This is a genomic window from Marivivens marinus (genome assembly GCF_035969385.1).
Taxonomy (GTDB): Bacteria; Pseudomonadota; Alphaproteobacteria; order Rhodobacterales; family Rhodobacteraceae; genus SELP01.
The window spans coordinates 1-56,032 of record NZ_JAYKKJ010000008.1 but is presented as its reverse complement, the minus strand read 5'-3'; the positions used below and the strand labels follow the sequence as shown (position 1 = coordinate 56,032).

Sequence of the window (56,032 nt, the reverse complement as noted above, 5' to 3'; positions counted from 1 at the left end):
GTAGGGGTCGCCATTGCCGCCCGCTGCGAGTGCTTCGATCAGGAGAAGGCCGCTTTCCGGCACCTCGACGCTGAACCATGTGGCGGTGGTGGTGTTCTGCACGTCGATCCGGACCCGGCTGTCCACGGTCCCAAGATCGGTGATCGGGTGGCTGCCATCCATCGGCGGCGCGCTTTCGCCCCGGTCATACAGCGCGGCCAGCGCGGCGACCGGGTCATATTCCGTCACGGTGACAGTCACCGGCGCACCGGGATCGGACAGCGCTGTCATCGACACGCAATAGCGCCCGGGCGCCAATGGCGCGGACATGTCCAGCCGCGAATTCAGCCCGTCGAAATCGTCGTTTTCGCCCAGCCAGTTTCCGTCGCCGTCATAGAGGGTGACAATCGGGTCTGCGTCCGGGTTTTCTGCGGTGATGGTCACCGGCATCGGTTCGGTCAGGGTGAAGGCCCAATAAGGGGTATCCGCGACCGAGGCAGTCGACGACCCACCAAGCGGGATGTCCTGCGCCGGGGTATTGGCATCGCATTCGCCGCCGCCCGAGCCGTAGTCGGTCGAATCGAAGAACCCGTCGGTGTCGCCCATGCCTTCGGTCAGCGGCTCCATATCGGTGGTGCCGACCCGGACAAAGCTGGTCATTGGCGCGTTGTCGAAGGACCGCAGGGCAAGGCAATAGGTGCCCGGCCCCAGCGTCGTTTCGGCGCGCGATGCGCCGTTGCCGCCGGAATCGTCATCCGACACGACGATGTTTCCGAACCCGTCATAGAGGTCGATCACGGGGTCGCCCGCGCCACGGCCTGCGGCCTCGACCCGAACGTCGGCGGTGCCAGACAGGCTGAACAGCGCGACATACTGGTTGCCCCCCAGCACCAGCGCCATCTGTTCCATGTAGCCGCCCGCGATAGACAGGTCGGATGCGGATTCGGTCCCGCCAATCCACTGGCCATTTGCGCCAATGCCGCCGCACATGTCCTGCGCCGCGGCGGGCAGGGCGAATGCAAGTGTCGTGAACCCCGCTATCGCGGTGGTCCGTGCCAGATGTTTCATGGTGGGCTCCCTTCATCATACTTGTTACGCGTCAGCTTAGACCCGCCGTGTGGGGCCAAGCCACCCTTAATCACGGCAGGGTCAGGAAAACCCTGCCTTGGGCGGGTGTCCGCCACCCGAATGCAGGCCTGCGCCCTAAAGGGCAGCCTTCTGGCCCAGCGTCGCGTATTCCTGCAGGCACCCCGCATTGGCCAACGACGCCTGGTTTTTGACCTCGCCGCCGGTCGCCATCGCCTTGGCCGCGCCTTCGACGCGTTTGCCATTGATCGTGTAGGGCACGTCGGCAACCACGTAGATTGCCGCCGGAACATGCCGGGGCGAACAGGCGGTGCGCAGCGCGGTCCGTATGGATTTGGCCAGGTCCGCCGTCGCTGCCTGCCCCTCGGCCATCTTCAGGCAGAGCACGATTTCCTCATCCGTCGGATCATCGGCGAGGGGCCGGCCAAAGACCACGCAATCGTCCAGTTCGGCAAACCCGTCGCAGACGTTGTAGATGTCAGCTGTCCCAATCCGCACCCCGCCGGGGTTCAGCGTGAAATCCGACCGCCCGTGGATCACGGCGCTGCCGTCCGGGTTCAGGGTGGCGCGGTCGCCGTGGGTCCAGATCTCGGCCCGGTCGGCGAAATAGGCGTCGTGGTAGCGCTGGTCGCCGCCCTCGCCCCAGAATGTGCGGGGCATGGAGGGGAAGGGCTCGGTGCAGGTCAGTTCGCCATCGCGCCCGATCACGCCGACGCCCCTGTCGTCCAGAACCTGAACTGCCATGCCCAGCCCCTTGGCCGTCAGCGTGCCCTTGCGCAGCGGCAGGGCGGGGCAGCCGATCAGGAAACAGCCCAGAAGCTCCGTGCCGCCCGAGATCGAGGCGAACCCCATGTCGCCGCCCTTGGCCTGCACGTTGTCGTACATCCAGTCATATTGCCACGGGGCCATCGGGCTGCCCGCCGCCAGCATCCACCGCAGTGAGGATGTGTCGTAGTTAGCGTTCGGCACGAAGCCTGCGGAAGACAGGGTCGCGAGGTATTTGGGCGAGATGCCAAGGTGTGTCAGATTCTCCCGTTCGACCACTTTCCACAGGGGCGACCCGTCCAGCCCATCGCCCGCCTTCAGCACCGGGGCGCCGTCGTAAAGCACGATGGTCGTGCCGCAGGACATGGCCCCGACCAGCCAGTGATACATCATCCACGCGGTATTCGTGTACCACATGAACCGGTCGCCCTTGCGCATATCCGAATGCAGCAGGTGTTCCTTCATCAGGTTCAGGGTCGGGCCACCGGTGCGATGAACGATGGCCTTGGGCTTGCCCGTGGTGCCGGATGTGTAAAGGACGAATGCCGGGGCATCGAAGGGAACGCGGGTAAAGGTCAGGTCTGCCGCCGCGCCGAAATCACCATAGCCCACGACCGGCACATTGGCCGAGAGCGCCCCGTCCCCCACCTGCACCACAGTGGTCAGATGGGCCAGCTGCGTTGCGATCTCGGACATCCGCCCGGTCAGGTCGAGCGTCTTGCCCCCGTAGAGCACCTGCGTTCCCGCGAAGAAGACCTTTGGTTCCACCTGCCCGATCCGGTCAAGGATTGCCGCCGTGCCGAAGTCGGGCGAGCAGGAGGTCCAGACCGCGCCCACGGCAGAGGTGGCAAGCATGGTGACAAGGCTTTCCAGCCGGTTCGGTAGAACGGTTGCGACCCGGTCGCCTTCGGTCACGCCCGCATCCCGCAGGCCCTGAGCGACCCGGGCGACCTCGGCCCGAAGTGTCGCGGCTGTCACCTCGCGCCGGTGCCCGGCCTCGTCGGTTTCGATCACGGCGATGGCGTCGCCGTCCAGCCGCATCATGTTTTCGGCGAAATTGATCCGCGCCTCGGGAAAGAACCGCGCACCGGTCATCCAATGCGCCGAGTCGGGGGCAAAGGCCACATCGCCCTTGTCGCCGATCACCCCGGCCACGTCCCAAAGATGCGACCAGAACCGGCCCAGGTCCGCGACCGACCAGGCGTGAAGCCCGGCGTAGTCCGATGGATCAAACCCAAGGTCGCGGGCAAAACAGGCATAGGCGGTTTCGTCAATGCGGGCTTGGGACGGGGTCCAGACGATTTCGGACATCGGGCATCCTTTCGGGGGCGGAATTTCGCGCGTCACAGTAGGCCCGGTTCTGCCAGATGCAAGCCAGCATGGGCAGGGTGGGTTGAAACCCGCCTTTCGACGGCGGGGCGTAAGGTGGGTCTTGACCCACCATTCCGGTTCAGTTCGCCCAGTCGTGCCCCTGCATTTCCCGCAGGCGGCTGGCGGTCCGTTCAAATTCGAACGTGCCCTCGCCCTCGACATAAAGCATTTCCGGCTCTGCCGCCGCGGAACAGATCAGTCGCACCTTTGCTTCGTACAGCGCGTCGATCAGGGTGACGAAGCGGCGGGCCTCGTTAAAGTTCGACCGGCTGAGGCGCGGGATGTCCTCCAGCACCAGCACCCGGACAGCCTCAGCCAAGGCAAGGTAATCTGCCGGGCCAAGGGGCTTGGCGCAGAGGTCATAGAAAGTCGCGCGTCCGACCCCGTTGCGGAAGGCGGGGATTTCCAACTCGCGTGCTTTCACGGTCAGGATCAGCGGGTCGGTCGCCCCGCCGGTCATGTCCTCCCAGATCGAGGCGATCTCGGCCCGGGCTTCGGCGTTGATCGGGGTGAAGTAAACCTGTGCCCCGGCAAGCCGCCCCTGCCGGTGGTCATGCGGGCTTTGCAGGTGCCAGACATCCAGCTTTTCCTTGATCAGCGCGATGAAGGGCAGGAACAACTGTCGGTTCAGCCCGTTCTTGTATAGATCATCCGGCACCCGGTTCGACGTGGTGACCACCGTCACCCCGGCGTCGAACAGTTTTTCGAACAGCCGCCCGACGATCATCGCGTCGGTGATATCGGTGATCTGCATTTCATCGAAGGCCAGAAACCGGACATCCTTGGCCAGCGTCGCCGCGACGGGCGCGATGGCGTCGTCTACCCCCCGGGCCCGGGCGGCGTTCATCTCGGCGTGGACCCATTGCATGAAGGCATGGAAATGGGCACGCCGCTTGGGCACCTCGACCGCGTCGAACAGAAGGTCCATCAGCATGGACTTGCCGCGCCCGACACCGCCCCACAGATACAGCCCCTTCACAGGCGGCGGGGCCTTGGAAAACCACCCCTTTTTGACCGGCTGGGCCAGTTCAAGGCGAATCCGCTCCAGCTCTGGCAGGACGCCTTCCTGCGCCGGGTCCGGGCGCAGGCGCCCATCGGCGACGGCGGTGGCATATGTTTCCGGGATCGGGTTCATGTTCCCTGCAATAGCGCCCTAGCACGGCAGAGAAAAGCGCAGAGGACAGGGAGGGCACATCGGCATTTCCGTTTCGCTTTCCCGCCCGATATGTTCTAAGTCACTCAACCGGAACGGGGCCCCGATGGGGCGGGGACAGATGGCAGAACGCTTCGAAACTGAAAGCCGCAAGCTGCTCGGGCGGTTGCGCGACACGCTGGCCGAGGACAGCGCCGGGCAGGCGCGTCTTGACCGGATCGTGAAGCTGATCGCGGATTCCATGCGCACCGAGGTCTGTTCGATCTACCTGTTCCGCGATTCCGAAACCCTTGAGCTATGCGCGACCGAAGGGCTTCAGGCCGAGGCCGTGCACCAGACCCGGCTGCGGCTGGGCGAAGGGCTGGTTGGCCGGACGGCAAAATCCCGGTCGGTGGTGAACACCGCCAACGCCCCCGCCGAAAAGGGGTTCCGCTATATGCCGGAAACCGGGGAGGAGCGGTTTTCCAGTTTCTGCGGCATCCCGATTCAGCGACTTGGTGACGCCTTGGGCGTGCTGGTCGTCCAGTCACGGGCCGAACGGCAGTTTACCCCGGACGAGGTCTATGCGCTTGAGGTCGTGGCCATGGTCATCGCCGAGATGACCGAACTGGGCGCCTTCGTGGGCGAAGGCGCGGCCCTGTCGGCCCTGCACCAGCAGCCGGTCATGTTCCGGGGCACGATCGGGCAGGAAGGGGCGGTCGAGGGGCAGGTATTCCTGCATGAACCGCGTGTCGTGGTGACCAACCCGATTTCAGACGACCCCGAAACCGAGCTGAAACGCCTGCGTGACGCGGTCGAAACCTTGCGTGTTTCGGTCGATGACATGCTGACGCGGACAGCCACCGTCAGCGCCGAACAAAGGCAAGTGCTGGACGCCTATCGCATGTTCGCCAATTCCCGCAGCTGGATGCGCCGGATGGAGGCCGACGTGGAAAACGGCCTGTCGGCCGAGGCGGCGGTGGAAAAGGAACAATCGCTGGCCCGAACCCGGATGAACAGCGCGGCGGATGCCTATCTCCGCGACCGGCTGCACGATCTGGACGACCTGTCGAACCGCCTGCTGCGTATCCTAACGGGGCAGGGCCGCGACACCGGGGCCGAAATGCCGGACCGTCCTGTGCTGATTGCCCGCAACATCGGACCCGGCGAATTGCTGGAATACGGCAAGAAACTGCGCGGCATCGTGCTCGAGGAAGGGTCGGTCGGCAGCCATGCGGCCATCGTCGCCCGGGCTTGGGCGATTCCGCTGGTGATCCACGCGGGGGGCATCACCACCGAGGCGCTGAACGGCGACCCGATCCTTGTCGACGGCGATCAGGGGATCGTTCACCTGCGCCCCGACGACACCGTCACCACCGCCTTTCGCGACAAGATCGCGATGCAGGCCCGTGCGCAGGAACGTTATGCCTCGATCCGCGATCTTCCGGCCGAGGATAGGGCGGGCAATGTCGTGGCACTGCACATGAACGCGGGGCTGATGGCCGACCTTCCGTCGCTGCCGACCTCCGGGGCCGAAGGGGTCGGTCTGTTCCGCACGGAATTGCAGTTTCTGATCCGCAATCAGATGCCCAAGCGTGCCGAATTGTCGGCGCTGTATGCCCGCGTGATGGATGCCGCCGAGGGGCGGCGCGTGGCCTTCCGCACCCTAGATATCGGGTCGGACAAGGTGCTGCCCTACATGAAGCCCAATGACGAGCCGAACCCGGCGATGGGCTGGCGCGCGATCCGGGTGGGCCTCGACAAACCCGGCGTGCTGCGGATGCAGTTGCAGGCGCTTTTGCGGGCGGCCAACGGGCGGCCCCTGACCATCATGTTCCCCTTCATCGCCCAATACGACGAATTCCGCGCTGCCCGGGCCGAGTTTGACAAGGCCATCGCGCGGGAAAAGATCCTTGGCCACCCGCTGCCCGACAAGATCGAGGTCGGAGCGATGCTGGAAACCCCCAGCCTTGCCTTCGCCCCGAACGCGTTCTTCAAAGAGGTGGATTTCCTGTCCATCGGCGGCAATGACCTCAAGCAGTTCTTCTTTGCCGCCGACCGGGAGAACGAGCGGGTGCGCCGCCGCTATGACACGCTGAACGTCAGTTTCCTGAGCTTCCTTGAACAGATCGTTGAACGGTGCCGCGCGACCGGCACCCCGGTGTCCTTCTGCGGCGAAGACGCGGGCCGCCCGGTCGAGGCGCTGTGCCTCGCGGCGATCGGGCTGCGGATGCTGTCGATGCGCCCGGCCTCTGTCGGACCGGTCAAACACCTGATCCGCCGGGTGAACCTTGATGAAGCGCGCGAAGTGATCCACGCGGCCCGCGACGCAGGCGAACAATCGGTCCGGAAGGCGATCACCGAGTGGCTGGCGAAGCAGGGGTAGGGCTGCGGATTTGCCTATCAGGATGGGGGGTAATATGCGGGATAGGACTCTTTGAAGCTGAAAGCATGTGGCTTCGCGCTAGGTCTACTTGGTTCGCTCTTGGTGGTAGAGGTAGAGTGCTTCGATCAGGTTCACGATGGTCATCCAAGCAAAAAGACCGACGCCAATCACCACTGAGTTGACGAAAGGAGAAACGTAGCCTGCTTCTGCCAGCTGTTGTGTCGAGGGGATGACTTCTTTTGCCTGCAGCATAGCGAACACAGCAAGCATCCCGACAAAACTAAGGGCGCCGTAAAGTGCTGCGAAGCACGTTTTTCGAATGAAGCGTTTCGCAATCATGGGTGCAGCGGCCTTGTAATCATGATTAATCTCACGGGTATCTTCTAACGGTTAATAGAGTCGTTTCCTATCTGCGACCTTGTGGTTTTCAACACTCTCGAACCCGTCCGGTCCCCGGCAAAACGATATCCCATCCCGGCTGCTCGCCGCCAAATCGCTGACAGGCTTCGCGGATCACAAGTTCGGCGTCGGTAATTATCTCGGCTGTTGGCGCTGCAATAATAGATATCTCGCTATCATAGTAACCGTTTTCGTCAGGCTTCAGGCCGACAACGAAGCTGGCTTTGGCAGCATTCCCATCTCTTTCTTCGGTTATCGATTTGGAAAATTTTCGGGCTTCAAGGGCGGTTTCCTCGTCGGGAAACTTAGCACTGACAACGATTGCAACCGCTTTCTTGATTGGGATGTGGTTTGACAGTGCCTGAAGTGCTGTTCGGTTTTCGTTCAGCAGCGCTTCGTATTCGGTCATTTCTCTAACCACCTTGTTCACTGGTTTCGGGCTCCGACGCGCGGATTTGCCGGAAACACTATTCCTGCTGCGGTACAACGGCAATCCGCGCATTTGTCGTGAAAGTTCCAAGATGAGTTTCTAAGAAACCCAAAGATAGAAGACCCTACTTCCCCCGCAACACCGGCGCGGTCAGCCGCGCGAGTTCGCTGTGGAAGGCCTCGGTTACCTCTGCTTCGTTGTGCAGCCGTGCCAGCTGCCGCAGTCCGAAATGCACATGGGCGACCTCGGTGTAGTAGCGGATGAAGGCAAAGTTGGTTCCGGCCCCGGCGGCGGCCCCAAGGACCGGCACCGCCTGCGAGGCGAGTTTCTGCGACAGGACGGCGGCAAAGCGCGGCGCGACCTTGCCGATCAGGCCATGCACCGCCGCGCCGGTCAGGCTGATCCTTGCCCCAAGGAAAGAGGTATCGACCCCATCGTCCAGCCCGCCCGGGCCGCCTGCCCCGAACACCCGCAGGCATTCGATCCGGGTTTCCGTGCTGGTCGGGTCTTCGCCATGCGCCTCGGCCACTTCCTGCACCGCCCGAAAGATCAGCGTGGTTGCGACCGGCAGTTCCAACAGGGCCGTGGGCAGCCCGCCCAAGCCCCCGATTGCCCCCGAAAGCGTGGCCATCGCCCGGTGGGCGGCCCCGCCGGACAGGGATTGCCCCGCGCCGCTGCGGCTTTGGCTGGCGGCGTGATAGCTGCGCTCCAGCGCCACCTTCGCCGCGGCGTCCAGTTGCGCGCGGGTCGATTTGGGCAGCAGTTTCAACCCATCCTCGACCTGCCCGCCAACAAAGTTGATCGCCTGCATCAGCACCCCGCCTGCCTTGGACTGTCGCCGGGCAAGCGCGGTCACCTGCGCGCGGGCGGCGTCGGTCAGGGGCCGGTCGGGGTTGATCTCGCGCAGGGGCGGTTTGGGGTCGGTCATTCCCTAGAGATGGGGGGCAGGGGCCGAATTGCAATCCTCGGCCCGTTCCACCAGACCCGTCACGCCAACCCACGCGCCGGGCACCAGATCCTGCCCCAGCACCCGGTCAGGGTTGGTGGGCGGCGGCATTTCAACGCCCTCCAGCCGTTCGAACCCGAAGCGCGAATAATAGGGGTAGTCGCCTACCAGCATGATCCGTTCCCAGCCCAGGTCCCGCGCCTCTTCGATGACGCGGCGCATCAGGTAGGCGCCCAGCCCTTCGCCCTGCCGGGTGGGGTGCACGGCGACCGGGCCAAGCAGGATCGCCAGATGGCCGCCTACCCGGACCGGCCAGTTGCGGATTGCCCCGCCAAGGATGCCCGCCTCGTCCCGCGCGGTGAAGCACAGCGGCGCGATGGGCGCGACCCCCTCCCGCAGCCGGTAGGAGGACAGCGCGGTCCGCCCCGGCGCAAAGCACAGGTCATAGAGCGCCTCGACTTCCCACCAGTCCTCTGCCGTTTCCACCGCAAGCGTGATCATTGCCGCCTGTCTGTCCCTGTCTGCCCTTGCCGTCCCTGCCGGTGCGCCTAGCATGGGCGGAACGCAGAGGCAAAGGAAGGGCAAAGCGATGTTCTATCGACCGGAAGACGGGCACGGGCTGCCGCACAACCCCTTCGGCGCCGTCATCGCGCCCCGGCCGATCGGCTGGATTTCCACGCGCGGGGCGGATGGGGCGGACAACCTTGCCCCCTATTCGTTTTTCAATGCGGTCGCCTATGAGCCGCCACAGGTCATGTTCGCCTCGACCTCGGCCAAAGCGGACCGGGGCGACACCAAGGACACGGTCGCCAATATCCGCGACACGGGGGTGTTCTGCGTGAATATGGTCGGGGCGGAACAGCAGGACGTCATGAACCGCACCTCTGGCGCATGGCCGCGGGGGGTGGATGAATTTTCCGATGCGGGGATCGACCGGGCAGAGTGCGCGGTGATCCCCTGTGCCCGCGTTGCAGCCTCTCCGGCGGCGCTGGAATGCCGGATGACCCGGATCGTGCCGCTGGAGGGTGCGCATAACGTCGTCGTCTTCGGGCAGGTCGTGGGGGTGCACCTGCGCGACGACCTGATCCGGGAGGGGCGGTTCGACACCGTCGGCGCCAACCTCCTCGCGCGGCTGGGATACAAGGACTACACCGTGGTGCGCGAGGGGTTCGAACTGACCCGGCCCGGCGAAAGCTGATCTTGCCCCGCCCCGTCCCTTTGGCCAATGTGGCGCCGAAGCAGGGGGGACAGTGATGACAACCGACAACGACCGCGCCGCGCGCCTGATCCATCACCGCCGCGAGGGGCTGGCGAAGGGCGATCCCGTCGCGCTGCCGCTGTCCGTGTCGTCGATGTTTCATCTGCCCGGCGATCCGGCGGGGGTGCCGGGCTATGGCCGCTCCGCAAATCAGACGTGGGAGGCGACAGAGGCGGCGCTGGCCCTTCTGGAAGACGCGCCCTGTCTGTTGTTCCCGTCTGGCATGGCCGCGATTGCCGCGCCCTTCTTTGCCTTGCTGAAGTCGGGGGATCGTATCCTGCTGCCTTCCGACGGCTATTTCGCCAGCCGCGCGCTGGCCGATGGGTTCCTGTCGCGCATGGGGGTGACGATTGAAACCCGCCCGACGGCCCGGTTCGAAGAGGGGGGCTTTGCCGGCTATGCGATGGTCCTGATCGAAACCCCGTCTAATCCCTTTTTGGACCTCTGTGATCTGCGGGCGGTTTGCGCGGCGGTTCGTGCGGCGGGTGGGATCAGCGTGGTCGACAACACGACCAGCACCCCCTTTGGGCAGCGCCCGCTGGATCTGGGCGCGGACATGGTTGTGGCCTCGGACACCAAGGCGCCGGGCGGTCATTCGGACCTGTTGCTTGGCCATGTTGCGACCCGGGATGCAGATCTGATGGAGGCCGTCCGTGGTTGGCGGGGCCTGTCAGGCGCGATCCCCGGCGGGCTTGAGGCTTGGTTGCTGCACCGGAGCCTCGAGACGCTGGAAATGCGGTTTGACCGGATGTGCACCTCGGCCCAGATCATTGCAGAACGGTTGCGGGATCATCCCTTGGTGCGGGCGGTTCGCTATCCCGGTCTGCCCGGCGATCCCGGCCATGCGCTGGCCCGTGCTCAGATGGCGCGGTTCGGCTTTTTGATCAGCGTGACGCTGGCGGATGCCGACGCTGCGGAGGGGTTCATTGACGGCTGCGCCCTTTTGCAACCGGCGACGTCCTTTGGAGGGGTGCATAGTTCGGCCGAGCGCCGCATCCGCTGGGGGGATGCGGTGGACCCGGGCGCGGTGCGCCTGTCGGTCGGATGCGAACCGGTCGAGGAATTGTGGGCCGCGCTGGCGGCGGCGCTGGATTAGACCATACCTGCAATTGTGCGCTAAGCCGTCCGCGGGTGGCGCGAAACGCGCCGCCCATGGGGGCGGACGGCGCGTGGCCAACCTGCGGCTGGCCGGGGCCATGCCCGATCTGCGGCGGCGCTGGGCTAGAGGCCCAGCCCCGCGACCCGCCCTTCATAGATTGCCGCCGCGGCAAGCCGGGGCGCATTGGCGTCCCCGATGGCGGTAAAGCCAACACCCAGCGCCCGCAGCGTCGCGGGCAGGTCTGGATCGGCCCGGTTCCCAGTCGCCAGAACCAACGTATCGGCGGCAATGACCTGCTCCTCGCCTGTCAAAAGCGAGGCACAGCGCGCGCCTGTATCGCACCATTCCAGTATCGCGGTTTCAGGGATGAAGCGGACGCCCATCCTGGCCAGCGTCCGCCGCGCGGGGAAATCGGCGGCAGAGCGCACCAGTTCCTTGCCGATCATGGCGTCGGGGGTGACGATGGTCACCTGATGGCCCGCCTCGGCCAGATGCCACGCGGTGCCCATCCCCTTCCAATGCCCGCCTTCGTCAAGGATCAGGACATGCGGCCCAAGCCGCGCGGCGCGGCCCATCACATCCTCGGTTGACCAGACGTTGGGACGGTCCACGCCGGGAAGCGTTGGGATATGGGGAAGCGCCTTTTGAAATCCGGTGCCGGTGGGCTGCGACCCGGTCGCAAGGATGACATGGTCAGCGCCAAACGCGGCAATCTCGTCGGCGTCCAGATAGCTGTTGAACCGCATCGTGACCCCAAGCTGGCCCAGTTGCCGCCCATACCATGCGATCAGATCGGTGATCTGGGCGCGGCGGGGTTGCAACCCGGCCAGCCGGAACTGTCCGCCGATCTCGGGTCCGGCCTCGGCCAGTGTTACCCGGTGGCCGCGCTCTGCGGCGACCCGCGCGGCCTCCAGCCCGGCAGGTCCGCCACCAACCACCAAAACGGATTTCGGGGTATCCGTGGGGGTAAACCTGTCGCCGCCCCAGAGGTATTCATGTCCCGCAGAGGGGTTGATGAGGCAGGAGATGTAGTAATCCCGCCCGCGCCGTCCCCAGCATTGCTGATTGCAGCACAGGCACCCCCGGATGTCCCCGGCCCGGTCCGCTGTGGCCTTGGACACAAGGTGCGGGTCGGCGATCTGCCCGCGCACGATCGACACAAGATCGGCCCGACCCGCACCGATGACCGCATTGGCGTTGTCGGGGGTGCGGATGTTCGCCTCTGCCGTGACCCGCGCGGTCAGGCCCGCCTGTTTCAACCGCTCGGCCAGATCGGCGCCAAGGTTTTCAGGATATTGGAACGTTGGCAGCAGTTTGTAGAAGTCGAAGTAACTGCCCGCGCCAACGGTGACGTAATCCATCAGCCCTTCGGCATCGTGCATGGCGACGATCTCGACCATCTCGTCCCGGCTCAGGCAGACCTCGACCTCGGCGTCGTCGTTGATCGACAGGCCGATGATGAAGTCCTCGCCGCAGGCGGCGCGGATGCGGCGCATGATCTCGCGCGAGAGGCGGGTGCGGTTTTCAAGACTGCCGCCCCAGTCGTCGGTGCGCTGGTTGGAAAACGGGGTCCAGAACTGATCCAGAAGACAGTGGTAGGCAGCCCAGACCTCGACCCCGTCGAACCCCGCCTTCTGGCACCGGACGGCGGCGTCGACGAAGGATTGGATCGTCTCGTCGATCTCGGCCACGGTCATTTCGTGGCTGCCATCGTTGTCGTGATAGCTGGGCCTGCCGGATGGGGACCAGTTGGCGTGCCAGCTGTTGTCCCAGTCGCCATGGGCGCCGACGTGGTACAGCTGTTGAATCATCACCGTTCCATGGGCCTTGCAAGCCTTGGTGATGCGGGCGAAATGCGGAATCACCTCGTCCGAGGAATGCCGGAAATTGCCGCGGGTCAGAACGGCGGCGGCGTGGACCGGCACCGGTTCCACCACGATCATCGCGGCCCCCCCAATGGCCCGTTCAAGGTAATACCCAAGATGCTGATCGCCGGGCAAACCATCCCGCGCCATGTTCGTCGTATGCGCCCCGAAGACGATGCGGTTCTTCAAGGTCTTGTGCCGCAGGGTCAGCGGTTGGAAGACATGCTTGAACGTCATCTTGCGCCCCAAGTGTCAGACAAGCGGTAACCATTGGGCCAGGGGTCGTCCGGGTCCAGCATGTGCTGGTGCACCCCGGTAATCCATCCCCGGCCCGATATTTCCGGAATGATCGCGGGCAGGCCGCCAAGGTCGCAGGTGGCCGCGATCCGCCCGGTGAACCGGCTGTCGATGATCGAGGCGCAGTCAAGCGTATCGCCCACACCCATTTGCCCCCGCGCCGACAGGATCGCCATGCGGGCCGAAACCCCGGTGCCGGTGGGCGAGCGGTCGATCTTGCCGGGGCGGATGGCGACGGCGTGCCGGGTTTGCCCGGAAACCACAGGCGTAGTGAAGGCGCAGAAGCTGATATGGGTCCAATCGGGGTTTGTTGGGTGGCTGAAGCCGAGTTGTTCTGTTGCGGCGGCGGTGATCCTTACCCCCAGACGGGCAAGATCCGCCGCCTCGTCCGGGGCGATGGAAAACCCCAGCGCGGGCGCATCGACAAAGACAAAGCTGTCGCCGCCAAATCCGGTGTCGACGGTCAGGGTGCCCAGCCCCTCGACTTCTAGCCTGGCATCGAGGTGTTGGGCGAATGAGGGCAGGTTTTGCACCGTGATCCGTTCCGCCTTGCCATTGCGGCAGTCGGCACGGACCTTCACCAAACCGCCCGGTGCCTCCAGCAGCATCTCGGTCACCGGTTCGACCATCGGGATGATCCCGCTGTCCAGCAGAACGGTCGAAACGCAGATGGAGTTGGAGCCGGACATGGGCGGCGTGTCTTCCGGTTCCATGATGATAAAGGCCGCCTGCGCGTCGGGGTGCTTGGGCGGAACCAACAGGTTCACATGCCGGAACACCCCGCCACGCGGTTCGTTCAGGACGAAGTTGCGCAGGGTTTCGTCCCGCGCGATCCAGCGGCTTTGATCCCACAGCGTGTCACCGGGCGGCGGCGTGACCCCGCCGACGATCACATCGCCCACTTCGCCCTCGGCATGGGCGGAAATGACATGGATCGTGCGGGTGCTGCGCATGTCAGAGATCCTTCATCAGCCGCAGCGCATCATAGATCGCCGCGTGGGTATTGCGGGAACTGACCGCATCGCCGATCCGGAACAGTTGAAAGCTGCCATCCGGGTTGCGGGTGATGTCCTGCCGATGCCCGGCGATCAGCGCATCCGGGTCAACCGCCCCATCATTGCGCGACAGCGGGCGCAGGTCAAAGTAAAGGTCGGCCAGCGGCATCGTCCCATAGTTCACCACGATCTGATCATGGGTCTGTTCGCGGGTCAGGTCGCTGTAGTCGGTGCCGATTACCGCCTTCAACTGGTTGCCGTCGCGCACAACGTCCGACAGGCGGCGGGTGACGGTAAAGGTCACGTCCTTGTCCTGAAGCGCGCGCATATAGGGGACAAGGTTCATCGCCATCACATCGGGGGCGAAGGTGCGGTCGGGGGTCATCACCTCGACCTTTGCGCCGGCGTTGGCGGCGATCTCTGCCGCCATCAGGCCGGGATGGTCGCCGCTTTCGTCATAGACCAGCACCGACTGCCCCGGTTTCACATCGCCGGAAATCAGGTCCCATGCGCTGACCACCAGATCGTTGTCACCCCCGCCTTCGAACAGGTCCGTGTTGGGAAGCCCGCCGGTGGCGACGATCACCACATCGGGGGACAGGGCGGTGACATCCGCGACCTCGGCCCAGGTGTTGAACCGGAATTCCACGTCGCGGGCGGCGCATTGGGCCATGCGCCAGTCGATGATGCCGATCATCTCGCGCCGTCTTGGGTTCTGCGCGGTCAGCCGGACTTGTCCACCGGGGTCCGGCTGCGCCTCGAACACGGTCACATCATGGCCGCGTTCAGCGGCAACGCGCGCGGCCTCCAGCCCGGCGGGGCCTGCGCCAACGATCACCACTTTCTTGGCGGTGTCCGCCGGGGCGATCTCGTGCGGCATGGTCAGTTCGCGGCCCGTGGCCGGGTTGTGGATGCACAGCGCCTCGCCCGCGCCATAGATCCGGTCAAGGCAGTAGGTGGCCCCGACACAGGGGCGGATGTCGTCCTCGCGCCCTTCGATGATCTTCTTGACGATCTGCGGGTCGGCCATATGCGCCCGCGTCATGCCCACCATGTCCAACTGGCCAGAGGAAACAGCAAAGCGCGCGGTGGCCACATCGGGAATACGCGAGGCGTGGAAGACGGGCATTCCCGTTGCCGCCCGCACCGCCCCTGCCAGCCCAAGATGCGGCGCGCTGGCCATCCCCTGCACCGGGATCATGTCTGACATCGCCGGGTCGGTGTGGATGCGCCCGCCGTTGATGTTGAACACATCGACCAGCCCCGCCGCCTGAATATGTTTGGCCAGCGCCAGCCCCTCTTCGGGCGTGATCCCGCCGGGGGTCTTTTCATCCGCCCCCATCCGCAGGCTGAGGATGAAATCATCCCCCACCCGCCCACGGACAGCGGCCAGAACGTCCAGTGTCAGCTGCGCCCGGGTTTCAAGTGTCGCGCCGCCGTAGGAACCGTCCAGATCATTCGACAGGGGCGACATGAACTGGTCCAGAAGATGACCATGGGCGATGATTTCGACCCCGTCCATGCCGCCGGCCTTCATCCGTTCGGCCGCGTCCGCGAAATCCGAGATGATCCGCTCGATGTCCCAATCTTCGGCCAGTTTCGCGAAGGACCGATGCGCGGGTTCGCGGTGGCGGGAGGACGAGACGGAGGGCAGCCAGTCGCCCTTGGACCATCCCGTGCGGCGGCCAAGGTGGGTGAGCTGGATCATCGCCGCCGCGCCATGTTCGTGGATCGCATCCGTCAGGTTGCGAATCCACGGCACGACCTCGTCCTTGTAGGCAAGGATGTTGTTGAACACCGGCGGACTGTTCAGCGACACCGCCGCCGACCCGGCGGTCATGCACATGGCAACCCCGGCCTTGGCCCGCGCCGCGTGATAGGCGGCATAACGTTGCTTCGGCATTCCGTCTTCGGGATAGGCCGGTTCATGGCTGGTGGTCATGATCCGGTTGCGCAGGGTCAGATGCTTGATCTGGTAGGGCTGCAAGAGAGGGTCGTTTGACATGGAAGCTCCGCCATCAGGTTGACGCGAGGATTCCGAAAATGTTCACTTATGTCAAGTTTGTGTTCATGGGTGACGATTTTATTGCCCTCCCTTCTTTGCGCCGGTAGGGTCGGCCCATGGCGGACACCGATCAAATCGACACAGAAGACAAATCCAGCGGCTGGCGCGGTTCGCGCGAGGGCTGGCTGACTGCCGCGCGCGAGGCCTTTGTCTCGTCGGGTCTGGACGCCGTGAAGATCCAGCCGCTGGCCAGCCGGCTGAACCTGTCGCGCACCAGTTTCTACTGGTTCTTCAAGGATCGGGCGGCGCTCCTTGATGCGCTACTGGACGACTGGGAAGCGACCAACACGCGCAGCCTGACCGATGCGGCGGGCGCCTATGCTGAAACCGTGACAGAAGCGGCGCTGAACCTTGTCGCGGTCTTCATGGAAGGTGGCCCGTTCGAGGCAGGGTTGGATTTGGCCGTGCGCGGCTGGGCGCATCAGTCCGAGGATGTGGCGGCGCGGGTCAACGCGGCGGACGCAGAGCGGCTGGCCGCGATCCGGGCCATGTTCGAACGGTTCGGATATGCCCCGGTCGAGGCGGACGTGCGGGCGCGCACAGTCTATCTCGTCCAGATCGGCTATATCTCGATGCAGGTGGTCGAGGACATGGCCACCCGCATGGCCCGCATCCCGGGCTACATCCATACCTTCACCGGCCAGAGCCCGACCGAGGCGGAGCTGCGCCGGTTCCATGCCCAATGTGGGTTCGATGAAGGCCGCTGAACCTACCGTCCCAGAATCTGGGTGACAGCTTGGCGATTGCCCGCTTAGACTGGGGCATCGGCCGCCATCGCCGCAATTTCGGCTATTCAGGTGGTGTACCGACCGGGCCAGTCAGGGCCGGGCCCGATCTCAGCACCGCCCCGACAGATCGAGAAGGGACCGACATGATCACAACAGATACCGCCGCCACCGTCGAGATTGGCGTGATCCTTGGGTTCAAGAAGGATCAACCGCTTGTCGTCTTTGCGTCCAATCCTAAGGAGGCCGCGGTGCCCGCCCGGTCGCTGCACCAACTGTCGCAGGACAATATCGGGGCCGAGGTTGCGCTGATGTTCGAAGGCGGGCGGCTGGACCGGCCGCTGATCATCGGACTGGTGCAGAAACCGATCCGGACCGAAGCCACGCCGGTCACGATCCAGCGGGACGAAGACTTGCCCATTCAGATCACCAGCCGCAAGAGCATCGAACTGCGCTGTGGAAAATCCAGCATCGTGATGAAGGCAGATGGAACTGTCACGATCCGGGGGACGCAAATCCTGACACGGGCGGAACGGAACAACCGCATTCAGGGGGCCAGTGTTCAGCTGAACTAGGGGCGCAGCTCCGAGAAATCGATGAACGGATTGTCCCGGTCGCCCTGCATCAGCCAGTTGTAAAGCGATGACCGGGCAGTGGCTGGATCATAGTCGGTTTCCGGCACAAATACATCCCGACCGACGACGGGCTCGAACCTGACCGGAACGTCGAACAGCCCGAGCTTCGGCATCTCGCTGCGGGGATGAACACGGGCAAGGCGATCCGCCGCCCAGTTGAACCAGGCGTCAAACGTCTCGGCATCATCTTCAAGGACGTAGCGGGCAAGGTTGGCCATCCAATGGGTCCGAATGCGCACCTCTGGGTCTGCATCCCGGCAATAGAGCGCGTCCATCGCGATCACGGCCATGATCGACATCGGGGCGCGAACCGGCCCGCGCCAATCATTATCGTTGGGTTCGTAGTAGAAACATGATTCCGGTTCGAGCATGAAGGCCCAACCGGCCCGCAACGCATAGTCCGGCATCGGATCGGGATCGACCCGGTTCATCCGTGCTGCGATCCAAGCGCCGGATGCAAGCATCAAACCCACAGCGGCGGCGTCTGAAACCTGTTCCAGAAACCCTTCGGGCGGGTCCCACATGTAATAGTCACGGCACTTCCAGTCTTCCCAGGCGAACCGGGGCAGCGCCGTGCCGGACACAAGACCTTCTATGTAGGCGGCAAGTGCCATCAGGTCGCCCCGTATGGTTGGCCGTCGAATCCGAGCGCTGCCATCTGCTCGGCGGTGCGAAGATATCGGTTGGCTCGAGGGTCAAGCTTGCGCAATTCCTCCAGTGCCCGATCCGACAGCCCATCCGCTTCAATCGCGATCGTTGGATCAAGTGCGAGCATTGGTACGGGCGCGCCGCGCCTTGGGGCGCAATAGTCGCGATAGGCTTGTTTGTTCTCAAAGTCCGCGAAGTCAGGAACCTCAAGGTCTGGCGCAGCGCAAAGTGCGTCCAAGCGATCAGAAGTTTGCACAAGCCAGTCTTCAAAAATGTCGCGCAAGTCCGGTGGAAGGATGAATGAAACCACACTGGACATGTGGAACAGCTCCATTGTCGGCTGATAGAAGCTGTGCCATGGCTTTTCGCCGCGGATGCTCTTGCGTACGAAACTGCGCAAGACCATTGGAGCCGAAACCTCAACAGGCTGGTCAGCCGGTTTTCCTTTTGGTTCAACTTCGGTGTCCAGATAGCGCCAGTCGAATTGCCAAGCAAAACTGGCCTCTGCCAATTCGTACAGAAAGCCAGTGTCTGTGAAGGGGCGCAACCGCGCGGCGCCCCAAGTAACGACGCCGGCGATCATCGCCACGGTTGCACAAGTCGTCTTTCCGGACAGACGATCTACCAGTGGCGTCACGGTCTGAACCGGACCGATATGATCAAGCGCACCCTGCCAGTTCGCCGGAAGAGGCGCTGCAGACATGTCGATTGAATCAAGGGCCTTTATCGATATCATTCGTCACACTCTTCTGATTGATCTATGGGTTCGTTTTCTTCATCGCATACCACGATGTCAAAGCACGCGAGAGCAGCACAAATCAGGGCCTGACATTCCGGACACGGTGATTTCGATGACATGCCTTTGTTTGGCCCCCCTGGCCAATCGATGCCAAAGACAACCTTGCCAAAGCCGTTGGTTGTATCCGCTGGTGGATTGGCCGCAATCGTTTCCAGAATACGTGCTTCGGTATGGCTAGAATGCGGCATGAAGAATCCGCGCTTGTAGACATGGCCTCCACAAACCGCCGAGTTCATTTTTTGTTTCTCGCCGGCAACCCGAAGCTCTTCTTTCTCGTCCGACGACAGCCCCACAACAAAGCTGGGGTCATACTGTGACATGACTTGACGAGAGGATGCCCGGATGACCCTCGTGTCGCCCTGACCCGGGGGAGGGGTGTAGAGAGCGTGAGTAATCGTCGTATTCCCCTTTGCCGTGTCCTGAACATACTTTGGATGGTCCGAGCCGCGCATGTTGTCACGGGTGGCCTTGTTCGCGGCTGCGAGTTCGGCGCAGGGGTTGTCAAAGTCGTCAATGAGGCTGACGTCGAACGCCGCTGCGTTGATGGTGACAGCCGTCGCCGGGTTGTTGTGGTTCGTCGTCGTCATGTCCGAGAACCGATTTACCCCGGCACCCTGCGCCTTGACGTCGAAGGAATAGGCCTTGTGTTTGGTTGCCCCGCTCAGCGTATGTGTGACCACGTCCATCCCGAAAGACCGGGTTGCGGCCTCGTTTCCGTTGGACTTCTTGTAGGTCGAGGAGTTCTTCTTGCCGACTTCCTTTTTCTTGATCTTGACGGTGGTCGTCCCCTGCGATGTCTTCTTGGCGTTGGTGAACATCGGGTAGGGGATTGGCACCGGCCCGGCGGGCGGCGACGGCGGGCTTAGACAGACGCTGGGAAAGCCCGCGATGATCTGGTTGGCCTGGGCCTTGCCCGACACTTCCCGTCCGTTTGCAAATACGCTCATCCTGAAAATTCTCCAACTATGGCGACCCGCGTCCCGTCGTCCTCTCCGCCGTGGAACAGAACGTGGCGCATGGGCAGAATTCCCATGCGGCCCGCCTCGAACGCCCAGCCCATCGCGGCGGGCAGCATCGCGGCGCCAACTTCGCCGATCGCCTCGGCTGTGTTCCAGTCTTCCAGAAGCTGGCGCGGGCGTCTAGACACTCCCTCCGGCGGGAGCCGATCGTTGCGCATCACCGCCACCGTCGCTTCTTTGAACTTGCCGTGCTCGCCGTTCAGGTCGCCCAGCAGGACCCCGATGTCGAACATCTGGGTTCCGGCGGTGGCAAGGGCCGACCGCATCGCGTTGGTCAGCCCGGAACAGCGTGGGGTTTCATCGTCGGGATTGCCGATGGGTTCACGCCCTTCGCCGACCCCGGTCAGCCGCAATTCCGGCAGGCCCGTGGCCCCCGGCGCAGAGAGGATCACCGCGGCCCCGGCCTCGCCCGGGATGAAGCCCGAGGAATTGCCACCGCACAGCAGCCGGTTTTCGCGGATGTAGTGGTTCACGATCGCCTGTTGCAGCAGACTTTCGACGCCCAAAAGGATCACATAGCGCGACCGGCCCAATAGCGCGCTGGCGTTGGTCAGAAGCGCCGGGATCGCGGCCTTGCCACCGGGCAGGATGCCGCTTCCCTCTGGCAGGTCGAACCCAAGCTGCGCGGTCAGTCGGGCCAGCAACCCCTGTTCAAGACCGGGCGTGCGGCCGGGCCGCGTCTCGGGCGCGACGCTGATCAGGATCGGCACCTCTTCGGGCTTCGTTCCGTCGATGGCATCGATCTGTGCATGGCATTGGCTAATGACCTCGGTGGCAATCTCGGCCAGAAAACTTTCGCCTTCCCACCATTGATGCGAGCTGAGCTGAAAGGCGTTCAGGGTCGCGCCCTTGGTCGGGTCCCACAGCGGGGTTTCGATGGCGGCGGACAGCCCGGCCCGCATCGAGGCGACAGATGACGGCCCGTCATGTCCTGCCGCGGTCCACATGCCATAGCCGATCACCGCAAGCATGGCATGCCCCCCGGAGTTATGATCGCGCGACCGGTCATTGCGCCTCGACCACGACTTGCGACAGGTCGAAGATGTCCCGATCCGGTTTCAGATGGGTGCGCCACGTGATCGTCAGTTGGTGGTCGGATGGGTAGAAGACCACCGTGTCGGGTTGTGCGATCCGTTGGGTCATGCGCCCGGTCTTGCGTTCGAACCGCATGGTGACCTTCGGCGCCGGAAGCACCCCGTGGATCGGCCCACGCGGTGACAGGCCCACCAGCGAAAAGGCCTCTCCATGTGTTGGGTAGCGGATCTGCTGGTCCGGCGGGGTTGACTGGAAATAGCGCGGGTCAAGGTCGGTCGGCGGAAACGGCATCCGCGTGTCCTGCCAGACCTTGTCATAGGTTCCGGCGAAGGTGCGCCGGGGCAGCCAAGCCCGACCGATGGGGCCAAACGCCATGGGCACATATGTGCCGACCGGTTCCAGAACGGGCTTGCCGACCTCTTCGGTGTTGGGCAGCGGTTTGCCTTCAGTCCTTGAGGAATATGGGTAATACCCGACCCCGGCCGGGTTGGTGTCGACTGTGTCCCAGATGTCTTCCTTGCGGGGGTGCTGTTCGCCGCCGCCCCAAGCCTGCTGATAGCTGATCTCTTGCACCGAAAAGGGTTTGGGCTCGGACGGTTCCACCCCCAGCATCCGGCCCTGCCATGCGCGGGGGCCAAGGACATGGAAGGATTTCTTCATCTTGCCCAGTTGCGCAGCGACCAACAGCCGTTTCACCTCTTCCCCGCCGGGGGTGCAGGCGGGCCCCGAGACCATCACATCGCAAAAGGGCTTGGTCGGCGCGAAATCCGTCTCAGACAGGATCGCGCTTCCCAACCCGTCGGCGATTTCGTCGGCAAGGTGCAGCGGGCGCTGGGCCGGGGAGAGGGTGCAGGCGTCGCCCGGAGCCTCAGGCAGGGTATAGGTGCCCTTGGTGACAACCACGACCATCTCGCGCCCGGCCGAGTCGAACGCCAACGTGAACTGGCAGGGGAAGGAGGTCAGGTTTTCAATATGCATCGACATGGCTCATCCCATCTGCCAGTCGCGTTGAAATTGCCGGTCCTGCAGGAAGACCCGCGACCGCCAGTTTGGCAGGCGCCGGTTGGGCGCTTGCATGGCAATCGCCTGCGCCACGGCGCGGAACCGGCCCTGAAACTCCAGCTGGGTCGTGTCGATGTCCTGATAGCTCCACCGCGCGAGGCCAAACAGCATCGAGTGGTCACTGCTGAGCCGAGACCCGTTTTCCGACATCCAAGCCTTGACCCGCTCCGGGTCTGGCCAGGGCAGGGCCTCTTCGATGGCATCTTCTTCGGGCGCGTCCTCCAACAGCGGGTTGTCGGGGCTGTCAGGGAATTCATCCAGTTCCAGATCATCCTCGGCCACATTGGCGCCGGTGATCATTGAAAACGCCCATCCGGCCATGCGGGAAAATTCCGGCGCGGCCATGTCCGAGATGATGAAATCGAGGGTCCGGGCGGCCCCGATCACCCCGAGCGCCAGAAGCCCCCAGCGCCGTGTGTCAATGTCGGACAGAAGCGTGCGGACGTGATCGCGGGCGTTCTCTTCGTTGAGGGTCAGAAAGGCGACCTCGGTCGCAAGGCGGCTGTCCCGTGCGCTGCTGGAGGGGCCGATCTTTGACAAAAGCGGAACGATCGTTGCGCCCGAGGCAATCCGGCATCCAGCCACCGCCGCCGCAAAAGACACGTCGGGGGCGCTGTCTCCCGCCGCCTCCTCGGCCCTTGGTCCGTGTTCGGCCAGTCCCATCACCCCTGCGTATTCGAACGCGCGGGCGCGGATGCCATTGTCTGCATGGTCAAACAGCGGGATCAGCAGATCGCGCAGGTTCAGCCGATGCTGGATCGCTGCTTCCAGCGCGGATTGCACAAGGAAAGGATTGTCCGAATGTATCCACTGACCAAGATAATCCCGCCGAACCGGCTTTCCACAAAAGGCAAAAGCATGGCCGATGGCGGCAACGGCATCCTGCGGGTCGGCGGCCATGTCGCCGATCAGTTCCGGGAAACCCTTATTTCCCTGCAACATTGCCACATGGGCGAACATCGAAACTTCGCCCCGCGTCGGGCTTTCCTCAAAGATGCTCCGGGCCATGTCCAGCGCCTGTGCGCCGCAGTACATCCCGAAATCAAGATGTGCAGATAGACGCTGCTCGGTCTCGTAAAGGTCGGGCAGGCGGACGTTGGGCATTTCCGTCAGATGACGGTGCTGCATGAACAGCATAGCCGCGTCCTCCAGATGAACACGGAGGAAGTCGTCCCGCACAGTCGGTCTATTTACCTTTTTGAGCATAATGACTTCGCAAAATGGGATGCGAGGATGCTAGCCCGGCGGTCATTGAATCAGCAAGGAAATTTCTGGGCGAGGTCGCGGTGCCTAAAGCGTTTCGACTTGACCTCGGATCGGCCATTCGCGGCCTTTCGCGTGAGAGGCTCTAACGCGAAGGCCGATACCGGGCGCCTCAATACAAAGACGAAACGCTCTAGTCGGCCGAGTTCCAGATCCGCCGCCGCCGTTCCCGCACGGCCGCATCCCCGTCCTTGGTTCCATCGTGGAAAGTGTTGAACCACTTGTCCCAAGGTGTTTCCCATGTGCCGTAGTTGCAGTCGAAGAACCGGTGATGAAGCTGGTGAAAGAAATCCCCGACCTCGATACCGCCCTTGCCAATCTTCAGTTTCTCAAACCCGGCGTGCGAGGTGGGTGCGCCGATCCCGTGATGGAACAACAGGAACAGCACATGCACCGGATGTGCGGGGATCAACAGGAACAACAGCGTATCGGTCATCAGGATGAAGCTTTCGACCGGGTGCATCGCAAGCCCTGACCACGGCCCCGTGTTGACGTTCTTGTGGTGCCACGAATGGACGTGGCGATAGAAAGGCCCGACATGCAACAGCCGGTGGTGGGTGTAGAAATAGAACCCCGCCCAGATCGGGATCAGCACGATCAGGGTGACGAACCAGACCGGGTTCGTGTCGAAAGTGATCATCGTGGCCCAGCCGTTGGCGTAGGCATACCAGATCAGGCATTCGAAGAAGGTCCAGAACTGAAGCGCGACAAAGGACCAGAACATGTTGTCCCAGACCTGATTGCGGAACCAGAAGGCCCGTGCACCTTTCATCATCGGGCGCATGTCGTAGCGGTAGTCGTCCTTCTGCACCGCGAACCGCCACAAAAGCAGGTGCAGCCCGCCTGCGACGCCAGTCAGCAGGACAAAGTTGCGCACCCAGACCTCGGCAATCCAGTCGAACCGGATGGTTTCGGCGCGTGACAGATCGGGGGTGAACCATGTCCAGACGACAAAGGCTGCAACAAGGAACAGGAAACGAAGTCCCACCGGGTTCCAGCTGCGCAGGAGGTAGACCGCTGCCGCGAGCGGGCGCATTGGCCAATCCCAATAGGGCGCAAGCTTGATCGGCAGGTCGGGCGTATAGTTCCAAACCCGCCGCTCCGGGCGGGCAGGCGGCGGGGTCTGGTCGGTCATTGTCGTGCCTCAGGCTTGTGCGGCGCGCTGGGCCGCGACCTCAGGGTCGGCCAACGGCAGGCGCGTGCCGGGGGTCATCACGTCGGGATCATAGGGTTTGCGGGCAAAGACCTCTTCGACCATCGGCGCAAAGAACGACAGCGGCAGATCGTCATAATCGGGGTCAAAGCTGGCCTGATCCCAGCGTTCGCAGAATTCGGCGCAATCATCGAAATATGGATGGCCGCGGTGCCGTTCCCGCTTGTGCTGGTCAAACCCGTCAAGGTGGTGTCCGTAATAGAGCATCTGGAAGTCCCCGTGGGTCTGTACGCACCACGCGCATTGGTCGCGGACGAAGGGGCGCAGGATGGTCGCGGCGTATTCGTCGTGGTTATAGGGGGCGTAGATGTCCCCAATGTCATGCAGCAGCGCCGAGACGATCCAGTCAATATCGGCCCCATCGCGGTAGGCGCGGGTGGCGGATTGGATCGAATGCCCAAGGCGCGTGATCTGGTAGCCCGACAGGCTTTCATCCAGTTCGACCAGAGCTTTCATCAGCCGCTTGGCGGTGTCCTTGGTGTGGTCGATCTCATGGGCGGTCAGGAATTCATAGTCTTCCTTTGTGCCGTCCTTCATCTGGGTGAAGCTGACCTTGTCCATTGTGGAATCTCCTTTGTCTGGCGCTACCATGACCCGTGCACCCATTTACGCCGAGGGGGAAAAGTGGAATAGTTCGATACCTTTTTGTTATGAAGGATCGTTGAAATGCGCCGCAGGCTGCCGCCCATGAATGCCCTTCTTGCCTTCGAGGCAGCCGCCCGTCTGGGCAATTTCACCCGCGCGGCGGAAGAGCTGGGCGTGGCCCAGCCAGCTGTCACCCGCCATGTTGCGAAACTTGAGGATTGGATCGGCGCGCCGTTGTTCCTGCGGCGGGGCAACGCCATCAGCCTGACGCCCGAAGGGCAGACGCTTTCGGAACTTGCGACCTCGGTTCTGGACCGGGTCGAACTGGGCGTGCGGGATGTGCGCCGGGCCGGGAGCCGGGATTTCGTTGTGGGGGCGTCCTTTGGTGTGGCGCATCTGTGGCTGATGCCGCGCATTGGCGCCATGCGGCAGGTCGCCGATGCGCCGGTAAACTTCTTGACCTCGGACGATTATCGCAGCTTCGACGAGGGGGGCGTCGATTTCTCCATACGTTTCGGGAATGGGGATTTCCGGGGGATGGAGGCGGATCTGTTGTTCCCGGAACGGTGCCGGATCGTCGCCGCGCCCGGGTTCGCCAAGGCCCATCCCGGCTTTGACCCTGCCGCTCCGTTCGAAACGCTGCCGCAGCGGTTCCTTCTGGACCATGGCGACCCGAGCGGATCGGGTTGGATGACCTGGGAACGGTGGTACAGGGCGCTGGGCCGAAGCCTGCCGCGATCCGCCAATCTTCCGGTCGTGCGCAGCTACCCCACCATGCTGGATATGATCACCGCGGGCGATGGCGTGGGCATCGGATACCTCGGGCTGGAAGATGCACTTGTCGACAGCGGGGCCATCGTACGGATCGGGCCGGAACTGGGGCGTGAGGGATATGGTTATTACCTCGTCTACCGCCCTTCATTGCGCGAAAAAGCCTCGTTCGAAAGGCTGCGGACCTTTCTGCTACGTGATGCGCCGGTCAGCTGATCCGGCTGCGCTGCGCCATCGGCGTCACCCCAAAGGCGGTGCGATAAACCCGCGAAAAATGACCGGGGCTTTCGAAGCCGCAGGCATAGGCCACGTCGATGACCGAGGATTCGGTCTGGATCAAAAGGTGCCGCGCCCGATCCAGCCGCAACTGCATGTAATACTTCTTGGGCGAGGTGTTCAGGTGCTGGCCGAACAACCGTTCCAACTGCCGCGTGGATATCCCGATCTCTGCCGCGATGGTGGCCGGGGATATCGGGTCTTCGATGCGGTCTTTCATTCGTCTGATCGCGCTGGACAAATGGACGTTGCGCATTCCCATCCGCGATTGGATCGATACCCTCTGTTCGGCGCTCGCCTCGCGGGCAGAGCTATAGACGATCTGGTCGGCCACGGCGGTGGACAGGTCGGCCCCGTGTTCCAGCTCGATCAGGTGCAGCATCAGGTCGGCGGTAGCGGTCCCGCCCGAGGCGGTCAGGTATTTTTCGTCCGCAACAAAGACATTCCGCACAAGCGTGACCTGGGGAAAGGTCTCGGCGAAGCTGTCGTGATAGTCCCAGTGGATCGCCGCGCGCCGCCCGTCGAGAAATCCCAGATGCGCCAGAATCCACGAGGCCGAACACAGCGCGCCAATGGGCCGCCCCCGATACCGTTCCCGCCGCAGCATGGCCGTCAGCGGTTTGGTGATGTGGTTGCGCATGCCAAGGCCGGATAGGACGAACAACCGGTCGCAGGCCGGAACGCTGTCAAAGCTGCCGTGCACCAAGGTCCGCGACCCATTCGACGATTTCGCGGTCTGCCCGTCTTCGGACAGGAACGACCAACGATAAAGGTCTTTTCCGGCGATGAAATTTGCGATCCGCAGCGGCTCGACCGCGCAGGAAAAGGCGATGTGAGTGAAGTCTTCGACAAGGGCAAAGACGATGTGCTGCGGGGTTGGCATCGCTCAGGCTTTCACGCTGCGGGCAATATTGCATCCTATGGAAATTCAAATTGAATACAAGTTGTATTTTTGATAGGGCTTTGGTGCGCACGTAACGTGGATCGGGCCAAACGAGGGGTGAAACGCCATGAAAGACGCGGGAAAAGGGCCCAAGGCCGCCCTTTACGATCACCTGAAGACATCGATTCTCACGATGGAGTTGCGCCCCGGAGATGATCTGGACGAGGCGGGCCTAAGCGACGCCTTCGGCCTGTCCCGCACCCCGTTGCGCGAAGTGTTCCGCGAACTGGCGGGCGAAGGCTATGTCGAACTTCGCGCGGGTCGAGGCGCGCGGGTTTCGGAAATGTCTCATACGACGCTCCGGGATTTCTTCCTTGCCGCCCCGATGATTTATAGCGCGATCATGCGGCTGGCCGCGCTGAACGCGACGGCGGACCAGATTGACCATCTCAGGGCCGCACAAGAGGACTTCCGGGCGGCCCTGCGCGACGGCAGCCCCGCCGACCGGGCGCTGGCCAACAACCGGTTTCACGAAATCACCGGAGAGATGGCCGCGAATGTCTATCTCCTGCCCTCATTCAGGCGGTTGCTGATTGATCACGCCCGGATCGGGATGACCTTCTATCAGCCGCGCACCAACGCGATGGCCGACAACCTGTCAACGGCTAGCGATCAGCATGACCAGATCATCGCGGCGATCGAGGCGCGTGACCCGGATGCCGCCGCCCGTCTTGCCGATGACCACTGGAAGCTTTCGCGCGACCAGATCGAACTGTTCGTGATGCCGGGCGGCTTGACCGCTCCGCTTGGCACCCTTCCGAAATCCACCGCCTGAGGACCCCATGACCCCCATTTTCAAGTTCGAAGGGATCTACACCCCCGTGGTGACCCCCTACCATGACGACGGCAGCCCCAATTGGGAGGCGCTAGCCGAGGTGATCGACTTTCTGATCGACAAGGGCGTGCATGGCCTGATCTCCGGCGGGTCGACGGGCGAAAACTATGCCCAGACCGTGGCGGAACGGGTTGAAACGGCCCGCTTTACCAAGGAGAGGATCAAGGGGCGCGTGCCACTGGTGGTGGGAACCGGTGCCATGCTGACCGGCGATTCCATTGCGCTGGCGACCGCCGCCCGCGACATGGGGGCGGATGCGATCCTTTTGGCCAGCCCGCCTTATTCCGTGCCAACCGACCGGGAAAACGCCCTCAACGCGCTGGCCATCGACAAGGCCGCCGATCTGCCGGTGATGCTGTACAACTACCCGCACCGCACCGGGACCATGATGGGCGAGGAATTCCTGGACCGCGTCGGCCGCAACCGTAATTTCTGCGGCATCAAGGAAAGCTCGGGCGACATAAACCGCGTCCATCTTCTGGCCCGCGACTATCCCCATATCGCGCTGGGCTGTGGCATGGACGATCAGGCGCTGGAATTCTTCGCCTGGGGCGCGCCATTCTGGGTCTGCGGCGGGTCCAACTTCCTGCCCGAAGAACATGTGGCCCTGTATGAGGCCTGCGTGATCGAGGGCAATTTCGCCAAGGGTCGCCGGATCATGTCGGCTCTGATGCCACTGATGCGGGTGCTGGAACAGGGCGGCAAGTTCATCCAGACGATCAAATATGGTGTGACCCTGAACGGGTTCGACGCCGGCGCGATGCGCCCTCCCCTGAAGGGGCTGAACAAGGACGACAAGCGCGCGCTGGAACAGGTGGTGCGCGTGCTGAAGAAAACAATCGCTGATATCCGGGCGGAGGGCTGACCGATGGGACTGCTGACACAAGACGAATACAAGGCCATCGCCGCCGGGCTGGACCTGCCCACTGCGGCCTTCATTGACGGGGCCTTTCGCCCGGCCATTTCGGGCAGCACCTTTGAAACGGTGAACCCGGCGACGGGCGAAAAGCTGGCCGATATTGCCGCCTGCGGGGCGGAGGACGTGGATTTCGCTGTGACGAAGGCGCGCGAGGCTTTCGACGATGGCCGCTGGTCGCGCCTGCATCCGTCGGATCGCAAGGATGTCTTGATCCGTCTGGCGAAACTGATGACCCGCAACGCCCGTGAACTGGCGGTGATGGAAAGCATCGATAGCGGCAAGACCATCTATGATTGCGAAACCGTGGATGTCCCGGAGACCATCCGTTGCATCAAATGGCACGCCGAACTGATCGACAAGATCTACGATCAGGTCTCGCCCGCGTCGGACGATCACATCGCCATGGTTGTGCGGGAACCGGTGGGCGTCGTGGGCCTTGTCCTGCCGTGGAATTTCCCCCTGCTGATGCTGGCGTGGAAGATCGGGCCGGCGCTGGCCGCGGGCTGTTCGGTAGTGGTGAAACCGGCGGCGGAAACGACCCTGACTGCCCTGCGGGTCGCCGAACTGGCGATGGAGGCGGGGCTGCCGCGCGGCGTTCTGAACGTGGTGCCGGGCCATGGGGCAGAGGTGGGCGAGCCCATCGGCCGCCACATGGATATCGACGCCGTGTCCTTCACCGGGTCAACCGCAACCGGCAAGCGGTTCCTGACCTATTCGGCGGAATCGAACGCCAAGGAGGTCACGCTGGAAATGGGTGGCAAGAACCCGGCCATCGTGATGGACGATGCCGAGAACCTTGATCGCGTGGCGCAGCATATCGTCAACGGCGCCTTCTGGAACATGGGCGAAAACTGCTCTGCCTCGTCCCGGTTGATCGTGCACAAATCGGTCAAGGCCGACCTGCTGGCCCGGATCGCCCACCACGCGAAGCAATGGAACGTCGGCGACCCGCTGGACCCGGAAACCCGCATGGGCGCGCTGGTGTCGAAGGCCCATTACGACAAGGTCTGCGGCTATCTGGACAAGGCGGAAAACATCATCCTCGGCGGCAAAGCCGACAAGGGTTTTGTCGAAGCAACGGTTGTCGAAGTGCCAGGGAACGACCACGAACTGGCGCGCGAGGAAATCTTTGGGCCGGTTCTGTCGGTGATCGAGGTCTCGGGCTTTGACGAGGCGATCAACCTTGCCAATGACACCGACTATGGCCTGTGTGCGTCGATTTTCACGGCCAACGTGAAACGGGCGATCCGGGGCGCGCGCAGCCTGCGGGCCGGGACCGTCACCGTCAACAGCTTTGGCGAAGGTGACAGCACGACCCCCTTCGGCGGGTTCAAGCAGTCGGGCTTTGGCGGGCGTGACAACGGCATCCATGCCCACGACCAGTATACCCAGCTCAAGACGATCTGGATCGATCTGGCCGACGACGCAGACGAGGCCGTGGATTGACGACCTATCACGCGCGCCGCCTGCCGGTGCACCTTGGTCCGGCGGCCTGGAACGCGATCCTGCCGCCGCGCCCAGAAGGGCCGGAACTGGAACAGGACCAGACTGCGGATTTCGTGGTGATCGGCGGTGGCTTTGCCGGCATGGCCGCCGCCCGCCGCCTGACCCAGCTTGCCCCGGGCGCCCGGATCGCGGTGCTCGAGGCGGGGGCGGTGGCCGAGGGCGCATCGGGCCGCAACTCTGGCTTCATGATCGACCTGCCGCATGATCTGGCAAGCGAGGATTACGCCGGATCGGGCGACGACCGTGCGGTGATCGCCCTGAACCGGCAGGCGCAGGCCTTTGCCGCGTCCGCGGTCGAAGATTTCGGCATCGACCGGAATTTCTTTGATCCGGCGGGCAAGATCAACGGTGCGGCAAGCCCGGCGGCGGACGCGCACAACGCCAGCTACGCGCGGCATCTTGCGAGCCTTGACGAAGCCTCGGAACGGCTGGATGCCCGCCAGATGCAAGAGATCACCGGCAGCGCGCACTACCTGTCCGGCCTCTACACCCCCGGAACGGTGATGTTGCAGCCCGCAGGATATATGCGCGGCATGGCCGATGGGTTGCGCCGGGACGGGGTGCAGGTGTTCGAACGCGGCCCGGTGACCGGGTTTTCGCGGCAGGGCGACAGTTGGACCGTCACGACCCCCAAGGCCCGTCTGACTGCGGGCAAGGTGATCCTGACCGTCAACGGGCACCTGGAAAGCTTCGGGCAGGCGCGGGGGCGGTTGATGCAGCTGTTCCTGTTCGCGACGATGACCCGCGAGTTGGACGCCGACGCGCTGGCGCGGCTGGGGGGGCAGCCCCGCTGGGGCATCACCCCTTCCGATCCGATGGGCACGACCATGCGCCGGATCGACAGCGGGCAGGGGGGCAACCGGATCATCACCCGGACTTGTGCCGTGCTGCGGTCGGGCATGGCGGCCAGCCCCGCCGACCTGCACCGCGCGGCCCGCACAATGCGCCGCAAGTTCGACAGCCGCTTTCCGCAGCTTGCTGGCATGACGATGGACCACAGCTGGGCCGGGCACCTGTGTCTAACCATGAATGGCGTCGCGGTGATGGGCGAGATTGAAAACGGTGTCTATTCGGGCTGCGTGCAGAACGGGCTGGGCACGGCACGGGGCACGCTGACCGGGATTGGCGCGGCCGAACTGGCCTGCGGGGTGCAAAGCGACATCACCCGGCATTTCACCAGGGAACCCGCGCCGACACGCCTGCCGCCCCGGGCGGTTCGGGATATCGGCGCGAATACCGTCCTCCGCTGGAAGGAATGGAAGGCGCGAGCTGAGTAGCGGTCTAGTTGCCCCTGCGACGCGGGTTGAAATCGGGTTCGCAAGCCTCCCCGCGCATGCAGGCCTCGACCGCGCGGATCATTTCGGGGCTTGGGTCCGGAAAGACCCAGCCGCCGCAGGGGTCGGCCTCGACCGTATAGCCACCGTCGGGGCCAACCTTGACGAAGGCCAGTGTAGGAAGGTCGGGCGTCATATTCCCGCACCACGGGCCAAAGCAAAGCGGTTGAATGGTCACGCTGCGGTCGGATGTCGAAGCAAAGCCTGCCGCGCCAAGGCCCTGCCCGGAAAACCGGGCGACTGCGCTGGGCGGGCGATAGTTCGGGTCGTTCGTCTGTTCCATCCCCGGCAGGTCAATGGGATCGAAGCGGAATGTGCCGAACAGCACGGCATAGCTGTCTTCCGCCTCTGCCGCGCGCTGAAAGCTGGCGGCAGGGTCGGGCGGGATGCAGGACAGGGCATTGGCGCCCCCGGCAGCGCAGATCAGCGCAGCGGCAATGGTCAGTTTCATAGCTTCTCCTCGAACTCGTCCAAAACACGGGCATAGACATCCCGCTTGAATGAGACGATCGAGGCAAGCAGTTCCTTGGGATCGAGCCAGATCCAGCGGGAAAATTCCGGGTAGTCGGTTTCGATGTTCACGTCCGCGTCGGTTCCAAGGAACCGCAGAAGGAACCATTTCTGTTCCTGACCACGATACCGCCCCTTCCAGATTTTCGGGACAATGTCATGGGGCAGGTCATAGGGCAGCCACTCGGCCGTTTCCGCCTCGATCCGGACGAGGTCGGCAGGAATGCCGGTTTCTTCCCACAACTCGCGCAGGGCGGCTTCACGCGGGTTTTCGCCGGGGTCCACGCCCCCCTGCGGCATTTGCCAGGCGGCCTGATGGTTGTCGATCCGCTGACCGACGAAAACCCGGCCCTCGGCATTGACCAGCATCAGGCCGACGCAGGGGCGATAGGGCAGGCGGGCGATCTCTTCGGGCGTCATCTGGAAACCTTTGGCAGGGGGCGTGGGTCAAGACCCACCTTACAGGAGCAATGCGCCCGTAAGGTGGGTTTCAACCCACGCCACCAGTTCAGTTCTGGGGACCAAGCGCCGACAGCCCGCGCAGGATGTCGAGAGCATAAGCCAATTGGTAGTCTTCTTCGCGCAGCGCGGCTGTCGCCTCGGCGGCGGCCTGATCCTCTTCGATCTGGCGGATTTCATCCTCGGACAGGCTGTCGTTGTTTAGCGCGCCGCGCAGGTCAGCCTCGGACCGCAGCCGGGGCTGCTCCTCTTCGCCGGTTTCGTCCTGAAGGCGCGGGCGCGGCTGTTCGACGATGATGTCGGGCTGGATGCCCAGCGACTGGATCGACCGCCCCGACGGCGTGTAATAGCGCGCGGTGGTCAGGCGCATGGCCCCATCACCTGGAAGCGGCATCAGTGTTTGAACCGACCCTTTGCCAAAACTCTTGGTGCCGACGACAATGGCGCGGCGGTGGTCCTGCAACGCCCCCGCCACGATTTCAGAGGCCGAGGCAGAGCCGCCGTTGATCAGCACCACAAGCGGTAGCCCGCCGGTGATATCGCCCGGCTCGGCGTTGAACCGGTCGCCGTCCTGCGGGTTGCGGCCCCGGGTCGACACGATTTCGCCTGCTTCAAGGAAGGCGTCGGACACCATGATTGCCTGGTTCAGCAGCCCACCGGGATTGTTGCGCAGGTCCAGCACGACGCCATTGATGTTCTCGATCCCGCCGGCCTCTTCGACCTGTTCAAGGAACTGTTCTTCCATGCTGGGATAGGTCTGGTCCGAGAAAGTCACGAGGCGCAGCACCACCGATTGTCCTTCGGTCCGCGACCGGACGGCGGTCAGGCGGATGGTGTCGCGGATGATCGACACATCGAAAGGTTCGCTTTCGCCTTCGCGGACCACGGTGACGATGATCTCGGACCCGACCGGGCCGCGCATCAATTCAACCGCTTCGTCCAGTGTCAGCCCCAGCAGGCTTTCGCCATCGACCGCGGTGATGAAATCCCCGGCAAGGATGCCTGCCGCGTCCGCGGGTGTGCCATCCATGGGCGAGACGACCTTGACCCAGCCTTCTTCCTGCGTGACCTCAATCCCCAGCCCACCGAATTCACCACGCGTTTGCACCCGCATGTCGGCCGCGTCATCGGGCGACAGGTAGCTGGAATGCGGGTCAAGCGAGGTAAGCATCCCGTTGATCGCCGCCTCGATCAGGTCGGCTTCGTCCACCTCTTCCACATATTGGGCGCGAATTCGTTCGAAGATATCGCCGAACAGGTCCAGCTGTTCATAGACGCTGGCATTGCGCGACGCCTCCTGCGCGATCAGCGGACCGGCGATCTGTGTCGTGGCCAAAAGCCCAAGGACCGAACCGGTGACGGCGGCGATGGCGAATTTCTTCATGGTCTTTCCTACCTCGTTTTCAGGGCGTTGGCGGGCGTTGCCTGCCGTCCCTGTCATTGCAGCGCGAACCAGGTCGCGGGATCAACCGGACCTTGCCCCTCTCTGACCTCAAGATAAAGGGTTTCGGTGGCACGTATGCCCCCGCCAGAGGCTGTTTCAGTCAAAATCTCGTCAATCGGCGGGCTCTCGCCGCCCATCAGCCCGATCGGCGCCCCTTCGGGAAGGATCTGGCCCGGTTCGCCGTAGACCTCGGCCAGACCGGCGATGACGAAAAGGACATCGGCGGCGGGTTCAAGGATCAACACGTTGCCGTAGTCCAAGAGCGGCCCGCGAAACCGCAGCGTCGCGGCGACGGGTGTGGTCACAAGAGCACGGGGACGGGCGGCGATAATGATGCCGGGCCGGGCGATCCCGGCGGCGTCCGCCTCTCCGGCGCGGCGGATCACCTGCCCCTGAACCGGAAGCGCGATCTGCCCGCGCAGATCGGTGGCATCGGGCGCCTCGCCGGTAACATCGCCACCGATGGTCATCGACAACCCGCTTGCAAAGGCATCCAGCGTCTCGGTCGATGCGATCAACAGCGCGGTTTGAACCGGGTCTTCGGCGTAGCGCCGGGGCAAGTCAGTCCGGTCTTGGATCGCGACGGCCAGGGCGGCCCGGGCCTCTTGCGCGCCTGCAAGCCCATCGCGCAGGGTGTCGGCCGCGCCGTCCTGCAATTGCCGCAGCACCGCGACCTCTTCCAATTGCGCGCGCAGGTTTTCCACCTCGGACTGAAGCGCCGGGGTCACCTCGGCCACCATCATGCCGGACCGGGCGGTTCCGGTCGGGCCGGAGGGGTGCAGCAGCAAGAGCGGCGCAGGCGCGCGACCCATGGTTTCCAGCACGCCCAGAAGACGGGCGACCTCGCCCGACCGGGCGTTCAGGTCCGCCTCGATGGCGCGCTGGCGGATGGCGGCGCGGCGCAGCCCGTCGCGCAGCGCGACAAGCCCGTCTTCATAAGCCTGAACCGTGGCTGTCAAGGCGGCGACCCTGTCGGATGCGGTCTCGGCCTGCCCCAGCATGACGCTGGCCTGTTCCAACCGGTCCGACGCGGCAAGCGCTGCTGTCGCCGGATCCGACTGCGCCTGCGCAAGACCGGCGCAGAACGACAGGCAAAGGGCAAGCCGCCGGATCATCTGTCGATCAGGCTCTTGCCGGTCATTTCCGGAGGCAGGTCAAGGCCCATCAGGTCCAGCACCGTCGGCGCGAGATCGGCGAGCCGCCCGTTGTGCAATTGCGCCCCGTCCGGCCCGCCAACCACGATGACATGCACGGGGTTGAGCGTATGCGCCGTGTGCGGGCCGCCTGTCTCGGGATCGACCATGGTTTCGCAATTGCCGTGATCGGCGGTGACGACCATCGCGCCGCCGGCCTTTTCCAGCGCGGCAAGCGCCCGGCCAAGGCCGGCATCCACCGCCTCGCAGGCTTTCACCGCGGCCCCCAGGTCACCGGTGTGGCCGACCATATCGGGGTTGGCGAAGTTCACCACGATCAGATCGTAGCCCTTCTCGATCGCTTCAACGAATTTGTCAGACACTTCGGGCGCGGACATTTCGGGTTGCAGGTCATAGGTCGCGACCTTGGGCGACTGCGGCATGAACCGATCTTCGCCCGTTTCGGGTGTTTCCTTGCCGCCGTTCAGGAAGAAGGTGACATGCGGGTATTTTTCGGTCTCGGCCAGTCTGAACTGGGTCAGCCCATGTTGCGCCACCCAGGCACCCAGCGTATTTTCGATTCTGCGTTTGGGAAATGCCGAGGTCATGAAAGAGTTGTGCTGTTCGGAATAATCGACCATGCCTAGCACCGCGCTCCACAACGGTACGCACCTGCGATCAAATGCATCAAAATCGGGGTCGGCCAGGGCCGAAAGGATTTCGCGCGCGCGGTCGGCGCGAAAGTTCAGGCACCACAGCCCGTCGCCGTCACAAATGCCCTCGTAACCACCAATTGCGGCGGGGAGCGTGAATTCATCGGTAATACCAGCTTCATAATCCAGCGCCCCAAGCGGCGCAGCGGGCGTGATACCTTCACCCCAGCGCATGGCATCATAGGCCGCATGCACCCTGTCCCAGCGGTTGTCGCGGTCCATCGCGTAATAGCGCCCGATCACGGTGACGATGCGCGCGCCCTCGGGCAGGCGCTCTTGCAAATCCGAAAGATAGGGCGCGGCAGAGGAGGGCGGCACATCACGCCCGTCCGTGATGGCATGCACGGCAACCGGCACGTTTCGGGCGCATAAGAGCCGCGCGGCGGCGACGATATGGTCGATATGCCCATGGACCCCGCCGTCTGACGCCACCCCCATAAGATGCGCAGTGCCACCGGCAGTTTTCACCTTGTCGGCAAAGTCGATGATGGCGGCATTCTGAAAGAACGATCCGTCCTCGATCGCCAGGTCGATCTGGCCAAGGTCCATCGCCACGACCCGGCCCGCGCCGATGTTGGTATGCCCGACCTCGGAATTGCCCATCTGCCCGCTGGGCAGGCCCACATCGGGCCCGTGGGTGATCAGCTCGGCACTCGGGTTGGTGGCAAGGATACGGTCGAAATTCGGGGTGTTGGCCAGTGCCGGGGCGTTCGCCGTGGTCTCGGCTCGCTTGCCCCAACCGTCAAGAATGCAAAGGACAACGGGTTTGGGACGGCTCATGGCTGGCTCCTTTTGGGTGTTCTATGCCTTTTACCCAAGGACCGGGTCGGGGGAAACCACCGATCGGCGCTAGCCAGACCCGATCAATGCCCCGGCGGCAAAGACCAGCGCACCACCCAGCACGACCTGAAAGGTGGCCCGCATGAAGGGCGTGTCCATGAACCGGTTCTGAATCCAGACGATGGCCCAGAGTTCGACAAAGACGACGATCATCGCGATGGTCGTCGCAGTCCAGAAATGCGGGATCAGGTAGGGCAGGGCGTGGCCCAGCCCGCCGACGGTTGTCATGATCCCAGAGGCAAACCCGCGTTTCACCGGCGAACCCCGACCGGAAATCTGGCCATCATCACTGGCCGCTTCGGTGAAGCCCATGGAAATCCCCGCCCCGATCGAGGCGGCGAGGCCCACAAGAAACGTGGTCCACGGGTCTTGGGTCGCGAAGGCGGTGGCGAAAATCGGGGCAAGCGTCGAAACCGAGCCGTCCATCAACCCGGCCAGACCCGGCTGCACCCATGTCAGGATGAACTGGCGATGGGCTTCGTCATCTTCATCGGCACGGGCCTCTTGCCCCAGATGCTGGTCGGCAAGGTCGTGGGCCGATTGTTCATGTCCTGCCTCGGCGGCGGCCAGATCCCCCAACAGCTTGCGCGTCGATGCATCGCTGGTCCGCGCCGCGGCGGCCTCGTAGAACCGTTGGGCATCCCGTTCCATCGCGGCGGCCTCTTGCCGGATCCGGTCAAGCCCGAGGTTTTCCACCAGCCAGACCGGGCGGCGGGCATAGAACCCGGCGACATGTTCGCGCCGGATCAACGGGATCGTGGGGCCGAACCGCGTCTCGTGCAGGTCGATCAGGCGGCGGCGGTGCTCGTCCTCTTCCTCGGCCATGCCGTCAAAAATGGCGGCAGAAGCGGGGAATTCGGCCCGCAGCCGTTCGGCGTAGGTTCGGTAGATCCTTGCATCATCCTCTTCCGAGGAAATCGCCAGCGCGATGATTTCCTGTTCGGACAATTCCTTGAAGTTGCGGCGGGACGAAACACCGGGGATCATGCTACACTCCAATTTAGAACGGTTCTAATCTAACAATTGCCTATTGGATTGCAAGAGACGGACCCAAGGATGCCTTGCCGGTTCTGAACCGCCCGGTTTATATTCCAACAATGAGAGGTGACATGGCAGACGGCAATCCGGAAATCAAACGCGGACGCAAGTTCGATCAGGTGCTTGAGGGCGCCCGCGAGGTATTTCTTTCCTCGGGTTTCGAAGGGGCCTCGGTGGACGAGATTGCGCGGGCTGCCGGGGTGTCGAAGGCAACCCTCTATAGTTATTTTCCGGACAAGCGTCAGTTGTTCATTGAGGTGACCCGCGCCGAATGCAAGCGGCAGGCGGATCTGGCCATGGGACAGATCGACCTGAACCAGCCAATGGCGGACCTGTTGGCCATCGGCGCGCGGCTGATGATCGACCAGTATCTGTCGGACTTCGGGCAGAACATCTATCGCATCTGCGTGGCCGAGAGCGACCGTTTCCCCGAGATTGGACGGGCCTTCTGGGAAACCGGGCCGGGGCTGGTGCGCCGGACGCTGGTGCCGGTGCTGCAAATGGGCGTGGCGCGGGGCGAATTGCGGATCGAGGATTTCGACCTTGCTGCCGACCAGATGAACGAGTTGTGCAAGGCCGACCTTGTCCATCGGGTACTGTTCAAGGTGACCGATAGCGTGACCGAGGCCGAAAAGGCGCGGGTGGCGGACGGGGCGGTGGCGACATTTCTGGCGCGGTATGGGGCTGGCTAGGCCGTGGTCAGGCACCATTTGTCAGGGAAAGAAGCCCGGCGTTCCGTCCGGGCTTCCTTGTTTCATACACTTGAAAGGATCAGTAGATCACGACCGACCGGATCGATTCCCCTGAATGCATCAGGTCGAAAGCGGTGTTGATGTCATCCAGCGGCATGGTGTGGGTGATCATCGGGTCGATCTCGATCTTTCCGTCCATATACCAGTCGACGATCTTCGGCACGTCGGTCCGGCCCTTGGCGCCGCCGAAGGCGGTGCCTTTCCAGACCCGGCCGGTGACCAGCTGGAACGGACGGGTCGAGATTTCGGCTCCAGCGGGGGCAACCCCGATGATGACCGAAACGCCCCAGCCCCGGTGCGAGCATTCCAGCGCGTCGCGCATCACCTGCACGTTGCCGGTCGCGTCGAACGAATAATCCACGCCGCCGAACTGGTCCTTCTCGGTCTTGGTCAGTTCGATGATGGCCTGGGTGACCGACTGGCCCTCGGGCAAATCTTTCGGGTTCACGAAGTGGGTCATCCCGAACTTCTTGGCCATCTCGGCCTTGTCGTTGTTCAGGTCGACCCCGATAATCATGTCGGCCCCGGCCATGCGCAGGCCCTGGATCACGTTCAACCCGATCCCGCCCAGACCGAAGACGGCGGCGGTGGAGCCGATCTCGACCCCGGCGGTGTTGATCACCGCGCCGATCCCGGTGGTGACGCCACAGCCGATGTAGCAGATCTTCTCAAACGGGGCGTCGTCGCGCACCTTGGCCAGCGCAATCTCGGGCATCACTGTGTGATTGGCGAAGGTCGAACAGCCCATGTAGTGATAGATCGGCGTCCCATCCAGCATCGAAAACCGGGTGGTTCCATCAGGCATCAGGCCCTGACCCTGCGTGCCCCGGATTGCCGTGCACAGGTTGGTCTTGCCCGACAGGCAGGCATGGCATTCCCGGCATTCCGGGGTGTAGAGCGGGATCACGTGATCGCCCGGCTTCAGGGTGGTGACACCCTCGCCGACCTCGATCACCACGCCCGCGCCTTCATGCCCAAGGATTGCGGGGAACAGGCCTTCGGGGTCGGCCCCCGACAGGGTGAATTCGTCGGTGTGGCAAATGCCGGTTGCCTTGATCTCGATCAGAACCTCGCCCTTTTTCGGGCCGTCCAGGTTCACTTCCATGATTTGAAGCGGTTTTCCGGCCTCAAGGGCCACGGCGGCACGGGTGCGCATGATTATCTCCCATTTGTCATTTGGGGGCAGGTTACGGGAAATGGCCGCACAGACAACCCGCAGAAGGCGGCAGGACTTGTCCAATTGGCGGCATTGGGGGATGATTCAAAGATGAAACTTCATCGCGTCCCATTCGCAATCGGAATCTGCGCTCTGGCCGCCTGCACGCAGGGCCCTGCCCCCGTGCCTCCCCCGGCCGAAGACACCTGCGGCGCGGCAGAGTTTTCCCCGCTTGTCGGGCAACAATCGAACGCGCTGGAGCGGCAACTGATCATGCGTCAGGTTCGGGTCATCCGGCCCGGTGATGCGGTCACGATGGACTATCGTCCGGACCGGCTGAATTTTGAAATCGACTCGGCGGGACAGATCGCCCGGATCTTCTGCGGCTGATCGGGCAAAAGAAACGCCCCCTGTGTTAGGGCACAGGGGGCGTTGAAACTTCACCAAGAGAGACCCGACGTCGCGAACTGGGTGGGGGCTGTACTGCCGCGCCGCCGGGCCATCTCTTGTATGACTTCTTTATTGTTTCCGAATCCGGCGGGGTCGTGGAATCAAGTGGACAGGTTCGGGGTCATTTCATGGCAGACTCAAGGCAGGCTTGATCTGGCGGAAAAATGGCGCAACTCTGTTCCCATGACGTTCCAGTCCCCATTCCCGGGCGTTCAGCCGGAACAGGTGGCGTTCCACCGGACCGAGCTTGCCGTTGTCCTTGGGCTATACGGGCGGATGGTTGCCGCGGGCGAATGGCGGGACTACGGGATATCCTGCCTGCGGGACGTGGCGGTGTTTTCAGTGTTTCGGCGGACGGCAGAAAACCCGATGTACCGGATCGAAAAACGCCCACGTCTGCGAATGCGGCAGGGGCAATACGCGGTGATCGGGGCCGAGGGGCAGGTTCTGAAACGTGGCGATGATTTGAAAACCGTGTTGCGGGTGCTGGAACGGAAACTGATCCGGGCGGTGACCTGAGGATCGGCTTGCCCGAAACTTGGTGCAATGTGGGGGCGCTGCGGGACGCGGAGCGGCCCCTGACTCGTCCGCGACTGATTGGCGGCGAGGAGCGCAGGTTGGCGGATACTTCCAGACGCTTTGCTTGGTCGTCGGCATTGTGAGAGCTACAAGATGACTTGTGCCATGGTCGAATAGTGCTCCGTTCCTTCGATCAATCTTAGTTTCGCTTTCTCGCCAAATGTATTGCAAAGCGCGAATGACATTTGGGGCGGCGACCATGTGTCTTTGCTTCCATGCCATAGTTCGACAGGGCAAGTCAGCAAGTCGAGCGAATCTTTCCAATCAGAGACGTAGGCATTGATGTAGGCGAGGTAGGCGTCTGGGCACCGAACGAAACTCTCCATAAGGGCTTGGGTCAGGGAGGTTTTGAAGTCAGGGTCTTCCAAGAGGGCTTTCTCTGCCTCACCACAATTTCGGAAAAGGAGGCCTACGACCCGGTCAGGCGACCAGCGCGCTATCAAACCTTGGAAGGCTGTCAACGCACGCAGCAACATCGGACGCGCCAAAGCTAACTCAAACACAGTTCTACCAGCCATTTGAGGAAGAAAGTCCCCCAACGACAAGGGAGCCGCAGGTGAAATGAGTATCAACCGTGACACGATATTCGGATGTGCTGCTGCGATCTTGATGGCTGCCATTGCCCCAATGGAAAACCCGGTCAGAACGATCTTGTCTTTTTCGGCGACAACCTCTTCAGCGTTCAGAGCCTTTGAGAATGCCAAATCGGCGTCTCTTGGTGCAAAGCCCAAGAGGTCAATCGCAACGATATTCAGTTTTGGATTGGCCTTTCGAAGCAGCGTGGCATCTGCTTTGCTTCCCGGCATTCCATGGCAAAAAAACACTGTCTCCATCAGCCAGGTGCAATCCCTTATTCAATAGAATTCTTAGTGCTACTACATCTTTGGGACCATGCGATAAATCGCAAACAGACATTCATTCAAATCAAAGGAGTTCCGCAAATTCACGCAAGGACCCCAGCGACAAGATCGAATCGTTGGGGCCGTTGAGTAGACAAGTAACTATTGTTCAACCGATACGAATGATGAGTTGAAACCCAACTTACGGTCCGGCGCGGTACAGTAGGTGGGTCTTGACCCACCTTCCCCTATGGTCTCCGGTGGTGCGTGACTGGGCCGTCACCCTGGGCCTTGATCCGCAGGATCGCCGCCTCGGCCGGTTCATAGGCCACTGCCATGTGGTGCGCGTTGGCGTGGATTAGGGTCTGGTCGTCGACCGCCAATGCCACATGCCCCTTCCAGAACAGCAGATCGCCGCGCCGAAGCGGGCTGCCGATAGCGACCGGGGTGCCGACGCTATTCTCTTGCAGGTCGCTGTCGCCGGGGCAGGGGATGCCGCAGGCCAGCAGCGCCGCCTGCACCAACCCGGAACAGTCGATCCCATCGCTGGAATTGCCCCCCCACAGATAGGGCACCCCATAGAACATCTGCGCTACGGTCGCCGGATCAGTGAAGGGCCGGTCCAGCGGGCGCAGGTGTTTTTTGGGGATGAAGCCGACATTGGTTTCAAAGAACCTCTGGCGCTCGTCGAGGACCGCGACCGCCGCCCCGAAGGACAGGCGCAGCAGGTCGGGGGATTTCATATCCTCGTCGCGATAGGCATGGGTTGCGGGCGTGCCGATACTGTGGGTGGGGGTCGTCGGGTCGCCCAGGGCCTCGGCCCGCAGATAGCCAACATAGCCGTCCCGGTCGGACCGGACATAGGCCCAGCCGTCCCGAGTTTCGAACACATGGACCTGCCATCCCAGAAGAAGTTGCCGTTCCCGCCGCCCGTCGGGCGCGTCAAGCAGGTTGACGACCGGGCGGGTGACCGACGCAGGCGTTCCGGGAACGAACCGCTCCGCCGCGACCTGCCCAGTCAGCGCAATGTCCGCGACCCGCCCGTTGGCGACTGTCAGGCGCCGGTCCATCACAGGTCCAGCAGATCGGGCAGCGCGGCCAGAAGCGCGCGCGCCCCTTGCCCGACCCCGCCTTTTGGGCGACCGGGCTTGGCAGCGGGGCACCATCCGTAGATGTCGTAGTGCACATAGGGGTTCGCGGCGAAGCGTTTGAGGAACAGCGCCGCCGTGATCGACCCGGCAAACCCGCCCGAGGGCGCGTTGTCCAGATCGGCAATGCCGGGTTCGATCATCGCCTCGTAGGGGGCGTGGAACGGCATCCGCCAGACGGGGTCGGCCACCTGTGCTGCGCCTGCCGCAATCGCTGCGGCGTGGTTGTCATCCGTCGCATAGAACGGCGCAAGGTCTGGCCCAACAGCGACCCGGGCCGCGCCGGTCAGCGTGGCGAAGGATACCATCAGATCGGGGTCTTCCTCGGCCCCATAGGCCAGCGCATCGGCCAGCACCAACCGGCCTTCGGCGTCGGTATTGTTGACCTCAACCGTCAGCCCCTTGCGGCTGGTCAGGATGTCGCCGGGCCGGAATGCATTGCCCGCGATGTTGTTCTCGGCCGATGGGATCAGCACCCGAAGGCGCAGTTTCAGCCCAAGCGCCATGATCATATGGGCAAGGCCCAGAACGGTTGCCGCCCCGCCCATATCCTTTTTCATCAGGCCCATGGACGATCCGGGTTTGATGTTCAGCCCGCCAGTGTCAAAGCAGATCCCCTTGCCGACCAGAGTCAGCGCCGGGCCCTCGTTGCCCCAGCGGATGTCGATCAGGCGAGGCGCTTTCTCGGCGGCTCGTCCGACGGCGTGGATCAGGGGGAAGTTTTGTTCGACCAATGCCTCGCCAACGATCGAAGAGACCTTTGCCCCGAAGGTCTGGGCTAGGCTGCGGGCCGCGGCCTCCAGTTCGGGCGGGCCCATGTCGGCGGCGGGCGTGTTGATCAGGTCGCGGGTCAGGCATTCCCCGGCGGCGATGGTTTCAATCCGGCCCGCGTCGATCCCGTCAGGCGCAACCAACGCGGCCTTGGCCGGGGACTGATCCTTGTAGCGGTCGAACCTGTAGCTTTCGAGAAGCCAGCCAAGCGCCGCTTCCTCTTGTTCCGCGAGGGTCAGTTCGCCGGTCAAAGCATAGGTGCCCTCGGGCAGGGTCGAAGCCGCCTTGCCGATCTGGAACCGGTCTCGCGCCCGAGACTCTGGCGCGCCGATCCCGACGAGGGCTGCGATGATTGCCCCGTCCGGGCCGGGCAGGGCGATGGCCGCCCCGGCCCCGGCCTTGAACCCCTGCGCCCGCGCCCAGGACGCGGCGCTGTCGGGCAGGCGGCCAAGAAGGTCGTCCAACCCTTCGGGTGCCACGGCATGCAGCGGGATGGCGGTTTCGGTGTCTGTGGCGAAGGTCGGGGTCATGGTCTGTCCTGCGGCTGGCCGGTCTGGCATTTTGCCAGAAGACTACTGCCCGGACAGTTGCCCGCAAGAGGGCTATTGGCCGGGCGTGTCCCCGATCAATGAGCCAATCACCGCCCGGGCACTGTCGCTCGACCAATCGGCGTCGCCCTGAAGCCGGGCAATCTCCATCCCGTCGCGGTCAAGGATGACCGTCACGGGCAGGCCCATCACCCCCATCGACCGGGCAAAGCCCTGCCGGGGGTCGGTGTGCAGGGGCAGGTTGTCTACGCCGATTTCATCGAAGAACCGGGTCATGGCGGGGGCGGGGTTCGGGCCGGTGGCGATGGTCACCACCTCGAAATCCTCGCCGCCAAGCTCGGTTTGCAGGGTGGACAGCGACGGCATCTCCTCGCGGCAGGGGGCGCACCATGTGGCCCAGAAGTTCACGAGGACGATCTTGCCCTGATAGTCGGCAAGGCTGCCATCGGTCCCATCCTCGCGGGTAAAGCCGGTGTCGGACGCCTCCATCGGCGAAGAATGGAACATCAGCTTCATCATGTCGCCTTCGCGCAGGGCCGCCGGATCGGCAATCGCGCCGTTTGCAACAAGGGCAAGCGCCGTATAAAGAACCGCTGACTTTACTATCCGCATGGGACCTCCTGACATGACCAAGACCTCGAACCAGATGTGGGGCGGGCGTTTCGCCGCCGGGCCGGACGCGATCATGGAGGCGATCAACGCCTCGATTGGTTACGACCAGCGACTTGCCCGACAGGACATCGAAGGGTCAAGGGCCCATGCCGCGATGTTGGCGGCGCAGGGCATCATTACGGATAAGGATGCAGACGCGATCCGGGAAGGGCTGCTCACGGTTTTGTCAGAAATCGAGGGTGGAACGTTCCAGTTTTCGACCGCGCTGGAAGACATCCACATGAATGTCGAGGCCCGGCTGAAAGAGTTGATCGGGGAACCCGCCGGGCGGTTGCACACCGCGCGCAGCCGGAACGATCAGGTCGCCGTGGATTTCCGCCTCTGGGTGCGGGACCAGTGCGATGCCGCAGATGGGGCCATCGCGGCATTGATGCAGGCGCTGGTGGGTCAGGCCGAGGCCGGCGCCGATTGGGTCATGCCCGGGTTTACGCACCTTCAGACCGCGCAGCCGGTGACATGGGGCCATCATATGCTGGCCTATGTGGAAATGCTGTCGCGGGACCGGTCGCGCTTTGCCGATGCCCGCGCCCGGATGAACCTGTCGCCCCTCGGGGCGGCCGCGCTGGCGGGGACCTCTTTCCCGATCGACCGGCATGCGACTGCCGCCGCGCTGGGCTTTGACGGGCCGACGAACAACAGCCTGGACAGCGTTGCGGATCGCGATTTCGCGCTGGAATTCCTGTCTGCCGCGTCGATCTGTGCGATGCACCTGTCCCGCTTCGCCGAAGAGCTGGTGATCTGGTCCTCGGCCCAGTTCCGCTTTGTCGCGATGTCGGACCAATGGTCGACCGGATCGTCGATCATGCCGCAGAAGAAAAACCCCGATGCCGCCGAACTCATCCGTGCCAAGGTTGCCCGGATCATGGGCGCCAACGTCGCGCTGATGACGGTGATGAAGGGGCTGCCGCTGACCTATTCGAAGGATATGCAGGAAGACAAGGAACAGGTCTTTGACGCCGCCGACAACCTGATGCTGGCGCTGGCGGCGATGACCGGCATGGTCGAAACCATGATGCCGCAGAAGGACAATCTGCGTGCTTCGGCCGCCAGCGGGTTTTCCACGGCGACCGACCTTGCCGACTGGCTGGTGCGCGAGCTGAACCTGCCGTTCCGCGAGGCGCACCATGTGACTGGGGCGCTGGTCGCGATGGCCGAACAGAAGGGCTGTGACCTGCCCGACCTGTCCCTGGCCGACATGCAAACGGTTCACAATGAGATCCGGCAGGACGTGTTCGACGTATTGACGGTAGAGAACTCTGTCGCGAGCCGGATGAGCCACGGCGGCACCGCCCCGGCCAAGGTGCGTGAACAGATTGCCCGCTGGAAGGAGATCCTTGGATGAAACTGCGCCTGATCGCGGCCCTGATGATCGGTCTCGGCCTGACCGCCTGCGGGGCCGATGGGCCGCCGATCCCGCCGGTCGCGGAGTCGGCGCGGTGAGGTGGCTGTGGCTGGCGCTGGCCGTCTGGGGAACGATCCACCCAATGAGCTGGTTCGTCGCGTGGTTCCGCGCAAACGGCGTGGACCTGATGGGGATGGTGGATGCATGGCATGCGAACGCGGCGTCCTCTGGCCTTGTCTGGGACCTGACCATCGCGGCAGTGACCCTGACGATCTGGGTGCTGGTCGAGGCGATCCGCGCCCGCCGCTGGGTCGAACTTCTGGCAATTCCGGCGACCTTCGGCATCGGGGTCAGTTGCGGACTGCCGCTGTTCCTATTCCTGCGCACCTTCCGCAATTAAGCGGCGCGGCTGCCGCCGCACTCCCATTCTGAAATCGGCCCGTTGTCGCCCGGCGATCGACTGGCAGTGGGGGATGAGGGCTCCGGAAGCCTCCGGCGGGAGTATTTGGGGCAAAATGAGGGGTTGGGCTTTGGTCCTGACCTGCTATGACGCGCGAAACAGCGTTTCGGAGTTGGCGATGGATCATTTCCTGTATCGTGACGGGCAGTTGCATGCCGAAGATGTGCCGGTGGCGGAGATCGCCGCCGCCGTTGGCACCCCGTTCTATGTCTATTCCTCGGCCACGCTGTTGCGCCACTTCCGCCTGTTCGATGAAGCGCTGCACGGCATGCCGCATATGGTTTGCTACGCGATGAAGGCCTTGTCGAATCAAGCGGTTCTGACCCTTCTCGCCAAGGCTGGGGCCGGAATGGACGTGGTGTCCGTCGGTGAATACCTGCGCGCGAAGGCGGCGGGCGTACCGGGTGACCGGATCGTGTTTTCCGGCGTCGGCAAGACCCGCGAAGAGATGCGCGTGGCGTTGGAAGGTGGCATTCGCCAGTTCAACGTCGAATCGGAACCCGAGATGGAGGCGCTGAACGAGGTCGCCCTGTCGCTGGGCACCGTGGCCCCGATCACCGTTCGGGTGAATCCGGATGTGGACGCCAAGACCCACGCCAAGATCGCCACGGGCAAATCCGAGAACAAGTTCGGCATTCCGATTTCCCGCGCTCGCGAGGTCTATGCTCATGCGGCATCCCTGCCGGGGCTGAAGGTGATCGGGATCGACGTGCATATCGGCAGTCAGCTGACCCAGCTGGAGCCCTACCGCCTTGCCTATCAGAAGGTGGCGGAACTGACCGAGGCGTTGCGGGCCGATGGCCACCAGATTGACCGGCTTGATCTGGGCGGCGGTCTTGGCATTCCCTATGAGCGGTCGAACACCGCACCGCCCTTGCCGGTGGAATACGGTGCGCTGATCAAGGAAACCGTGGGCCATCTGGGCTGCGAGATCGAGATCGAGCCGGGCCGGTTGATCGCGGGGAACGCGGGCCTTCTGGTGTCCAGGGTGATCTATGTGAAGCAGGGCGAGGACCGCCAGTTCCTGATTATCGACGGGGCCATGAACGACCTGATCCGCCCGGCCATGTATGATGCCCACCACGACATTGTCCCGGTGGTTGAGGCTGCGCCGGGGGCGGAGCCTGCGACCTATGATATCGTTGGCCCGATCTGCGAAAGTGGTGACACCTTTGCCAAGGGCCGCACCCTGACCGAACTGGCCGAGGGGGATCTGATCGCCTTCCGGTCCGCCGGGGCCTATGGTGCGGTCATGTCGAGCGAATACAATTCCCGCCTTCTGGTGCCCGAGGTTTTGGTTCAGGGCGATCAATTCGCAGTTATCCGCCCACGACCCACCTTTGACGAAATGATCGGCCGCGATACCATTCCCGAATGGCTTTGACCCGGTTAGGGTCGGCCTGAACCGTAAAACGGAGAGGCCTGCTGACCGACCCGAGCCGAGACCTGCGCCACCTGCGCCTGCCTGTTGCCGCGACCCACGCCGGGTTGTTGGCCGAACAGGTGGTGCGCGCGTTCTGGCCGTTGTGGACGGTTCTTTTCGTGGCCGTCGCGCCTTTGCTTTTGGGCTGGCAGGATGCGCTGCCGGTTGAACTGGTCTGGGGCTTTGGCGTTTTGTGCCTGCTGGCGGCGGTGGTCTCACTTGTCCGTGGTGTGCGCGGTTTTCGTTGGCCCGACCGGGCCGAAGCCGTTGCGCGTGTCGACGCCGCCCTGCCGGGACGTCCGATTGCAAGCCTTACGGACAGGCAGGTGATCGGCGCGGGCGATGCCGCCTCCGAAGCCGTCTGGCGTGCCCATGTCGCCCGGATGCAGGACCGAACCCGCGCCGCCCGGATGGCGGACCCGGACCTGCGATTGTCAAAGGTCGATCCGTTTGGCCTGCGCTATGTTGCCCTTCTTTTCTTCGTCGTGGCTCTGATGTTCGGGTCGGTCTGGCGGGTGCAATCAGTGACCCAGATGGCGCCGGGGGCGGGTCAATCGCTGGTGACCGGCCCGACATGGGAAGGCTGGATCGCCCCCCCGGCCTATACCGGCAAACCGACGCTGTATCTTGCGGATATCCCGCAGGGTCCCCTGCGCGTGCCAGAGGGGAGCGAGATAACCCTGCGCTTCTATGGTGAGATCGGCGCCCTGACCCTGGCCGAGACGGTTTCGGCCCGCAGCGGCGACGACTTGCCGCCGGCAAGTGACCCGTCGCAGGTGTTTTTCGTGATGCAGGACGGCACCCTGTCGATCAATGGCGAGGGTGGGGCTGAATGGCAGGTTTCGGTTATCCCGGACACACCGCCCACCGTAGAACTGACCGGCCCGGTCGGGGCGGAGGCCGACGGTGAAATGTCCCAACCATTCTTGGCGCTGGACGACTATGGGATCCTTTCGGGCACAGCCACGATCGCGCTGGACCTTGGGCGGGTGGACCGCCGCCATGGGCTGGCAATCCCGCCCGAGGCGCGGGAGCCGCTCGTTCTTGATCTGCCGATGCCCTTTACCGGGGACCGCCGGGATTTCGAGGAGATGCTGACGGAAAACCTGTCCGAACATCCCTTTGCCAACCTTCCGGTCACGCTGACGCTTGAGGTGCAGGACGCACGGGGGCAGGTGGGCCGCAGTGATCCGGAACCGATCATCCTTCCGGGCCGCAGGTTCTTTCAGCCGGTTGCCCGCGCGGTCATTGAACAGCGGCGCGATCTGCTGTGGTCCCGGGACAATGGGCGCCGGGTCCTGCAAATCTTGCGGGCCGTGGCCTATCGCCCGGAGGAGCTGTTCGACGACGATACATCTTACCTGCGTCTGTCCTTCACCCTGCGCCGCCTTGCCCCGATGGTTGACGAGGGTCTTACGGTTGAACAGCAGGGCGAGATCGCGCAGGCGCTTTGGGATCTTGCGGTGCAACTTGAGGAGGGCACCCTTGCCGATGCCCGCGAGCGTTTGCGCCGAGCACAGGAACGCCTGGCCGAGGCGATGCGCAATGGCGCGACGCCCGAGGAAATCGAAGAGCTGATGCAGGAGCTGCGCGACGCGACCAACGACTATATGCGGATGCTGGCCGAACAGTCGCAGCCGCAGGATGGCGATGGCACGGATCAGCCTGACCGAGCGGACGGGGATACCATGGAATTTACCATGGACGAACTTCAGGCCCTGATGGATCGCATTCAGGAACTGATGGAAGAGGGCCGCATGGCCGAAGCTCAGGAACTGATGGAACAGCTTAATGAGTTGATGGAGAACCTGCAGGTCACGCAGGGCGACGGTGGCGGCGAACCGATGCCCGGCGAGCAGTCGATGCAGGACCTGTCGGATACTCTGCGCGATCAGCAGGACCTGTCCGACGATGCGTTCCGCGATCTGCAAGAAGGATTCAACCAGGGGCAGGGGCGGCAGGACCAGCCGCAGGACCCCGGCCAGGACCCCGGCCAGCAGGGCCAGCGCCCTGGTCAGCAGCCCCGCGATGGCGAAAGCGGCGAGGGCCAGGGCTTTGGTCAGGACAGCCAGCAGGGCCAACAAAACGATCAAGGGCAGGGCGGCGAGGGCGACCAGCAGTCCCTTGCAGATCGGCAAGAGGCCCTGCGCGAAGAATTGGAACGCCAGCTTGGAAACTTGCCCAGTCTGGACGGGGATTCGGCAGAGGCCGCCCGTCGTGCCCTTGAACGCGCCGAAGACGCAATGGATGGGGCAGAGGATGCCCTGCGAGAAGGCGATCTGGCCGAGGCGATTGACCGGCAGGCCGAGGCGATGGACGCCCTGCGCGACGGGCTGCGCAACCTTGGCGACGCGTTGGCCCAAAACCGTCGCGAGGAAGAACCGGGGCAGGGGCAACAGGACGGCAATGCTCAGGGTCGACTGGAACCGTCTCGCCGCGACCCGCTGGGTCGGCAGTTGGGCAACAACGGTCAGTTCGGCACCGAGGAAAACATGCTGCAGGGCCAGGAACTTCAGCGGCGGGCAGAAGAGCTTTTGCAGGAACTGCGCCGCCGGTCGTCCGAACAGGACCGGCCCCAGTTGGAGCTGGATTACCTCAAGCGCCTGCTGGAGCGGTTCTAAAGCGTCATGCGAAGAACTGAATCACCTAACGTTGCCTGAATCCTTGGATTTCAATGCGTTAGGTGATGCTTTCCGCTTCAGGTCTTTCGCCAGATGCTCTTGGCCTTAGGTCGCGTCGCCAGCGATGAAGTCTTGCATCTTCAGGTCAACCCAAAGCCGAAGGCTATCCACCCAGTTCACATAGGATGTCAGGAACGGCTCAAGCTGTGGGACAGCCGCGCCGATCCGGGGGGCATAGATGTAGATCACTGCCGCCAGCACTGCCAGAAGGATCACCGTCATGAACCCGCGCCGGAACCCGCTACGCCGGTTCTGGCTGATGGCTGCATCCTCGACCGGGTCGCTTTCGCCGCGTTCCGCCGACGACCTGAGGGTCGAGTTGATTTCCTCGATATCGGGCAGGAGGTCGGACCGGGCGCCTGCGCCGGCTACCGCCGGGGCCGGGGCGCGTTCGCCCTTGAGCCGGGCCATGCGGCGGCGCGCCTCTTCCGCGCGCTGGTCTTCCGGGGCCAGCGGTGCATCGAGTCCCAGATCGGGTTGGCTTTGCAGCCCATCGCTTGCCGATCCGTCTCGTTGCGCCCGTTCACGAGCGGCCTCTTGGCGCAGAATGTCCGCAATTGCCGGGTCCAGTTCACGGCGCTGGGGTTCCGGCTCAGGGGCCGGATCAGGCTCGGACACTTCCGGTTCCGGCTCCGGTTCTGGCGCGTCCTCCGGCTCGGGTTCCTCTTCGCCTTGTCCCATCTCCGCCGCCGGGTCGTCGTCATGATCCATTGCCGGGGGGGCGGGCTGCGGTTCGACCGGGTCTTCGCCCACAGGCGGCGGGGGCGGGGTCAATCCGTCTTCTTCCGCCTCGGACATGCCCGGGCGTTCGAACCACGTGTGGCTACAGTTCGAACATTGCACATCGCGGCCGGCAGCCGGGATGACATCATCCGGAACCTCATACTGTGCCCCGCAATTCGGGCAAATGAGACGCATCGCTCCTGTCCTTCCTGCCCCTATGGGCCCGGTTTTGGGCCACTGTTTCCGCTTTTCTAACAATGAGAAAGGCAATCGGAAAGGAAATACAATCCCAAGCGGGTAAAAGGGCCGATTGAAAACCCCGTCTGTTTTCGGCAGAACACAGGTGCGGTGAACGGGGGACTTATGGTGATCGAGCTCGACAAGGTGGCCTATTCCTATGGCGGGGGCGAGCTTTTTTCCGATCTGTCGCTGACAATGGCGCCCGGGTCCTTCCATTTCCTGACCGGCCCGTCGGGTGCCGGGAAGACGACCCTTCTGAAGCTTTGCTATGGCGAATTGACCGCGACCGCCGGTCAGGCGCGGATTTTCGGGCAGGACAGCCGGACCCTGAGCCGCGATCAGGTGGCGATGGTGCGGCGGCGGATTGGTGTGGTCCACCAGGATTGCCAGTTCCTTGATCACCTGTCGGTCGCGGAAAACGTGGCCCTTCCCTTGGCGGTTGCTGGCCGGGCGGGGGAAGCGGGGCAGAACCTGTCGGACCTTCTGGCATGGGTCGGCCTTTCGCAACAGGCGGCGCAACGGCCGCCAGAGTTATCGGGCGGGGAACGGCAGCGTGCTGCGCTGGCCCGCGCGGTCATCATGTCACCGGATGTGATTATCGCTGATGAACCGACCGGCAACATCGACTGGGAAATGTCGCAACGCCTGCTGCGCCTGCTGGTCGAACTGAACAAGATGGGCAAGTCGGTCTTTGTCGCGACCCATGATCTGAACCTGATCCGCGCGGCAAAATCGCAGGTTTCGGCCCGCATTCTACGGCTCAAGGATCGGCGGTTGCAGGCGGCGGGGGTGGACCTGTGAGCCTGCAACTTCGCCATTCTCTGTCGTTGCTCACCGGCGACAAACAGGCCGACCGCTCGGTGCCGCCCACCGGTTTTACCGCATGGCTGACGCTTTTCACCGCCGCCGCCATGGCCTTTCTGGCGGTTTTCGCGCTGGCCCTGTCCACCGCGACGGACCGGCTGGCAGACAGATGGGCGGCGGAACTGGCCCGCACCTCGACCCTGCGGATTTCCGCCCCCGAAGACCAGATGGCGGCACAGACCGCTGCGGCGATCCGGGTATTGGAAACCACGCCGGGCGTGGCCGAAGCCCGGCCCCTCACCGACGAAGAACAGCGCACCCTGCTAGAGCCGTGGTTCGGCCCCGACCTGCCTGTCGAAACCCTGCCCATCCCACGCCTAATCGAGATCATCGAAGAGGGGGATGGCTATGACCCGACCGGCCTGCGCGCCCGGCTTCAGGCCGAGGTGCCCGGCGCGGTTCTGGACGATCATACCCGCTGGCGCGAACCGCTGGTCGAAGCGGCCAACCGGCTGCGGTTTCTGGGTTGGGTGTCCATCGTGTTGATCGCGGCGTCCACGGGCGCGATGATCACCCTTGCCGCCCAAGCGGCCCTATCGGCCAATGCGCAGGTGATCCGGGTGATGCGGCTGGTGGGGGCAACCGACGAATACATCGCGTCGGCCTTCGTGCGGCGGTTTACGATCCGGGCGTTCAACGGGGCCTTTGTCGGGGTGGTTCTGGGTGGCATCGGCATCCTGTTCTTGCCCAGCACGGATGTCGCCGGCGGGTTCCTGACCGGGCTTGGATTTCAGGGCGGTGAATGGCTATGGCTTCTGATCGTCCCGCCGCTTGCGGCCATGGTGGCATTTCTTGCAACATGGGCCGCGGCCCTGCGTAACCTGAGGGAACAGTCATGAGATATGCCTTCCAGTGGCTTCGGTCCCTGTTGTTCATCGTCCTGATCTACGTGGCGATGGTCGTCTACGCGATTGCCTTTCTGCCCTGGGCACTGGTCAGCAGCCGGGGGGCGAGCGCCGCCGCCCACGCATGGTGTGCCTTTGTCAAATGGCTGGCCGCCTGGTTGATCGGGCTAAAGAACGAGGTGCGTGGCACCCCACCCACGGACGAGGTTCTGGTCGCGGCCAAGCACCAGTCGTTCTTTGATATCATCCTGATCTATTCGGCCCTGCCGAAATCCAAGTTCATCATGAAGCGTGAACTGCTCTATGCACCGATCCTCGGCCAATACGCCAAACGGATCGGATGTATTCCGGTCAACCGGGGCAAGCGGGCCGAAGCGATCAAGAAAATGCTGGCCGACGTTCAGTCCGGCAAGGCAGAGCCGGGGCAATTGGTGATCTACCCGCAGGGCACGCGGATCAATCCCGGGATCAAGGCGCCATACAAGGTCGGGTCAGGTGTTCTTTATCGTGAGTTGGGACAGGACTGCGTGCCCGTGGCCTGCAATGTGGGCGTCTTCTGGCCCAAGCGCGGCATCTACCGCAAACCGGGCAAGGCGGTGGTCGAATTCATGCCCCGGATCAAGGCGGGCAAGCCGTTGGATGAGTTCATGGCAGAACTGGAACAGGCCGTCGAAACCCGCTCGAACGAGTTGATGGCCGAAGCAGGGTTTACGGAGCTGCCGACCCCCGACAGCAAAAGCTAGGACGCGAGTATGAAGATCATCGACACTTTGGACGCGCTGGAAACCCTATACGGCGCGCCCTCGCAGCTATCCCTGACCAAGGTAGCGACCCGGCTGACGCCCCTATACCGCAAGTGGATAGACGCGTCGCGCTTTGTCGTTCTGACAACGGTCGGACCGGAGGGAACCGACGGCAGCCCGCGCGGCGACGATGGCCCCGTCGTGCGGATCGCGGATGACAGCACGATGCACCTGCCGGATTGGCAGGGAAACAACCGGCTGGATTCGCTGAAAAACATAGTGACTGACGGCCGTGTAAGCCTGATGTTCATGGTCCCCGGGTCGACGAATGTGGTCCGGGTCAACGGCACCGCCGTGATTGCCGATGATCCGGCGATCACCGGAACCTTCGAACGGAAGGGAATGCATCCGAAAACGGTCATTGTCGTGACCGTCGCGGAAACCTATTTCCAATGTGCCAAGGCGGTCATGCGGTCGGGTATTTGGACGCGGGACGATACCGACGGGCTGCCGACCGCGGGCCAGTTCCTGAAGGAAATGGAGGCGAGTTTCGACGCGGACGGCTACGACAGCGCCTATCCGGACTATGCCAAGACGAAGATGTGGTAGGGGCTAGGCGGCCAGCCCCTTGGACCCCAGCCCAAGGTATTTCTTGCGCCGGTCGTCGCGCAGTTCCTTGCCCTTCATCTTCGACAGGTCCTTGAGCAGATCGCGGATCGCGCCGCCCACGGATTTGATCGCCGCATCCTTGTCCCGATGCGCGCCCCCCAGCGGTTCGGCGATGATCTTGTCGCAGATATCCAGCTCGTTCAGATCCTGAGCGGTCAGGCGCAGCGCCTCGGCAGCCTCGCGCATCTTCTCGGCGTCTTTCCACAGGATCGAGGCGCAGCCTTCGGGCGAGATCACGGAATAGATGGAATGTTCCAGCATCGCGAGACGGTTCGCGGTGGCAAAGGCCACGGCCCCGCCCGATCCGCCTTCGCCGATCACGACACTGATCAGCGGAACCTTCACATTCAGACAGGTTTCGGTGGACCGCGCAATGGCCTCGGACTGGCCGCGCTCTTCCGCGCCCTTGCCGGGATAGGCACCGGGGGTGTCGACCAGCGTGATGATCGGCACGCCGAACCGGTCGGCCAGTTCCATCAGCCGGATCGCCTTGCGATAGCCTTCAGGCCGGGCCATGCCGAAATTCCGTTCGATCCGGCTTTTGGTGTCGTTGCCCTTTTCATGGCCGATCACCATCACCGGCTTGCCGTCGAACCGGGCGAGGCCGCCCATCACGGCATGGTCATCGGCAAAGTTCCGGTCGCCGGCCAACGGTGTGTATTCGGTGAACAGCGCCTCGATATAGTCCTTGCAATGAGGACGGTCGGGGTGCCGCGCCACCTGACATTTCCGCCAGGGCGTCAGGGTGCGATAGAGATCCTTGAGAAGATCGCTCGCCTTCTTGTCCAGCGCAGCGGCTTCTTTCTCGACATCCATCTCAGGGTTCGACCGGGCCATTGCCCGCAGTTCCTCGGCCTTGCCTTCGATCTCGGCGAGGGGTTTTTCGAACTCGAGGTAATTCATCGCAGGTCTCCGAACGGTTTCAGCCGATATAAGGGTGAGCGGGGGCGCAATGCAACTCGACAAGCGGGGGAAAGCCCGGCGGGTTTCACCCGTTGCCAGCCGCCGGACCTTGGGGCAGGGTGGTCAAGAGAGAGAAGGAGTATTTCAAATGCGTATTCACACATTGGTTTTTTGTGGGGCTCTGGCCGGGTTCGCAGCCACTGGCGCACAGGCTCAATCCATTGATTTCGGCGATGATGCCAGCCGATGGTCCAACGATGGGGAATGTGACGATCCCCGGTTTGAAGGCCCCGGTATGACCAATACGCCGCTTCTGGATTCGGACATTGGGCATGACGCCACGGATTGCCGGACAGCGTTTGAAGCCGGACTGGCGTGCCCCCATCGGGTGGTCCGGTTTGATTGTTAGTGCATCGTGGGCCTCTGGTCCATCGGAACGATGCTTT

Annotated in this window: 54 protein-coding genes (1 of these 54 cut by a window edge); 21 read left to right on the top strand and 33 right to left on the bottom strand. The window is 63.4% G+C overall.

Annotated features, from left to right (window positions below):
* The 3 genes from U3648_RS12865 to zapE form a co-directional block, all read right to left on the bottom strand.
* On the bottom strand, positions 1 to 1,047 hold the 5' portion of the coding sequence (locus U3648_RS12865) for a DVUA0089 family protein (RefSeq protein WP_420859636.1). It extends 180 nt beyond the left edge of the window; 1,047 of the gene's 1,227 nt are visible here — the first part of the coding sequence; its start codon is at positions 1,045 to 1,047; the stop codon falls past the left edge of the window.
* Between the two features lie 135 nt (positions 1,048 to 1,182).
* Complete coding sequence (locus U3648_RS12860) at positions 1,183 to 3,141, bottom strand: acetoacetate--CoA ligase (RefSeq protein ID WP_420859635.1); 1,959 nt, start codon at positions 3,139 to 3,141, stop codon at positions 1,183 to 1,185.
* Between the two features lie 139 nt (positions 3,142 to 3,280).
* Positions 3,281 to 4,336: a cell division protein ZapE gene (gene zapE, locus U3648_RS12855; RefSeq protein ID WP_420859634.1), complete on the bottom strand. Its 1,056-nt coding sequence runs from the start codon at positions 4,334 to 4,336 to the stop codon at positions 3,281 to 3,283.
* 139 nt (positions 4,337 to 4,475) lie between these two features.
* Between zapE and ptsP the strand changes: the two genes are divergently transcribed.
* Entirely contained in the window at positions 4,476 to 6,719 is a 2,244-nt protein-coding gene (gene ptsP / locus U3648_RS12850) for a phosphoenolpyruvate--protein phosphotransferase (RefSeq protein WP_420859633.1), read from the top strand.
* 84 nt (positions 6,720 to 6,803) lie between these two features.
* On the opposite strand, the gene U3648_RS12845 is transcribed toward ptsP, so the two are convergent.
* The 4 genes from U3648_RS12845 to U3648_RS12830 form a co-directional block, all read right to left on the bottom strand.
* Positions 6,804 to 7,058 carry a hypothetical protein gene (locus U3648_RS12845; protein ID WP_420859632.1) on the bottom strand — a complete coding sequence of 85 codons (255 nt, stop codon included), beginning with the start codon at positions 7,056 to 7,058 and terminating at the stop codon, positions 6,804 to 6,806.
* Between the two features lie 88 nt (positions 7,059 to 7,146).
* Positions 7,147 to 7,527: a hypothetical protein gene (locus U3648_RS12840; RefSeq protein WP_420859631.1), complete on the bottom strand. Its 381-nt coding sequence runs from the start codon at positions 7,525 to 7,527 to the stop codon at positions 7,147 to 7,149.
* Between the two features lie 145 nt (positions 7,528 to 7,672).
* Complete coding sequence (locus tag U3648_RS12835; protein WP_420859630.1) at positions 7,673 to 8,476, bottom strand: EcsC family protein; 804 nt, start codon at positions 8,474 to 8,476, stop codon at positions 7,673 to 7,675.
* Positions 8,477 to 8,479: 3 nt separating this feature from the next.
* Positions 8,480 to 8,995, bottom strand: a complete 516-nt coding sequence (locus U3648_RS12830) for a GNAT family N-acetyltransferase (RefSeq protein ID WP_420859629.1) — start codon at positions 8,993 to 8,995, stop codon at positions 8,480 to 8,482.
* Positions 8,996 to 9,083: 88 nt separating this feature from the next.
* Here U3648_RS12830 and U3648_RS12825 point away from each other — a divergent pair, with 88 nt between their 5' ends.
* Both U3648_RS12825 and U3648_RS12820 read left to right on the top strand, forming a co-directional pair.
* Positions 9,084 to 9,692: a flavin reductase family protein gene (locus tag U3648_RS12825; protein WP_420859628.1), complete on the top strand. Its 609-nt coding sequence runs from the start codon at positions 9,084 to 9,086 to the stop codon at positions 9,690 to 9,692.
* A gap of 55 nt (positions 9,693 to 9,747) precedes the next feature.
* The gene (locus tag U3648_RS12820; protein WP_420859627.1) at positions 9,748 to 10,848 is read left to right on the top strand and encodes a cystathionine gamma-lyase; all 1,101 of its coding nucleotides are present in this window, start codon (positions 9,748 to 9,750) and stop codon (positions 10,846 to 10,848) included.
* A gap of 125 nt (positions 10,849 to 10,973) precedes the next feature.
* Here U3648_RS12820 and U3648_RS12815 read toward each other — a convergent pair whose 3' ends face one another.
* From U3648_RS12815 to U3648_RS12805, 3 genes are read right to left on the bottom strand one after another with little or no spacing between them, the layout of a single operon-like run.
* A complete protein-coding gene (locus tag U3648_RS12815) occupies positions 10,974 to 12,953 on the bottom strand; it encodes an oxidoreductase (RefSeq protein WP_420859626.1) in 1,980 nt (659 codons plus the stop codon).
* Positions 12,950 to 13,966 (bottom strand): trans-3-hydroxy-L-proline dehydratase, encoded by a 1,017-nt coding sequence (locus U3648_RS12810; RefSeq protein WP_420859625.1) that lies wholly within the window; start codon positions 13,964 to 13,966, stop codon positions 12,950 to 12,952. The genes U3648_RS12815 and U3648_RS12810 overlap by 4 nt, the downstream gene beginning before the upstream one ends.
* A gap of 1 nt (position 13,967) precedes the next feature.
* Positions 13,968 to 16,013: an FAD-dependent oxidoreductase gene (locus U3648_RS12805; protein WP_420859624.1), complete on the bottom strand. Its 2,046-nt coding sequence runs from the start codon at positions 16,011 to 16,013 to the stop codon at positions 13,968 to 13,970.
* A 116-nt stretch (positions 16,014 to 16,129) separates the two neighbouring features.
* Here U3648_RS12805 and U3648_RS12800 point away from each other — a divergent pair, with 116 nt between their 5' ends.
* Both U3648_RS12800 and U3648_RS12795 read left to right on the top strand, forming a co-directional pair.
* Positions 16,130 to 16,780 (top strand): TetR/AcrR family transcriptional regulator, encoded by a 651-nt coding sequence (locus U3648_RS12800; protein WP_420859623.1) that lies wholly within the window; start codon positions 16,130 to 16,132, stop codon positions 16,778 to 16,780.
* 164 nt (positions 16,781 to 16,944) lie between these two features.
* Complete coding sequence (locus U3648_RS12795) at positions 16,945 to 17,373, top strand: DUF6484 domain-containing protein (RefSeq protein ID WP_420859622.1); 429 nt, start codon at positions 16,945 to 16,947, stop codon at positions 17,371 to 17,373.
* Here U3648_RS12795 and U3648_RS12790 read toward each other — a convergent pair.
* The 8 genes from U3648_RS12790 to U3648_RS12755 form a co-directional block, all read right to left on the bottom strand.
* Positions 17,370 to 18,047 (bottom strand): hypothetical protein, encoded by a 678-nt coding sequence (locus U3648_RS12790; protein ID WP_420859621.1) that lies wholly within the window; start codon positions 18,045 to 18,047, stop codon positions 17,370 to 17,372. The genes U3648_RS12795 and U3648_RS12790 overlap by 4 nt on opposite strands.
* The gene (locus tag U3648_RS12785; RefSeq protein ID WP_420859620.1) at positions 18,047 to 18,817 is read right to left on the bottom strand and encodes a hypothetical protein; all 771 of its coding nucleotides are present in this window, start codon (positions 18,815 to 18,817) and stop codon (positions 18,047 to 18,049) included. Before U3648_RS12785 ends, U3648_RS12790 begins: the two co-directional genes overlap by 1 nt.
* On the bottom strand, positions 18,814 to 19,827 hold the full coding sequence (locus U3648_RS12780; protein ID WP_420859619.1) for a PAAR-like domain-containing protein: 1,014 nt from the start codon (positions 19,825 to 19,827) through the stop codon (positions 18,814 to 18,816). The genes U3648_RS12785 and U3648_RS12780 overlap by 4 nt, the downstream gene beginning before the upstream one ends.
* Positions 19,824 to 20,870 (bottom strand): 3-oxoacyl-ACP synthase, encoded by a 1,047-nt coding sequence (locus U3648_RS12775; RefSeq protein WP_420859618.1) that lies wholly within the window; start codon positions 20,868 to 20,870, stop codon positions 19,824 to 19,826. The genes U3648_RS12780 and U3648_RS12775 overlap by 4 nt, the downstream gene beginning before the upstream one ends.
* A 34-nt stretch (positions 20,871 to 20,904) precedes the next feature.
* Positions 20,905 to 21,918 (bottom strand): DUF2169 family type VI secretion system accessory protein, encoded by a 1,014-nt coding sequence (locus U3648_RS12770; protein WP_420859617.1) that lies wholly within the window; start codon positions 21,916 to 21,918, stop codon positions 20,905 to 20,907.
* Between the two features lie 3 nt (positions 21,919 to 21,921).
* A complete protein-coding gene (locus tag U3648_RS12765; protein ID WP_420859616.1) occupies positions 21,922 to 23,133 on the bottom strand; it encodes a HEAT repeat domain-containing protein in 1,212 nt (403 codons plus the stop codon).
* Positions 23,134 to 23,392: 259 nt separating this feature from the next.
* Entirely contained in the window at positions 23,393 to 24,394 is a 1,002-nt protein-coding gene (locus U3648_RS12760) for a sterol desaturase family protein (RefSeq protein ID WP_420859615.1), read from the bottom strand.
* Positions 24,395 to 24,403: 9 nt separating this feature from the next.
* Positions 24,404 to 25,033, bottom strand: a complete 630-nt coding sequence (locus tag U3648_RS12755) for an HD domain-containing protein (protein ID WP_420859614.1) — start codon at positions 25,031 to 25,033, stop codon at positions 24,404 to 24,406.
* Positions 25,034 to 25,138: 105 nt separating this feature from the next.
* Between U3648_RS12755 and U3648_RS12750 the strand changes: the two genes are divergently transcribed.
* A complete protein-coding gene (locus tag U3648_RS12750) occupies positions 25,139 to 26,044 on the top strand; it encodes a LysR family transcriptional regulator (protein WP_420859613.1) in 906 nt (301 codons plus the stop codon).
* Here U3648_RS12750 and U3648_RS12745 read toward each other — a convergent pair.
* Positions 26,037 to 26,987 (bottom strand): GlxA family transcriptional regulator, encoded by a 951-nt coding sequence (locus U3648_RS12745; protein ID WP_420859612.1) that lies wholly within the window; start codon positions 26,985 to 26,987, stop codon positions 26,037 to 26,039. The two genes, U3648_RS12750 and U3648_RS12745, sit on opposite strands and share 8 nt — an antisense overlap.
* Before the next feature lie 127 nt (positions 26,988 to 27,114).
* On the opposite strand from U3648_RS12745, the gene U3648_RS12740 reads away from it, so the two are divergent.
* Genes U3648_RS12740 through U3648_RS12725 form a run of 4 tightly spaced genes read left to right on the top strand, consistent with a single transcriptional unit; the run spans position 27,115 to position 31,584 of the window.
* Positions 27,115 to 27,822 carry a GntR family transcriptional regulator gene (locus tag U3648_RS12740; RefSeq protein WP_420859611.1) on the top strand — a complete coding sequence of 236 codons (708 nt, stop codon included), beginning with the start codon at positions 27,115 to 27,117 and terminating at the stop codon, positions 27,820 to 27,822.
* A gap of 7 nt (positions 27,823 to 27,829) precedes the next feature.
* Positions 27,830 to 28,747: a dihydrodipicolinate synthase family protein gene (locus U3648_RS12735; RefSeq protein ID WP_420859610.1), complete on the top strand. Its 918-nt coding sequence runs from the start codon at positions 27,830 to 27,832 to the stop codon at positions 28,745 to 28,747.
* Between the two features lie 3 nt (positions 28,748 to 28,750).
* The gene (locus tag U3648_RS12730; protein ID WP_420859609.1) at positions 28,751 to 30,247 is read left to right on the top strand and encodes an aldehyde dehydrogenase; all 1,497 of its coding nucleotides are present in this window, start codon (positions 28,751 to 28,753) and stop codon (positions 30,245 to 30,247) included.
* Positions 30,244 to 31,584, top strand: a complete 1,341-nt coding sequence (locus U3648_RS12725) for an NAD(P)/FAD-dependent oxidoreductase (RefSeq protein ID WP_420859608.1) — start codon at positions 30,244 to 30,246, stop codon at positions 31,582 to 31,584. The genes U3648_RS12730 and U3648_RS12725 overlap by 4 nt, the downstream gene beginning before the upstream one ends.
* 4 nt (positions 31,585 to 31,588) lie before the next feature.
* Here the strand turns inward: U3648_RS12725 and U3648_RS12720 are convergent, their stop codons facing one another.
* From U3648_RS12720 to mbfA, 6 genes are all read right to left on the bottom strand, one after another.
* A complete protein-coding gene (locus tag U3648_RS12720; protein ID WP_420859607.1) occupies positions 31,589 to 32,092 on the bottom strand; it encodes a hypothetical protein in 504 nt (167 codons plus the stop codon).
* Positions 32,089 to 32,571: an RNA pyrophosphohydrolase gene (locus tag U3648_RS12715; RefSeq protein WP_420859606.1), complete on the bottom strand. Its 483-nt coding sequence runs from the start codon at positions 32,569 to 32,571 to the stop codon at positions 32,089 to 32,091. Before U3648_RS12715 ends, U3648_RS12720 begins: the two co-directional genes overlap by 4 nt.
* An 88-nt stretch (positions 32,572 to 32,659) precedes the next feature.
* A complete protein-coding gene (locus U3648_RS12710) occupies positions 32,660 to 33,994 on the bottom strand; it encodes a S41 family peptidase (protein ID WP_420859605.1) in 1,335 nt (444 codons plus the stop codon).
* Between the two features lie 53 nt (positions 33,995 to 34,047).
* Positions 34,048 to 35,169 (bottom strand): murein hydrolase activator EnvC family protein, encoded by a 1,122-nt coding sequence (locus U3648_RS12705; RefSeq protein ID WP_420859604.1) that lies wholly within the window; start codon positions 35,167 to 35,169, stop codon positions 34,048 to 34,050.
* The gene (gene gpmI, locus U3648_RS12700; RefSeq protein WP_420859603.1) at positions 35,166 to 36,680 is read right to left on the bottom strand and encodes a 2,3-bisphosphoglycerate-independent phosphoglycerate mutase; all 1,515 of its coding nucleotides are present in this window, start codon (positions 36,678 to 36,680) and stop codon (positions 35,166 to 35,168) included. Before gpmI ends, U3648_RS12705 begins: the two co-directional genes overlap by 4 nt.
* A 69-nt stretch (positions 36,681 to 36,749) precedes the next feature.
* Positions 36,750 to 37,727: an iron exporter MbfA gene (mbfA, locus tag U3648_RS12695; RefSeq protein WP_420859602.1), complete on the bottom strand. Its 978-nt coding sequence runs from the start codon at positions 37,725 to 37,727 to the stop codon at positions 36,750 to 36,752.
* Between the two features lie 122 nt (positions 37,728 to 37,849).
* On the opposite strand from mbfA, the gene U3648_RS12690 reads away from it, so the two are divergent.
* Positions 37,850 to 38,470, top strand: coding sequence for a TetR/AcrR family transcriptional regulator (locus tag U3648_RS12690; RefSeq protein WP_420859601.1), 621 nt, complete (start codon positions 37,850 to 37,852; stop codon positions 38,468 to 38,470).
* 79 nt (positions 38,471 to 38,549) lie between these two features.
* Here U3648_RS12690 and U3648_RS12685 read toward each other — a convergent pair whose 3' ends face one another.
* Complete coding sequence (locus U3648_RS12685; protein WP_420859600.1) at positions 38,550 to 39,686, bottom strand: S-(hydroxymethyl)glutathione dehydrogenase/class III alcohol dehydrogenase; 1,137 nt, start codon at positions 39,684 to 39,686, stop codon at positions 38,550 to 38,552.
* A 111-nt stretch (positions 39,687 to 39,797) separates the two neighbouring features.
* Between U3648_RS12685 and U3648_RS12680 the strand changes: the two genes are divergently transcribed.
* Together U3648_RS12680 and U3648_RS12675 are read left to right on the top strand one after the other, a co-directional pair.
* Positions 39,798 to 40,076: an I78 family peptidase inhibitor gene (locus U3648_RS12680; protein ID WP_420859599.1), complete on the top strand. Its 279-nt coding sequence runs from the start codon at positions 39,798 to 39,800 to the stop codon at positions 40,074 to 40,076.
* Positions 40,077 to 40,319: 243 nt separating this feature from the next.
* Entirely contained in the window at positions 40,320 to 40,655 is a 336-nt protein-coding gene (locus tag U3648_RS12675) for a DUF2794 domain-containing protein (RefSeq protein ID WP_420859598.1), read from the top strand.
* Between the two features lie 146 nt (positions 40,656 to 40,801).
* On the opposite strand, the gene U3648_RS12670 is transcribed toward U3648_RS12675, so the two are convergent.
* From U3648_RS12670 to U3648_RS12655, 4 genes are all read right to left on the bottom strand, one after another.
* Positions 40,802 to 41,548, bottom strand: a complete 747-nt coding sequence (locus U3648_RS12670; RefSeq protein ID WP_420859597.1) for an alpha/beta fold hydrolase — start codon at positions 41,546 to 41,548, stop codon at positions 40,802 to 40,804.
* Between the two features lie 254 nt (positions 41,549 to 41,802).
* On the bottom strand, positions 41,803 to 42,627 hold the full coding sequence (locus U3648_RS12665; protein ID WP_420859596.1) for a C40 family peptidase: 825 nt from the start codon (positions 42,625 to 42,627) through the stop codon (positions 41,803 to 41,805).
* Complete coding sequence (locus U3648_RS12660; protein ID WP_420859595.1) at positions 42,624 to 44,003, bottom strand: leucyl aminopeptidase family protein; 1,380 nt, start codon at positions 44,001 to 44,003, stop codon at positions 42,624 to 42,626. Before U3648_RS12660 ends, U3648_RS12665 begins: the two co-directional genes overlap by 4 nt.
* Before the next feature lie 72 nt (positions 44,004 to 44,075).
* A complete protein-coding gene (locus U3648_RS12655) occupies positions 44,076 to 44,633 on the bottom strand; it encodes a TlpA family protein disulfide reductase (RefSeq protein WP_420859594.1) in 558 nt (185 codons plus the stop codon).
* Between the two features lie 13 nt (positions 44,634 to 44,646).
* Between U3648_RS12655 and argH the strand changes: the two genes are divergently transcribed.
* From argH to U3648_RS12635, 4 genes are all read left to right on the top strand, one after another.
* Positions 44,647 to 46,035, top strand: coding sequence for an argininosuccinate lyase (gene argH, locus U3648_RS12650; protein ID WP_420859593.1), 1,389 nt, complete (start codon positions 44,647 to 44,649; stop codon positions 46,033 to 46,035).
* Between the two features lie 94 nt (positions 46,036 to 46,129).
* Complete coding sequence (locus tag U3648_RS12645; RefSeq protein ID WP_420859592.1) at positions 46,130 to 46,435, top strand: DUF2834 domain-containing protein; 306 nt, start codon at positions 46,130 to 46,132, stop codon at positions 46,433 to 46,435.
* A gap of 178 nt (positions 46,436 to 46,613) precedes the next feature.
* Positions 46,614 to 47,879 carry a diaminopimelate decarboxylase gene (gene lysA, locus U3648_RS12640; RefSeq protein ID WP_420859591.1) on the top strand — a complete coding sequence of 422 codons (1,266 nt, stop codon included), beginning with the start codon at positions 46,614 to 46,616 and terminating at the stop codon, positions 47,877 to 47,879.
* A gap of 62 nt (positions 47,880 to 47,941) precedes the next feature.
* Positions 47,942 to 50,539, top strand: coding sequence for a TIGR02302 family protein (locus U3648_RS12635; RefSeq protein WP_420859769.1), 2,598 nt, complete (start codon positions 47,942 to 47,944; stop codon positions 50,537 to 50,539).
* A gap of 105 nt (positions 50,540 to 50,644) precedes the next feature.
* Here U3648_RS12635 and U3648_RS12630 read toward each other — a convergent pair whose 3' ends face one another.
* Complete coding sequence (locus U3648_RS12630) at positions 50,645 to 51,517, bottom strand: zinc-ribbon domain-containing protein (protein WP_420859590.1); 873 nt, start codon at positions 51,515 to 51,517, stop codon at positions 50,645 to 50,647.
* Between the two features lie 171 nt (positions 51,518 to 51,688).
* Here U3648_RS12630 and U3648_RS12625 point away from each other — a divergent pair, with 171 nt between their 5' ends.
* The 4 genes from U3648_RS12625 to U3648_RS12610 are packed head-to-tail and all read left to right on the top strand — an operon-like array spanning position 51,689 to position 54,623.
* Positions 51,689 to 52,363, top strand: coding sequence for a cell division ATP-binding protein FtsE (locus U3648_RS12625; RefSeq protein ID WP_420859768.1), 675 nt, complete (start codon positions 51,689 to 51,691; stop codon positions 52,361 to 52,363).
* Entirely contained in the window at positions 52,360 to 53,265 is a 906-nt protein-coding gene (locus U3648_RS12620; RefSeq protein WP_420859589.1) for a cell division protein FtsX, read from the top strand. Before U3648_RS12625 ends, U3648_RS12620 begins: the two co-directional genes overlap by 4 nt.
* Positions 53,262 to 54,014, top strand: a complete 753-nt coding sequence (locus U3648_RS12615; RefSeq protein ID WP_420859588.1) for a lysophospholipid acyltransferase family protein — start codon at positions 53,262 to 53,264, stop codon at positions 54,012 to 54,014. Before U3648_RS12620 ends, U3648_RS12615 begins: the two co-directional genes overlap by 4 nt.
* Positions 54,015 to 54,023: 9 nt before the next feature.
* Positions 54,024 to 54,623, top strand: coding sequence for a pyridoxamine 5'-phosphate oxidase family protein (locus U3648_RS12610; RefSeq protein WP_420859587.1), 600 nt, complete (start codon positions 54,024 to 54,026; stop codon positions 54,621 to 54,623).
* A 3-nt stretch (positions 54,624 to 54,626) separates the two neighbouring features.
* Here U3648_RS12610 and U3648_RS12605 read toward each other — a convergent pair whose 3' ends face one another.
* Both U3648_RS12605 and U3648_RS12600 read right to left on the bottom strand, forming a co-directional pair.
* Positions 54,627 to 55,586, bottom strand: a complete 960-nt coding sequence (locus tag U3648_RS12605; protein ID WP_420859586.1) for an acetyl-CoA carboxylase carboxyltransferase subunit alpha — start codon at positions 55,584 to 55,586, stop codon at positions 54,627 to 54,629.
* Positions 55,587 to 55,671: 85 nt separating this feature from the next.
* On the bottom strand, positions 55,672 to 56,032 hold a 361-nt coding region (locus U3648_RS12600; RefSeq protein WP_420859585.1), incomplete at its 5' end, for a hypothetical protein.

Coding starts and splice junctions, on each gene's coding strand:
- U3648_RS12860 (WP_420859635.1), bottom strand. CDS start 3,141: ATGTCCGAAATCGTCTGGACCCCGTCCCAAGCCCGCATTGACGAAACC.
- zapE (WP_420859634.1), bottom strand. CDS start 4,336: ATGAACCCGATCCCGGAAACATATGCCACCGCCGTCGCCGATGGGCGC.
- ptsP (WP_420859633.1), top strand. CDS start 4,476: ATGGCAGAACGCTTCGAAACTGAAAGCCGCAAGCTGCTCGGGCGGTTG.
- U3648_RS12845 (WP_420859632.1), bottom strand. CDS start 7,058: ATGATTGCGAAACGCTTCATTCGAAAAACGTGCTTCGCAGCACTTTAC.
- U3648_RS12840 (WP_420859631.1), bottom strand. CDS start 7,527: ATGACCGAATACGAAGCGCTGCTGAACGAAAACCGAACAGCACTTCAG.
- U3648_RS12835 (WP_420859630.1), bottom strand. CDS start 8,476: ATGACCGACCCCAAACCGCCCCTGCGCGAGATCAACCCCGACCGGCCC.
- U3648_RS12830 (WP_420859629.1), bottom strand. CDS start 8,995: ATGATCACGCTTGCGGTGGAAACGGCAGAGGACTGGTGGGAAGTCGAG.
- U3648_RS12825 (WP_420859628.1), top strand. CDS start 9,084: ATGTTCTATCGACCGGAAGACGGGCACGGGCTGCCGCACAACCCCTTC.
- U3648_RS12820 (WP_420859627.1), top strand. CDS start 9,748: ATGACAACCGACAACGACCGCGCCGCGCGCCTGATCCATCACCGCCGC.
- U3648_RS12815 (WP_420859626.1), bottom strand. CDS start 12,953: ATGACGTTCAAGCATGTCTTCCAACCGCTGACCCTGCGGCACAAGACC.
- U3648_RS12810 (WP_420859625.1), bottom strand. CDS start 13,966: ATGCGCAGCACCCGCACGATCCATGTCATTTCCGCCCATGCCGAGGGC.
- U3648_RS12805 (WP_420859624.1), bottom strand. CDS start 16,013: ATGTCAAACGACCCTCTCTTGCAGCCCTACCAGATCAAGCATCTGACC.
- U3648_RS12800 (WP_420859623.1), top strand. CDS start 16,130: ATGGCGGACACCGATCAAATCGACACAGAAGACAAATCCAGCGGCTGG.
- U3648_RS12795 (WP_420859622.1), top strand. CDS start 16,945: ATGATCACAACAGATACCGCCGCCACCGTCGAGATTGGCGTGATCCTT.
- U3648_RS12790 (WP_420859621.1), bottom strand. CDS start 18,047: ATGGCACTTGCCGCCTACATAGAAGGTCTTGTGTCCGGCACGGCGCTG.
- U3648_RS12785 (WP_420859620.1), bottom strand. CDS start 18,817: ATGATATCGATAAAGGCCCTTGATTCAATCGACATGTCTGCAGCGCCT.
- U3648_RS12780 (WP_420859619.1), bottom strand. CDS start 19,827: ATGAGCGTATTTGCAAACGGACGGGAAGTGTCGGGCAAGGCCCAGGCC.
- U3648_RS12775 (WP_420859618.1), bottom strand. CDS start 20,870: ATGCTTGCGGTGATCGGCTATGGCATGTGGACCGCGGCAGGACATGAC.
- U3648_RS12770 (WP_420859617.1), bottom strand. CDS start 21,918: ATGTCGATGCATATTGAAAACCTGACCTCCTTCCCCTGCCAGTTCACG.
- U3648_RS12765 (WP_420859616.1), bottom strand. CDS start 23,133: ATGCTGTTCATGCAGCACCGTCATCTGACGGAAATGCCCAACGTCCGC.
- U3648_RS12760 (WP_420859615.1), bottom strand. CDS start 24,394: ATGACCGACCAGACCCCGCCGCCTGCCCGCCCGGAGCGGCGGGTTTGG.
- U3648_RS12755 (WP_420859614.1), bottom strand. CDS start 25,033: ATGGACAAGGTCAGCTTCACCCAGATGAAGGACGGCACAAAGGAAGAC.
- U3648_RS12750 (WP_420859613.1), top strand. CDS start 25,139: ATGCGCCGCAGGCTGCCGCCCATGAATGCCCTTCTTGCCTTCGAGGCA.
- U3648_RS12745 (WP_420859612.1), bottom strand. CDS start 26,987: ATGCCAACCCCGCAGCACATCGTCTTTGCCCTTGTCGAAGACTTCACT.
- U3648_RS12740 (WP_420859611.1), top strand. CDS start 27,115: ATGAAAGACGCGGGAAAAGGGCCCAAGGCCGCCCTTTACGATCACCTG.
- U3648_RS12735 (WP_420859610.1), top strand. CDS start 27,830: ATGACCCCCATTTTCAAGTTCGAAGGGATCTACACCCCCGTGGTGACC.
- U3648_RS12730 (WP_420859609.1), top strand. CDS start 28,751: ATGGGACTGCTGACACAAGACGAATACAAGGCCATCGCCGCCGGGCTG.
- U3648_RS12720 (WP_420859607.1), bottom strand. CDS start 32,092: ATGAAACTGACCATTGCCGCTGCGCTGATCTGCGCTGCCGGGGGCGCC.
- U3648_RS12715 (WP_420859606.1), bottom strand. CDS start 32,571: ATGACGCCCGAAGAGATCGCCCGCCTGCCCTATCGCCCCTGCGTCGGC.
- U3648_RS12710 (WP_420859605.1), bottom strand. CDS start 33,994: ATGAAGAAATTCGCCATCGCCGCCGTCACCGGTTCGGTCCTTGGGCTT.
- U3648_RS12705 (WP_420859604.1), bottom strand. CDS start 35,169: ATGATCCGGCGGCTTGCCCTTTGCCTGTCGTTCTGCGCCGGTCTTGCG.
- gpmI (WP_420859603.1), bottom strand. CDS start 36,680: ATGAGCCGTCCCAAACCCGTTGTCCTTTGCATTCTTGACGGTTGGGGC.
- mbfA (WP_420859602.1), bottom strand. CDS start 37,727: ATGATCCCCGGTGTTTCGTCCCGCCGCAACTTCAAGGAATTGTCCGAA.
- U3648_RS12690 (WP_420859601.1), top strand. CDS start 37,850: ATGGCAGACGGCAATCCGGAAATCAAACGCGGACGCAAGTTCGATCAG.
- U3648_RS12685 (WP_420859600.1), bottom strand. CDS start 39,686: ATGCGCACCCGTGCCGCCGTGGCCCTTGAGGCCGGAAAACCGCTTCAA.
- U3648_RS12680 (WP_420859599.1), top strand. CDS start 39,798: ATGAAACTTCATCGCGTCCCATTCGCAATCGGAATCTGCGCTCTGGCC.
- U3648_RS12675 (WP_420859598.1), top strand. CDS start 40,320: ATGACGTTCCAGTCCCCATTCCCGGGCGTTCAGCCGGAACAGGTGGCG.
- U3648_RS12670 (WP_420859597.1), bottom strand. CDS start 41,548: ATGGAGACAGTGTTTTTTTGCCATGGAATGCCGGGAAGCAAAGCAGAT.
- U3648_RS12660 (WP_420859595.1), bottom strand. CDS start 44,003: ATGACCCCGACCTTCGCCACAGACACCGAAACCGCCATCCCGCTGCAT.
- U3648_RS12655 (WP_420859594.1), bottom strand. CDS start 44,633: ATGCGGATAGTAAAGTCAGCGGTTCTTTATACGGCGCTTGCCCTTGTT.
- argH (WP_420859593.1), top strand. CDS start 44,647: ATGACCAAGACCTCGAACCAGATGTGGGGCGGGCGTTTCGCCGCCGGG.
- lysA (WP_420859591.1), top strand. CDS start 46,614: ATGGATCATTTCCTGTATCGTGACGGGCAGTTGCATGCCGAAGATGTG.
- U3648_RS12630 (WP_420859590.1), bottom strand. CDS start 51,517: ATGCGTCTCATTTGCCCGAATTGCGGGGCACAGTATGAGGTTCCGGAT.
- U3648_RS12615 (WP_420859588.1), top strand. CDS start 53,262: ATGAGATATGCCTTCCAGTGGCTTCGGTCCCTGTTGTTCATCGTCCTG.
- U3648_RS12610 (WP_420859587.1), top strand. CDS start 54,024: ATGAAGATCATCGACACTTTGGACGCGCTGGAAACCCTATACGGCGCG.
- U3648_RS12605 (WP_420859586.1), bottom strand. CDS start 55,586: ATGAATTACCTCGAGTTCGAAAAACCCCTCGCCGAGATCGAAGGCAAG.